Raw genomic sequence first — 55,300 nt, 5'->3', positions numbered from 1 at the left:
GTAGATCCTGGGGAAATTTCCCGCCACGAACGCGGTCGTCGCGATACGGGCGCTCTTGTCGCCCGCCGCCGGCGTCGGCGCGGTCGGGGTCCCGGTCAGCGCCGGCGACGCCGCCAGCGCGGCCACGAAGCGGGCCTGCAGCGCCGCCAGGTCGCCGTCGTCCAGTACGTCCTGGCCCGTCTTGTCGGCGATGTACTGGCCGATCATGGCGGCCACGAAGGACGCCTGGCGCCAGACGGTGTTGAGTTCCTTGGATTTGGCCGTGCCGGCCGAGAAGCCGCCCAGCCGGGCCGCCAGGGCCTGGTAGTCGGCGGGATCGAGCACGTTGGCGCCGGGCACGGTGCCGAAGGGAAGAATTTGATTGATAGCCACGGAATTGTCCTTATTCAACCTGCGAAAAGCGAACCCCAGAGTCCGCTGTCGAACCCCGAGATGTAATGGTTCTGAACGTCAAAACCGAATAGAGGCCCCTCGTTCGAGGGGATGACGTAGTAACTGATGCGCACGCCCTCGGGCTTGAGCGGGATGTACCCGCCCGTCAGGAGCGCCAGGAAAAGCGCCGACGGCGGCGTGCCGGCGACGCCGATGTCGACCGACATGTCGCCGTTGTCCTGGATGAACACGTGGGTGCCGCCGCCGAAGATGCGCTCCAGGATGGCGGCCGAGGCCTCCAGCGTGCCGTCCCAGTGGTTGGCGCCGATCTTGGCGCGCAGCAGCAGGCGATAGGTGTCGTCGTCCAGCGCGGTCAGGCCGTTGTCCGGATCGAACGGTCCCTGCCACACCCCTTGGTCGAAACCCAGGCCGTCGGTGTCGTGCGAGAAATACACGTTGGCGATCGGCGTGCGGACCTTCCGGTCCAGCCCCACCCAGCGCCCCACGGCATCCAGCTGCGCCCCGACCGCCAGGTCCAGGTCGAAAGCCGCCGGCATGCCGCCGTACAACTCACGCAGGCTGGCCGCCGCGCCGCACAGGGCGGTCACGGTGGCAACGAACCTGGGCTTGCCGCGGTGCCAGGCCGACAGCCGCGCGATGTAGTCGTCCGTATTGGCCATGTCAGCTCACCGTGAGTTTCACGTCGTCGGGCGTCGCGGCGGCAGCTTCGTTGAAGGCCAGCGGCACATCCGGCGCGCCATCGCCGGCCGGGCCGCGCAGCGCCAGCCCGGTGATCTTGAACGTGCCATTGCCCGCCACGCCGTTCGCGGCCGAGATGGCGTCGGCCCATTCCACCGAGGCGCTGGCGCCGCCACCGATCGCGACACCATTGATGTAGTCGGCAACCGCGCGCTGCACCGCTTGTCCGATGGCCGTGGTGTAGCCGGGCAGCGCCCGCATCTGCACCTGTACCGAGAGCGGCACGAGGGTGGGCCGGAAAAAGCGGATGCGATGCGCGATGCCGTAGATGTCCGTCACCACCACCGTGGTGGTGCCGTGCGTGCCCGTGCCGGGCGTCTTCTTGGCGGCGATGGCTTGCGCGATCGAGGCCGCGTCGCCGCCGTCGACCACCAGGGCGATGCTGTGCGGCGGCAGCCCGTGGGCGTCGACCACCGCGGCGTCGTTCTCGAAGGCGGCATGGCGCAATACCCCGGGCACCGACGCCACCGCGCCGATGGTGCCTTCCAGCACGCTGCGCGATGGCAGGGCCACCGAGATGGCCTGCCTCACGCGCAGGGCGGCATCGCTCTCGACCGGCGCGCCGGGGGTCGCGGCCGCCGGATTGGTGACGGACTGCCAGCCCAGCGTCGGCGTGCCGATCTGGTTGATGCTGCCGGCCGGCGCCGTCACCGCGCCCAGCGTCTGGCTAAGCGCGGTGACGGTGATCTCGCCGCCAGGCGGGATGGTGACGCTGGACGGCAATTGCCAGCGGCCGCGATTGGCATCGGTCGCCACGCCATCGACGATGGTGACGCCGCCCTGCCCGACGATGCGCAGGTCCACCGCAGAGCGCGTCGCCACGCCGCGCGCCAGGCCGTTGATCTTGACGTTGCTGGACAGCGCCGCATTGGCGGCGGTGGCGGGCGAGAACGCGTTGTACACATTGATCGCCGCCGTGTTGGCCTCGTGGATGGCCAGGGCGAACAGGGCCAGCAACTGGCCGTCCTGGCTGTCCGCCTCCAGATAGGTGTCCGCGCCGTAGATGCCGCGGTACTGCTCCTTGAAATACTGCAGCACCTCGCCGTAACTCGGCGCGCGTATGCCCGCGGCGTCGATGACCGGGGCCGTGGATGGAATCGTCATAATGCCGCCTGCACAGTGGCCGTGCCGTAAAGGGTTGAGATGGATGCCGTGACGCTCAGACCGCGGGTTTGCGGATCGAGCCGGCTCGAATACCCGGCCAGACCGGTCACGCCGGCCGTGCCCAGGATGCGCTGGCGGATGGCCCAGTCGTAGCTGGCCCTGGACTGCTTGCCCAGCACCTCGCCGCGCCAGGGCATGCCTTCGGTGACGTCGAGGAACCATTCACCGCGCGCCAGCATCAGCCGCGTCTTGACGGCCTGAGCCACGGTCGCGGCCGTGTCGCGATGGAAATCGGCCCGTGACGAGCCGAATGAATAGTCGCCGTCGGCGTCCAGTTTTCGGTAACGCATGGGAGTCCTCAATTGGGCGGTGTGGTCACCGCGTTGGCCCCTTGGGCGATGTGGGTGTGCGTGTCGTCCACCCGTTTTCCATTGGCCAGGATCTGGCCGATCACGTTCAACACGCCGGTGATCTGGGCGGTATTGCCCTGGCCGCCGCTGCCGACCAGGCCGGCCAGATAGCTCAGCAGGCCGTTGACCAGCACCTGTCCGGAGAACTCGGACGCCGGCGCGACCACGTCGAAGCCGCCCGGCGCCACGATCCTCACCTTGCCCGCGGCCGGATCCAGCTCCAGGAACGTCGAGCCGTCGTCGCTGCGCAACTGGGTCGTGTGAGTGCTGACCGCGGGCAGCACCCGCGGCTGCGACCGCACGCCCACATAGACAAAGCCATCGGACAGGTCATGCATCCGCACTTCCGCCTGGTCCTGGACCTGGCCCGATTGCCACCAGGCATCGATGCAGCGCGACGCGAACACCACCAGGCATTCGTCCCCGGGCTTCACCGGGAAAGTCAGCGTGCAATTGCCCCCCGCGGGAAAGTACACGGGGCAATCCACCAGCAGCGGCAACGTCATGCTGCGCTGCGTTCCCTCGGGCGTGGTGACGCGCGCGCGGATGGCCGGTTGCGCGGTGCACGTCATGGCCACCGGGTCGAACGCGCCGATGATGGCCGGCATGGCGGTCCAGGTCTGCGCCAGCGCGCCGCGCAGCGCCGCGCCGATCGCGGCTTGCGGGTCGTTCAAATTCTCTAGTCGGTTCATGAATCATCCTGCTGAAATGAAGCCGCGCGGGCCGTTACTTGACGACGTCGGCCGGCCTGGCCGCGGCGCCCTCCGCCCCTGCCCGTCCCAGGTCGCCCGGGAACAGCGTCGCATCGGTGGCCAGGCACAGGATCTCCGTGTACCAGTCGTTGTCGCGGGTATGCCCGCGATGCTCGACTTCCATGACGTAGTAGTAGCCGTCGCCGCTGATGCGGCGCTGTTCGCCGCGATCGATTTCTGTCGCGTCCTTGCCCTGGGCTCGCCCCTCGTAGCCGTACTCGGCGATGCGGCTGTTGTCCAGGTTGACCAGCCCGCCCACGCGGATGCTGGGGTTGAGCAGCATGCGCACCTTGATGCCCTTCTCTGCCTGTTCGGGCATGCCGACCAGGCCGGTGTCGTGCGAGATGACGGGCACCGAGCCCGGCACGTAGGCGGTCTCGGGAACGATCACGACTTTGCCGTCCTGGATGCTCCACAGCGTGTTCGCGCCGTCACAGACGTCCTGCATGTGGTCGCGCACCATGCCGGACATCACGGCTCCGCGGATGGCGGTCTTGCCGCCCAGATCGGGCACGTAGCCCTGCCTGACGCCATACGGGTTCATGGCCGAGCACAGCAACCGCACCTTGTCGGCGCGGGAGGAGCCCTTGGGCACGGTCGCATTGACCACCGCGAAGTTGTAGGCCTTGTCGCCATCGGCCGCCGTGATCTCCAGCACCGTCTCGGTGTCGCCCGATCCGCCCCACCTGGCCCGCACCACGTTGCCGTGGAAGATCACGCCGTAGTTGCCCTCGTAGCCGGCCTGCAGCACGACCCGCGTGAATTCGCGCTGCACCATGCTGGCCGTCTCGCGACTGGCATTCATCACCTTGATGGTGGCGGTGTTGGGCGTCTTGGCATCATTGCGCTTGATCGCGAAGCTGAAACTGAGCGCCGACAGATCCAGCGCTTCCTCGTCGCCGACGATCAACGACACTTTCCTGCCCCACTGGCGCACGCCCTTGTCGTCGTCCACCGGATCGCCGTACACGGCGATGGGTTCCATTGTGGTCGTCCCGGCCATGTCAGTCCGCCACCCAATAAAGCCGGGCGCCGCGGCCCAGGTCGGTGAACGTCGGCGCGTCGTCCGGCGATTCCGCCCCCGTCACCCGCAGCCCGCCGGTGAAACCGAGGTGGCGGTACTGGCCCAACAGGTTCAGGCCGGCCACCAACGGAACGCCGCATACCAGCGGCCGGCCCAGATCGTCGGCCACGTCCAGGATCCAGCCGTCGCGGTATTGCAATGTCAGCCGATAGTCGTCGCCGCCCAGCGAAATCGCGAACACCTGCGGAATCGGCGACACGGGTATCTCGAAGTAGTTCATGCGTATCTCCTAGCTCCAGTGCAGCGAGCCGCCGTTGGGGGCCGCCACGGGCCGGGGCGTCTTCACGCCCAGGTTCTGCTTGTCCGCGGTCTTCTCTTTTTCCTTCTGGCCCGCGTACGGGGGCAGCGAGGTGCTGCGCGTCTGCACCACCACCACTTCGCGCAGCGTCACCGTCGCGAACACGGCGCCGAAGCTGTCTTTGTTGGTCTCGACCGAGAGCTTCTCGATCAACATGTCGCTGTAGCGCCGCCGGCTGGTGACCACGGTCACCGGCTCGCGCGATTCCTGCAGGCTGAGCAACTGCGAGTAGATGGCGGTCGCGTAGTCGTCGGCCGCGGCCTTGCCATTGGCCACGTCCTTGGCCTGCGCACCGGCCAGCGCCTCATACGAGGCGTTGCTCCAGGCGCACTTCAAGGTCAGCGTCAGCGGCTGCTTGAAGGCATGGTCGCTGATCGCCGATTTGCCATAGGGGCCCGACTCCACCGGGTGGCTGGTGATCTTGAGCGTGTCCTCATGCGACTCGCTGAGCGTCGCCTCCACCACGATGTCGCCGATTTTCTTCGACAGCAGGCCGACCATGTCGGCGCCCGCGATGTTCAAGTCAGCCATAGGATCCCTGCAGGTTGCGCGTCAGGTCGGCATTGACCCGGCTCTGTTGATTGGCCACGGCTTCTCCGGTCGCATGGGGATCGTTCGTCCCATTGACGTGGATATTCGTGGTGGCGTTGATGGAAACCGATGCGGGCGCGGGTGCGGCCAGCACGCCGGCCGCCGTTTCGCCCGTGGCGAAGCCGGAGCGGTAATCGCGCCACGGCTCGACCTGGGCGCCGTCCATGTGCTCGGGCCGGATGCCGCCCCCGGGCAGGTTCAGGCCCGGGCCGGGCTGTCCGGCCGGAAAGCCTGGCATCCCCTCCAGCGATTTCAACGTCCCGTCGCCCAGGGTCCTGGGGTACAACAGCAGTCCCGCGCCCACGGCCGCGGGGCTGCTGGCCACGCTGCGCACCACCGCCTTGGCGCCGTCGGCGATGCGGCCGATCCACGAGCCCGCGGCTTCCCACAGCGATCTGCCCCACTGCAACGCGGTCTGGCCCGCGGCCTTGACGCCATCGACCACCAGCGCGCCGCCGCGCGCGGCCATATTGCCCATCCAGGACCAGACCGCGCCGGCCATATTGCCCATCTGGGTCACGGCGGTCCGGCCCATCGAGGTCATCCTGCCGAACACGCCAGCCACGAAATTGCTGGTCACCGTCCAGGCCCGGCTCACGAAACCGCCGATCCGTCCTGGCAACGATGCCAGCTGGGAGCCCAGCCCGCCGATGAGCGACCGCATGCCACCCAGTCGCGAGACCAGGCCTGCCAGCGCTCCCACGACGCCACCGCCGCCCAGCATCAGGAATCCGCCGACCAGCAACAGGAGCTGCGAACTCAGCCCCCCCGTCACGCCGTCGAGCCAGGTGATCAGGCTGACCACCGGCCCCAGCAACGACATGATCGACAACACGAAATTGCCGACTTCGCCCAGCCGCTTGCCGGCGGTCTGCCCGTTCTCCTTGAACCAGGCCGAAATGCCGTCGAGCGTCTGCTGCAATTGCGGGACCATCGTCAGCAGCGCCTGCGCGAACATCGCGTCGACGGAGCCGCTCAAGGCGCGGATGGTGGCCATCAGCTGATGGGCGCGCTCGCCGGCCGCCTCGATCCTGCTGCCTTCTTCGGCGTCACGCTGCACCGACAGGCGCTGCCCGAACGCTGGATCGCGCAGGGCCTCCACGAGGCCGGCATCCACCCCCAGTTTCCTGCCCGTCTCCCCGGCCTGGCCGGGGTCCATGCGCTTGAGCGCATCGCTCAGTTCCAGCACCAGGTCGGCGGTGTTGCGCTGGCCACCCGCGCCATCGCTCGGCGAGATATGCAGCTGTTCCAGCAGCGCGGCGACCCTGGGGTCATCGCGCACATTGCGATGCAAGGCCTGGGTACTGTTGCGCATCGCTTCGACGGAAACGCCGAAGTCCTGCGCGACCGTCTCCAGCGCCCGCATGTCCCTGCCCGAGGTGCCGCCCAGCCTGGCGGCGAAATAGCCTTGCTCGAACTGGGCAATCTTGTCCTCGGCAAAGTCGACGACACTCTTGGCCCGCCCCGCGAACACCGCGAGCGCGTCGGCCAGGCTCTGCTTGCGCGAGTCGCCGATTGCCTGCTTGAGGTCCTTCAGGTCGTCCTTGTCGATCTTGAATGGGCCCATCAACCCCGACAGGTCGATGGACAGAATTGTGTTAGCCATTTTTTTCCGCCATGTGGCGGCGGTACGCTTCCGCCTTGTTGTCTGCCCGGACCGACAGCGCGTCGTTCAGGAGCGCGATGTCGGCCAGGTCCAGGGTGCCGTCCTTGAGGGACTCGTATTTGCAGAGTCCCTCGAGGACCGGCGCCAGCAGCCAATCCTCGCCACCGGGCAGGCTCTTCAGCCAGCCTGTGTCGCCTCGGGGCTGCCGGTCTGGCTGGTAAGCAGCCCTTGTATAAAAGGCCCGAGGCTCCCGACGATGACGCGCAGCGCCAGCGGCAACATGACCGACAGGTCGATGTCCTGGAACATCGGCACGCGCTGGCCGGCCGACCAGATGGCGGTCCAGCCATGCTCCTGCCGGCGCTGGACCGCCTGCATGCAGGTGTCCAGCACGTAGTCGGCGTCCTCGTCCTTCATCGCCGCCAGGCCATCGGCCAGCGGTTGCAGCACATCGGCCATGCCGCCCGGATCCTCGGTGATCCCGCGCCCACCCGCCGCGAGGCGGACGAACACGGGGATCAGCGTAGGAACGATCGGAGCGATGCGGCGCGACACGTGGAACTGTTGCTTGGCGCTCAGTTTGCCGATGGAGTACCGGTGGCCGTTCAGATCAAGTTCCTGCGACATGGCTTAGTAGGTTCCCAGGATCGTGTCGATCTTCGCGGCGTCGAAGGTCCACTTCACCACATCGCCGTCCTTCTTGTAGGTCAGGTCGGGCTTCTTGCTGAAGGCGCACGAGCGGCACGCCGTCACGTCGCCGGTGGCCGGATTGGTGATGGTGATCAGGTTCTTGCCCCACAGGCGGCTGTCCAGCGACTGGGCGTCGTACAGGGCCTGCAGCTGCGCGTTGACGGGCGAGGTCTTCAGGTAGCTCAGCGTCACGGTGCCGCTCTTGTCGGCACGCAGCGTGTGCATGACCTCGCCATCGGCGCCCACCGTCATGGCGCTTTTCTCGCCCTTGGCGGCGATGGCGATGCCTTCATCGGCCACGCCGGAGCCGGAACCCAGCGAAATCGCCCCGCCCGGGCCCACGAGACTGGCGCTGATATCAGCGAACGAATAGGTAGACATCTGCTACTCCTGTTTAGCGGTTGACCGTGACCAGAACGTCGACGGTGTGGATGGCGCCGGCTTCCTTGGCGGCGACCTGGAACGGAACGGCCTTGCGCGCTTCGCGGTCGGCCTGCGACTGGGTGGCGATCGCCGGCGCGTAGACGTAGTAGCCCTTGGCCAGCGTGTCGCCCTGCTTGAGGGCGCCGAAGCCGGCCGAGTTCCACACACCCGGCGCCAGGTAGCCGTTGTTGACGGCGGCCTCGCACGCGGCCTCGATCACCGAGGCGATCAGCTGGTTGCCGGCGTCGGTCTGCGGCACCTTGGTGGGGCTGGTGTACAGCAGGTTGTAGACATCGGTCTGGACGCGGTTGCGGAACCAGATCGCGTTGTAGACCGAGTCGATGAAGATGCCGCTGGGCGTCACGCCGTACTGGATGATGGCCGTGTCGTTGTCGTAGTTGACGAACACGTTGCAGTTCTTGGCCGCCAGCGTGTCGGCCTGGCTGCTGGTCAGGGTCTCGGCGACGATGCCGGGCTCCTGCTTGTACATCAGCGTGATGGTGGTGTTGTTGGCGTTGAAGTTCACCGTCAGCATGCGGCCCAGCAGCGAAGCGACCGCATACGGGCTGGCGCTGGAGAACTGCACGATCGAGTACTTGTATTTCAGCGCCTTCAGCTGGCTGGAGATGTCCTCGTGGTTGGTCGGGTCCAGCACCTGCGGCGCCTGGGTCGACACACCGTACAGGTGGCGCTGGTCGGCCTCGATCAGGCCGGCCACGGCCAGGTGCTGCGCGTCGGTGATGTCGGCATCGGCGAACGCCAGGCCCAGGAACTTGTTGGCGAAGCGGTCCAGGAACAGCGACACGGCGTCCACCGGCGTTTCGGCGACGATGCCGGCGACGGGCGTCGAGGCCTGGCCCGCGGTCAGGCCCAGCATCGACGAGATGTCGGTGCCGGTGCCCGCGGCCGTGGCGTAGCCCAGCGTCGAGGTCGCGCCGGAGGTGTTCGAAGTCACCACGAACTGCGAGCCGTTCCAGGTGACGGAAGCGGAGGCCAGTGCCGTCGAGATGATCGATGCGACCCCGTTCAGGTTGGTGGCGCCGGAGAAATCCAGGCCGTTGACCGTCTTGGCGGTGCCGTCGACCGACAGCGTGAAGGCGCCCGCGGTCACCGCGGTCCAGGCCGACATCTGCTTCTCGGCGGCCGACAACACCGCGCCGCGCAGCGTGGCCGAGGTCGCGCCCTTGGCCCAGCGGCCGATGTACAACTGCGAGGGCTGGGGCGTCTGCTGGAAATACAGCAGGGCCGCGCGATATTCGGGCGCGGCGGTGCCGAAGTCGGCGGCGACGGCGTCGATGCCGCCATAGGAGCGCATGCGCTCGCCGGTGTCGATGACGGCGGAGGCGCCCAGCAGCAGCGCGGTGTTCAGGCTCGCGCCCTGCGCCGCGAGCGGCGACATGTTGATCGTGACGTTGATCAGGCGTGATACCGGCAATCCATTAGCCATGGTAGATCCCTTAATCTGCAAGGTGGTTGATGTGATCCGTCGGCGACAGCGACGCGGCATGCGTCGTGACCTGCGCCGACAGGAGATTCAGGACCGGATAGATGCGCATGACCCGGCGCTTGAAATGCAGGGTCATGTCGAACTGCCGTATCCACTGCTGATTCACGAGTTCGTGCCGGGCCAGGATCGGCCCCGCGCCGCCGACCGCCATGCCCTGCGCGAGCAGGGGTTCGCGGTTCTGCGGCACGGCGGCGCCATCGCGCAGCAAGGCCGCGTGGCGCAACGCGTTCGGGCCGAACATCGAGCAAAGCACCTCGATGTCTTCGTGCCGGACGTATGAATCAGATCCTTCCCCGGCCGGGTCGTGAGCGACGACCGGGCCGGCGTCCGCGGTTTGCGCCCGGATGTCCATCAGGCACCAGGTATCGCTTTGCGCGGGCGGTTCCACGCCGGCCGCTGGCCAGTGCGTACGAACCATGTTCGGGGGCAAGCCGGACACGCCGGCGATGAACCCCAGGAACAGCGCCTCGAGTTCGGCATCCTCCAGGGGCGGAGAAATGGCGATCGGCGCCAGGTAGCCGCCGGTGGCCGAACTGTTCGCCATGCGTAGCTCCTTTGTCGTGTTGAAGTGCCCGAGGGCGGATTGGGGGAATCCAGTTGCCTGGAGGCGGATCGCCGACTTTGCCGCGCCATCGGCGCGATGCCGCGTTGCGTGATGCGTGCGGCCGGGTTGCGGCGGATTCCGGCTGTCGCCCACCGGGCTGCCGCCTCGAGCCGTTCCGGGTCACCGCGGGCGGGAGAAAGGCCCGGTCATTGCAGGAAAGGCGAGGCGGCAGGCCGCTGGACGGCCCAAACGAAACGCCCCGCGCTCTGTTCGAGAACGCGGGGCGTGCAAATAGAAAAGGCCCGCCTGTGGCGAGCCTGTCGTGGGGAACTGCAAAGAGCGCGAGGGGGGAACGGGCAGGTGATGCATCCGCCTTGGGACGCACCGCCCGGGCACACGTACCCTCTCATAAAAAAGGCCCGCTGGTGGCGGGCCTTTTTCGGTTCGTCGTCGGTGCGCAGCGCGACGACATGGATGCATTGTCTCGCGGCATCAGGCGCGCTGGCAATCCCCATTGTGTCGCACTTCGCTCCAGACGTAGCTGAGCGAGTTGCGGGCATGCTCGATGCGCGCCACCTGGCCGCCCTCGCGCAGCGTTTCGAGTACGCGCAGGATGGCCTGTCGCATCGCGTTGCGTTCGCGCCGCGTCAGCTCGCGCGCGCCGGATGCGCCGCGCACCAGCTCCGCCATGCGCCAGGGACGCCCCGGCGCCGCCGCCATGAGATCCAGGACTTCGCTTGCATATTTCATCGGGATGCCTCCCGGACAAGATGCTTATCCATGCTTTTTTCCTTGTTCCAAGCCTTCGATTCGTCGTCATCCCGGTTTGTCCGCCCATGGCGGTCGCTACTCCGGTAGCGATTCAAGGGCACATTGGCCGGAGCCCCTTCGTGCGCCACGGTCGGCGGGGTGGGTCCCGGCAGGGCCACCGGCGGCCGGGGATGGCTGCGGTCGCCCCGACTATCTTCGGGATTGGAATCATGGTAGCGACTCGCTACCTGAAAATCAACAGCGAATCGCTACTGTACTTTCAGGTAGCGGATTGCTACTATCGCTACCATGGATATCCGCTCGATACGACTGAACAACCTCAAGTACGCCGTGCTCCAGGCCGGGGGGGTGGACCGCCTGGCCGAACGCGCGGGCGTGAGTCGCAAATACCTCGACCAGATCCTCCAGGGGTTCCAGGGCAAGCGAGACAAGAACCCGCGCCGCGTCGGCGATGCCCTGGCCGCCAGGATTTCCGCCGGCCTGGGCCAGCCCGCTCATTGGATGGATCTTCCCCACCCCGACCTGTGGCACGAGCTCTCGCCCGACGTCATCGCCGACGAGCCACCGGGCCGGCTGGTCTCCTTCAACCACGGGCGGCTGGGCCGGCCCGATCACGGCAATGTGCTCATCGCCCAGTTCGATACCGGCGGCGCGATGGGAAGCGGCCTGGAACTGCGCGACCAGCCGGGCGTCATCCAGAGCTGGAACGTCAGCCCCGAATGGCTGCAGAAGAACGTCCGCGGCTTTTCCGCCTCGAAGAACCTGTGCATCGTCACGGGCTTTGGCGATTCCATGCGCCCCATGTTCAATCCCGGCGATCCCCTGATCGTCGACCGCGGCGTGCAGGCCGTCGAATACGACGCCATCTACTTCTTCCGCGTCGGCAGCGAAGGCTTCATCAAGCGGCTGCAGCGCATTCCCACCGCCTCCGGGCTGGTGGTGCGGGCCAAGTCCGAAAACACCAAGTACGACGCCTGGGACATCACCGAAGGCATGGATTTCGAGGTCTTCGGCCGCGTGCTGAAGGTCTGGCGCAGCGAGGACTTCTGACCCCATGGCAACCCGCTCTCCCCTGTCGGCTCCCGAAAGAACCATCCTGGTCCACGGCGCGCTCGGCGCGCTGCTGGCGTTGGCGCTGCATGCCGCGCTGCTGAACCGCGTGTGGCCATGGCACAACCCGTTCGCCACCCTGTTCGCGATCCAGTGGGTCTGGCTGGTGCCACTGGCGGGCGCCATGCTGGCCGGCATGCGCTCTGGCAGGCGCTGGCTGCTGGCGCTGCTGGCCTATGCCCTGGCGCTGCCCGCGCTGCACGCCTACGGCCTGGTGCCGCTGCTGGGCTCGCAACCCGTGCGCTATTCCGATGACGGCCCGCGCACGCTCGCCACCGTGATCACCGCCGCCAGCGGTTTCATGCTGCTTCCCCTGATCCAGGCGCTGGACCCATCCCGGCCGGGCTGGGACTACCCCGCGGTGTTCCGCGCGGCCTGGCGCAACACCGTCAAGCTGGCGCTGGCCGGCGGCCTGGCCCTGGCGGTCTGGCTGTTGTTCTGGGCCGCGGGCGCCATGTTCGGCATGATCGGCATTGGCGCGGTCGGCAAGGTCGTCAAGTCCACCCGCTTCACGCTGGGCGTGATGCCGCTGGTGCTGGCGGTCAGCCTGGTGGGAGTACATCGCCGGCCGCAGCTGGCGGACACGCTGCAACGCTCCTGGCTCACGCTCACCGCGTGGCTGCTGCCGCTGGTTGCGCTGGTCGGCATCGCCTTCGTGCTGGCGCTGGCGGCCCGGCTGGCGCTGGACCTGCAGGCAGTGGCGCTGTCCGCCAGCGCGCTCATCGCCTTCAGCGCGCTGTGGATCAAGCTCATCAACTCCGCCTGGCAGGACAGCCCCGAGGCGCCGCCCTTCGGCCCGCGCCTGCGCGCGGTGCTGCGCGTCGCGGCGTGCGGCCTGTTGCCGCTGGCGCTGGTGGCGCTGTACGGTCTCGTCGTGCGGGTCGAACAGTACGGTTGGACCATTCCGCGCATCTGGGGCGTCTACGCCGCGATCCTGTTGACGCTATACGCGCTGGGCTATGCCTGGGCGGCGCTCGCGCCGCGGCGTTTCCACACGATCCTGGGAGGCACCAACATCGTCGCGGCCTTCTGCGCGCTGGCCATGCTGGCCCTGGTGAACACGCCGCTCCTGAATCCCGACCGCATCGAGGTCGACAGCCAGGTGCAACGCCTGATCGACGGCCGCGTCCCGCCCGAGGAATTCAGCTATCTCTCGGCCGCGCGCGATCGCGGCGAATACGGCCGGCAGGCGGTGCGCAGGCTGGCCGATGGTGCCGCCCAGGCCCAATCGCCCAAGATCGCAATCGCCGCCGCCGACGCACTGACGGGCAAATACTACGATTGGGGGCCGCGCCAGTCCGGCCTGGCAGCCTCGCTGACCAAGCCCGGCAGCCTGCAGGTCCATCCTGCCGGCAGCGCCGTGCCGGACGCCTGGTGGCGCTACGCCGCGACCGAAAACCCGTTCGAGCTGGACCGATGCGTAAGCGCGGAAAAGGCCGCTGCCGACGATCCGTCCAACCCCGTCTTGGCCGCTGCGCGCTGCTGGTTGATCCATGCGGACATCACCGGCCCCGGCGCGGCCGATCTGGTCCTGTATGTACCGCCGCGCGCCGACGCCACGGCCGGGGGCTACGAAATCTTCCTGACCTATCAGGGGCTGGGCAAGGACGGCTGGCGCGTGGTGTCGTCCAGGACCCATCGCACGTCCGAGAGCGGTCCGGAAGTCGACATGGGCGGGGCGCTGGCACAGGGGCAGGTGCATACCGAGCCACGCCAGGACCGCAACCTCATCGTCGGAGGACGCCGCCTGCCGCTGCGCTGAATGGCGCGCCGCCGCCGTCTCCAGCGCAAGCCCGCGTGCGTTGCGCGGGCCGCAGGCGGCGGCCTGCCGCAGCCTACTTTTCTTCCAGGTCCGGCGTGCCGGCGAACTGGCTCTTGAGCAGCGCCAGCGCGCCCTTCTCCGCCAGCATCGCGTTCGGAAACACGTTTCGCGTGTCTTCCAGCACGGGAAAGCCGAAAACGCGGACGCGGGTATGGTAGCCCTCGGGAGTTTCGGCGAATTCGATGTCGAAGTTGCGCTCTTCGATCCAGCCCGACTTGTGTAGTTTCCAGTCCATATCCGACGCGCTCCTCATGAAGGAAATCCGCAGCACAGCCGGGTCAGGCCGGCGGCGCCGCGGAGACAGGACGCCGGCCCCGGCGGGCCGGCACCACCACACCTTACACCCTCGGCCCTGACGTCGTCTTGACCGCGCACAGGCCACTGGCAGGCGCGCTCAGGCTTGTCAGTCGGCCTTGGGGGGCGCAACCGGGGTCGAGGCCGGGGTCGCCGGCCTGGAAGGCGGGACCACGGGCTTGGCCAGCGCGGCCGCGACCACGTCATCCGGAGGCGAGAACAGGTCCCAGCTGGCCATGAATAGCGCGGCGATCAGCGGGCCGATGACGAAACCATTCAGGCCGAACAGCGCCATGCCGCCCAGGGTCGAGATCAGCACCACGTAGTCGGGCATCTTGGTGTCCTTGCCCACCAGGATCGGACGCAGCACGTTGTCGACCATGCCGATCACCAGCACGCCGAAGGCGATCAGCACCACGCCCTTGATGGTCGCGCCGGTCAACAGGAAATAGATCGCCACCGGCGCCCAGATCAGGCCCGCGCCCACCGCCGGCAGCAGCGACAGAAAGCCCATGATGACGCCCCACAGCAGCGCCCCCTGGATCCCCAGGATGGAAAAAATGATGCCCCCCAGGGCGCCCTGCGAAGCCGCCACCGCGATATTGCCCTTCACCGTCGCGCGCACCACCGTGGTGAACTTGCGGAAAAGATGGTGCTTGTGGGTTTCGCTGAGCGGCACCGCGCGCTTGACGCGCTGGGCCAGTTGCGGCCCGTCTCGCAGCAGGAAGAACAGCAGGTACAGCATGATGGCGAAGCTGACCACGAACTGGAAGGTGTCCTGCCCGATGCTGAGCGCCTGGGTCGCCAGGAACTGGCTGGCCTGCATTGCGCCGGCGCTGAGCTTTTCCTGCAGGCTGGGGATGTCGGCCAGGTCGAACCGCGCCAGCAGGTCATGCACGGACGGCGGCAGCGCTTCCATGGCCTGCTGGAAGTAGGCGCCAAAGTTGATCTGGCCGGATTTGATGCTCTGGTACAGGTTCGCCCCCTCGCGCACCAGCGACCCACTGATGACCACCAGCGGCAGGATCACCAGCAGCAGCACCATGGCCAGCGTGATCAGCGCCGCCAGGTTGCGCCGGCCGCCGATGCGCGGCACCAGCCGCCGTTGCAGCGGCGCGAACAGGATGGCCAGGATGGCGCCCCAGAACACCGCGCCGTAGAACGGCCACAACAGCCAGCCGAACGCGATGGATACCACCACCAGGAGGAGCAGGAAGGTACGGTAGTGCAAGCTGGAAGATTGGCTCATGTTCCGTCCAAGGCGCGGCCTGAACCGCGGAGACCCGCATTGTACAAAGCAGCGTCCCGCCCCGCTCGTTTCCCCCGCTGGCCCCGGCCCGGGCCGTCCGGCGGGCGCCATTGCGCGGAAAGCGGCGCGCGGCCGGCATTCAGGGCTCGCCGGCGGCCGCTCGCGACACCACGGCGCGGGCGGCCTCCAGCGCCGGCGACTGGGCGTTCAGGCCCTGCAGGCGCAGATTCAGTTCATGCTGCAGCGACGGCGTGGCGACCTTGGCCAGCCCATCCTCGAGCGTGATCTCGGCCTCATTGGCCGCGACGAAATCGGCGATGCCGAGCGCATCGCGCGCGACGGTATCCATGCGCGCCGCCGCGTCCATCAACTCGGCCGCCGGCGCCGTGACCGCCTCGTCATACACCCCGTCGTAGACCGGCGCCAGATCCGGCGCAAGCTCCAGTCCGCTGCGCGCGCGGTCGGCGCGGGCCTTGGCATCCTGCAAGGCGCCGGCGCTGTCGGCCAGCGTCTTGCGCGCGGCCAGCAGGGCCTCGCGCCGCCGCACGATGTCGTCGACCGACTGGATGCGCTCGGCCGCAAGGATGGGGCGCAGCGTCACGGCCGCCTTGGCCATGGCGGACTGGAAATCGACGATCACCTCGTAGGCATCGTCGTAGCGGCCCACGGCGTCTTTCTCGGCTTCGCCGAGGGCGCCGACCGGCACCAGCGACCCGGACGCGATACGGCTTTGCAGCAGCTCGATGAAGGCCGCGCGTTCCTGCGGCTCGCGATTGCCGCAAGCGGCCAGCGCCAGCATCGAAGCCGCCGCCAGGCCGGCCAGGCAGATCCGCAGCATTGCCATGCCCTTCCCTCCTTGCGTAAAACGTTGCATCGGGAACACCCGCCCGGCGGCCGGCATCCTCCCCGGCAGATTATCCCGAAGCGTCCGCCACCCGCCGCCGGTGGGCGGATTTTGTTGCCATCGAATCGATATGACACAGCCCACCGGCGCGCGCCTTCGCGGCTCACACCGCCAGCGTGTGGCGCATCGCGCAGCGGCGCGCCGGGTCGAAACCCGCGGCCGCCTCCGCCTCCAGGCGAGCCCGCAATGCGGGCCCCAATTGCGGGGCCGGGACCTCGACAAAGCCTTGCCGCTGGTAGAAAGGCGCATTCCAGGGCAGCTCGCGATCGGTGGTCAGCGCCACGCCGCGGTAGATGCGCGCGGCGCGCGCATGTTCGACCACCGCCCGCAGCAGGTCGCGTCCCAGGCCGCGCCCCTGCATAGGCAGCGCGACCGACATTTCCGCCAGGTACAGGTCGCCGTCCATCGGCCGGGCCAGCGCGAATCCCGCCGGCCGGTCGTCGTCGCCCGGCGCGACCCACAACAGGCCCGCGGCAGCGGCGCGCGCCAATTCGGCTGGCGGCAGGGGCTCGCCCGCAGCGGCCCAGGCCATGGGGGTCCCAAGGAAGCGGGCGGCGGCGGAACGTTCGATATCGGGCAGGAGCGCCAGGTCGGCGGGGCGTGCGTGTCTGATCATGGGGCGCCCAGTATGCCCCAAGCGGCACGGAAACGGGATGCGCAGCCCCACTGTGCGGGCCGCGCGCCGGGACCTCACGCTTGGCCGCGTTCCGCCAGCGCCCCGCAATGGGCCGGACCCGGCCTAAAATGCAGGATTGCCGGCCCGCTGCGGCCGCCCGCCACCTCTTGTCTTTCCAGCCTGAATGACCCAAGACGCTTCCCCCGACACCTGGGGCTTCGCCCATCCCGATTGCCGTGGCGCCGCCGCCCTGCTATTTTTCATGAACGACCTGGCCCGCGTGGCCAACCAGTATCTGCGCCCCGGGCACCTGGGCGAAGAAGCGCTGGCCGATGCGCAGAAAGCCGTGGATGCCTTGCTGCAACGCTATACCGAGATCGAGGCCGCCCCGGAAGCCTTCGATGGCGAACGCATCGAGCTGGCGCTGGAAACCGACACCCGTCCCGACGGCTCGACCGCCGCGCAGGTCGCGCTGCGCATGTCGCCCCGCCTGGAGGCGCTGATCATCGAAGCGCAACGCCAGGCGCGCCCCGCCACGCACTGACCTGGGTCCTGCCCCCTGGCGCGGGGGGCGTCAGCGCCCGCGCCAGGGGGCATCCCGGCCGGACGGCAAGGGTGGCATCGCACTCATTTCGGCGCGCCTCACAAAAACCCTTGCGAAATCATTAATTTAGCCATATAATCGTTAGTTGCCTGGATTTAGCCATTTGACATTCCAGGCTATGTCCCCCGCCTTGGTCGGGTTTTGCTCAGCCTTGCCTGGGCCCCACTAGCAAACCAGGCATGAAGGGCCCAGCCATTGAGCTGCCCGGCGGGGCATCGGTCACCATCCGTTGACCAATCAATTGGCCAACCCCGTTGGCCAATCCGTTGTTCATCCTGTTCCGCGACAGACAACCCTAAGAACGCGGAACCGGTTGCCGATCATTTATTGCACGCAATTGTGTTGCCGGTTTGCTTGCGCGTCGCACCGACGATGGCGCGGGCCATAGCCAACCTTCGCCCCGACCATGCCGCCGAGTCCGGCCCGGTCGGAAAACGCACAACGCAGCGTTGATCCGCTGCCATGCGCCCGCGATGGCGCTGTAACGCCATCGCCTACTGGGTCCACCGTCCACCAATCATGGCTGGCGGCGCCCGCAACGTCCCAGGTCCAGGCCCGGGACGGCCCCCGCAGCCAGTCCGGCGCGCCCGCAAACCATGAGAATGCGCAAAGGACCGGCGGCGGATATGCGTTAGTGTCATGCATGACCCGGCACGTGGCCGGGGCGCGGCGCGCGACAGCGCCCTCGCCCCCGCTTCGTGGCATGCGCTACGCAGCAATTCCCATAACAAGAACTTGAAAGAGAACACAACATGAATACTCGTTTCACTACCTCGGACCTGATCCGACGCCCGGCCCATACCAAGCTGGACAACATGCCGATCCACATCGGCGACATCGTTTACCTGCAACCGGCCGACGGCCCGGCCATCCGCGCCGCCGTGATCTTCAACGCGCCGATCGACGGCACGACCACGTACACCACCGAAATCGTGCCTTGCGGAACGGCCGCGCAGAAGGTCCCCGGACAGCGTATCCGCTTCCGCCACGAGCACGTGCACCGCATCGAACCGGTGCGCCGCGCCGCTCGCTGAGCCAGCGGTTCCCAACCTTAATCTGGCGCAAAACCGCCACGGCCCACGCCGTGGCGGCTTCATTTGTGCGTGATAAAGTCGCAGGCAACGCAGTCAAGGCGCGACCATCATGCAAAACAACCGGCTTGCCATCCGCATCTGGGACCTTCCCACCCGCCTCTTCCACTGGGCGCTCGTCGTCTGCATCGTCGGCGCCTTCGTCAGCGTCAAGCTGGGCGGCCTGTACATGGACTGGCACGTGCGCTTCGGCTGTGTCGCGCTGGGCCTGATCGTCTTTCGCGTGCTGTGGGGCTTTGTCGGCCCGCGCTATGCGCGCTTCACCCAGTTCGTGCGCGGGCCGCGCGCGGTGGCCAACTATCTCAAGGGCGCGGCCGCGCCGGCCGGCCACAATCCGCTGGGGGCGTGGTCGGTGCTGGCATTGCTGCTGGTGGTCGGTTTCCAGGCCGTGAGCGGCCTGTTCACCACCGATGACATCATGACGCAGGGCCCGCTGTTCGGCCACGTCAGCGAGTCCACCGCCGGCCTGCTGACCTCGTGGCACAAGCTCAATGAATGGGTCATCATCGGCCTGATCGCCCTGCACCTGCTGGCCGTGACCTGGTACGCCCTGGTGCGCCGCAAGCGGCTGGTGCGCGCCATCATCACCGGCAACGTCGATCCGAAAGACGTTCCGCCCGGCACACCGCCGACCCAGGACGGCCTCGCGATCTGGCTGCGCGCCCTGATCCTGGGCGCCTGTGTCACCGGCCTGGTGCTGTGGATTCGCTCGCTGGAGATCGCCGCGGACATGTCGTTCTCGTAGTCATCGGGCTCGCGCGTGGCGCTGGCCGCCGGCCACGCCCGGTATCCAGGCCGCGCACCAACGAAAAAGCCCCTCGACCGAGGGGCTTTTTCGTTGGTGCGCCACAGGGGGCGGTACCGGCTTACTTCTTCTTGCGATAGGCGTCGTGGCAGGCCTTGCAGCTCGCGCCCACGTCGCCGAATGCGGCGCGCAGCTTGTCCAGGTCGCCGGCGTCGGCAGCCGCCGACAGCTTGACGATGTTGTCCTGGAACGCCTGCTGCTTCTGCTTGAAGCCGGCCGCGTCGCTCCAGATCTCGGGACGGGCGTCGCCGCCTTCCGTGCCGGGACCGAAAGCCGCCCAGGGCAGCGCCGACAGCGTCTTGAGCACTTCGACGTTGGCCTTGATCTGGGCCGCGTCGTAGGGCGCCTGGCCCTTGACCACCGGCGTCATGCGGCCGAAGTGCGAGGCCATCAGCGTCAGCGCCGACTGGCGGTACTTGACGGCATCTTCGGGCTTGGCGAACTGCGCCTGGGCCGAGGTCGCCAGCAGCGATCCGACGGTCATACAGGCCAACGCGGCGAGCGTGGACAACTTCTTCATTGCAATCTCCCGTAAGTACAACAAGGATGCCGCGCGCCCGGCGCGCGGCAAGGCGACTATACCGCCCGGGCCAGGTCCGCGGCCAGGCCGATATACGAACGCGGGGTCATCGCCAGCAGGCGCGCCTTGGGTTCGTCCGGCAGGGCCAGGCCCTGGATGAATTCTCGCAGGGCTTCCTCGGTGATGCCTTTGCCGCGCGTCAAAGCCTTGAGCTGTTCGTACGGCTGCGGCAGGCCGTAGCGGCGCATGACCGTCTGCACCGGCTCGGCCAGGACTTCCCAGCAGGCGTCGATGTCGGCGTCGATGGCGGCGGTGTTGACTTCGAGCTTGCCCAGGCCGCGCATGCAGGCGTCCCAGGCCACCAGGCAATAGCCCAGGCCCACGCCCAGGTTGCGCAGCACGGTGGAGTCGGTCAGGTCGCGCTGCCAGCGGGAGATCGGCAATTTATCAGACAGATGGCGCAGCACGGCATTGGCCAGGCCCAGGTTGCCTTCGGAGTTTTCGAAGTCGATCGGGTTGACCTTGTGCGGCATGGTGGACGAACCGACCTCGCCTTCCTTCAGGCGTTGCTTGAAATAGCCCAGGGCCACGTAACCCCAGATGTCGCGGTCCAGGTCGAGCACGATGATGTTGGCGCGCACGATGGCATCGAACAGCGCCGACATCCAGTCGTGCGGTTCGATCTGGATGGTGTGGCGGTTCTGCGTCAGGCCCAGGCCGGCCAGCACGCGCTGGCTGAAGGCGGGCCAGTCGATTTCCGGGTAGGCCGACAGGTGGGCGTTGTAGTTGCCGGTGGCGCCGTTGAGCTTGGCCAGCGGCTCGACCGCTTCGATCGCGGCGATGGCGCGGTTCAGGCGCGCCGCGACGTTGGCGAATTCCTTGCCCAGCGTGGTGGGACTGGCCGGCTGGCCGTGGGTGCGCGACAGCATCGGCTGGTCGGCCTGGGCCACGGCCATGTCGTTGAGCCTGGCGGCGATTTCACGCAGGCGCGGCAGCACCACTTCGCTGCGGGCGCGCGACAGCATCAGCGCGTGCGAGGTGTTGTTGATGTCCTCGGAGGTGCAGGCGAAATGGATGAACTCGGCAGCGGTGGCCAGCTCGGCGTGGTCGGCGACCTTTTCCTTGAGCCAGTATTCGACCGCCTTGACGTCATGGTTGGTGACGCGTTCGATGTCCTTGATGCGGGCGGCGTCGGCCTCGGAGAAGTCGCGCACCAGCTGTTGCAGGCGGGCGCGGGCTTCCTGGGAGAAGGCGGGCAGCTCCGGCAGGCCGGCATCGGACAGGGCCATCAGCCAGGCCACCTCGACCTCGACGCGGTGGGCCATGAAACCGGCCTCGGAGAGCAGCCCGCGCAGCGCGTCGCCGCGGGAGGCGTATCGGCCATCCAGTGGCGAAAGGGCATTAAGTTGGCTAAGCTGGTCGGCGATTTGCATGGTCTGGGAAGGAAAAAGCTGCGGGTGGGAAAACCCGGCGATTTTATCATTCAGGGCCGCGCAACATTGTGGCAAACTGAGCGGGATTCCGTCCCGCGGACGGTTTGGCCGCCATGCGGCCTGCTATACTTCGGCCGCTTTCCGACTCCGCTTGTGAATCCATGAAACTGATCGGCTCGCTTACCAGTCCATACGTGCGCAAGGTGCGTATCGTCATGGCCGAGAAAAAGCTGGATTATCGGCTTGAACTCGAAAACGTCTGGTCCGCCGACACGCAGATCCAAACGTACAACCCGCTGGGCAAGGTGCCCTGCCTGGTCATGGAAGATGGCGGCGCCCTGTTCGATTCGCGCGTCATCGTCGAGTACCTGGATACCTTGTCCCCCGTCGCCCGCCTGATTCCGCAGCCGGGCCGCGACCGCGCGGCCGTCAAGTGCTGGGAAGCCATCGCCGACGGCCTGCTGGACGCCTGCGTCACCATCGTCAAGGAAAAGCAGCGCCCCGAGGCGCAGCGCAGCCCGGAATGGATCGAACGCCAGTACGGCAAGATCCACGCCAGCCTGGACGCCATGGACAAGAGCCTGGGCGAGAACGCCCACTGCATGGGCATCAACTACAGCCTGGCCGACATCGCCGTGGGCTGTGGCCTGGGCTACCTGGACCTGCGCTTCGCCGAGCTGGACTGGCGCGCCAACCACCCCAACCTGGCGCGCCTGTACGACAAGCTGTCGCAGCGCCAGTCGTTCGTGGACACCATCCCCAAGACGGCCTGACGCCCACCGGCATCGTCCCGCACCGTTCCGGCCGCCTTGCGCGGCCGGTTTCACTTGCGGCTCAGGCCCGGAACGCCTGCCCGGCCTTGAACAGCATGTAGGCGGCCAGCGCGAACAGCAGGCAGGCGAACACCCGCTTCAGCGTCTGCACCGGCAAGCGGTGCGCCATGCGCGCGCCCAGCGGCGCCGTCAGGACGCTGACGCACACCAGCACCAGCAGCGCCGGCCAGTAGATGTAGCCCAGCATGCCGGGGCGGGTCGCGCCTTCGTTCAGCCCCGACACCACATAGCCGATGCTGTTGGCCAGCGCGATGGGAAAACCCAGCGCCGCCGAGGTCGACACCGCATTGTGCAGCGCCACGTTGCACCAGACCATGAAGGGCACCGACAGGAAGCCGCCGCCCGCCCCCACCAGCCCCGACAGGAAGCCGATGCCGGCGCCGGCCGCGCTGGTGCCGATCACGCCGGGCATCTGGCGGCTCGGCTTGGGCTTCTTGTTGCGCAGCATGTTCCAGCCGGAATAGCCCACGAACAGCGCGAAGAACAGCGACAGCCACAGAGTGCTGAGCGCGGCGAACACCGCGCCGCCCGATAGCAGGCCGCCCAGGATGATGCCCGGCGCCATGGCCCAGACGATCGGCCACTTGATGGTGCCCTTCTGCTGGTGGGCGCGCACGCTGGAGATCGAGGTGAACAGGATCGAGGTCATCGAGGTGGCGATAGCGGCGTGCACCACCAGGTCCGCCGGCATGCCTTTCCAGGCGAACAGCATCGTCAGGAACGGCACCAGCAGCATGCCGCCGCCAATGCCCAGCAGCCCCGCCGCGAAGCCCGCCACCGCGCCCAGCGCCAGCAGGCAAATCACCATCGTTACATCCACATCCCTCTCCTCGTTGTCGGCATGCGCCGTTTTTCATGAGCCAGGCCCCGCGGACGCGACGCCCGCAGGGCCTGGCTGGAACTGCTATCGGTGTTGCAACGGCCCGTCACAGGCCGGCGTGCCTAGACGATGATGCCGCCGCCCAGGCAGATATCGCCATCGTAAAGCACCGCCGATTGCCCGGGCGTGACCGCCCATTGCGGCTCGGCGAAATCGAGCGTGAAGCCCTCGGTGGTCGCGTCGCCCAGGCGGCAGGCCGCATCGGCCTGGCGGTAGCGCGTCTTGGCGCCGTATTCGCCCGCGGCAGGCGCCTGCCCCGCCACCCAGCTGACGTCCTGCGCCCGCAACGAACCGGACAGCAGCCAGGGATGGTCATGCCCCTGCACCACGTAAAGCACATTGCGCTCGAGGTCCTTGCGCGCCACGTACCAGGCCTCGGCCGTGCCGTCATCGCGCTGGCGGCCCTTCACGCCGCCCACGCCCAGGCCCTTGCGCTGGCCCAGCGTGTAGAACGACAGGCCCTCGTGGCGCCCGACCTTCTGTCCTTCCGGCGTCAGGATCGGGCCCGGTTCGGTCGGCAGGTAGCGGTTCAGGAACTCGCGGAACGGACGTTCGCCGATGAAGCAGATGCCGGTGGAGTCCTTCTTGGCCGCATTGTGCAGGCCGATCTCGTGCGCGATGCGACGCACCTCGGTCTTGTGGATCTCGCCCAGCGGGAACAGGGTGCGCGACAGTTGCGCCTGGTTCAGTCGGTGCAGGAAATAGCTCTGGTCCTTGGAACCGTCCAGCGCCTTGAGCAGCTCGAAGCGCGAGCCGCCGCCCTCGGCGGCCACTTCGCGCACGCGGGCGTAGTGGCCGGTGGCGATGTGTTCGGCACCGAGCGCCATGGCGTGGTCGAGGAAGGCCTTGAACTTGATTTCGGCATTGCACAGCACGTCCGGATTGGGCGTGCGGCCGGCCGAGTACTCGCGCAGGAATTCCGCGAACACGCGGTCCTTGTACTCGGCGGCGAAATTGACGTATTCGAATTCCACGCCGACCAGGTCGGCCACGCTGGCCGCGTCCAGCAGGTCCTGGCGGGTGGAGCAGTATTCGGAATCGTCGTCGTCTTCCCAGTTCTTCATGAACAGGCCGACGACCTCGTAGCCTTGCTGCTTGAGCAGCCAGGCGGTGACCGAAGAATCGACCCCGCCGGACATGCCGACGACAACGCGGCCCTTCTTGGTGGATGTTTGACTCATGATGATGCCATTTTACTGTGGGCTGGCCGCGTCCTGCGGCTGCGGCTCGGCCGCCCGCGAGACCTCCATCAGCCAGGTCCGGAACGCCTGCAGGGTGGGCAGGTTGGCCTTCTGCTCGGGGTAGCACAGGTAGTAGCCCATGCGCGCGCGGATCGGCAGCTGGATCGCCACGGCCAGCTTGCCGTCGCGCAATTCATCCTCGATCAGGCAGCGCGGGATCAGCGCCACGCCGAAGCCGGCGGCGGCCGCCTGCGACAGCAATGCATACTGGTCGAAGCGCGCCCCTTCCAGGCTGCGCCGGGTGTCGCAGCCGGCCTGCTCGAACCAGTCGCGCCAGCCTTCCAGGGCCGAAGTATGGTGCAACAGGGGGTAGGCCAGCAGGTCCGCCGGCACGCTACAGCCGCCGGGAATCAGGCGCGGGCTGCAGACCGGCAGGATCTCGCGGCCGACGATGTAGTCGGCGCCGCTGCCCGGCCAGATGCCCTCGCCGAAACGGACGGCGGCGTCCAGCTCGGGCGACGAAAAATCGTAGCCCTGGCGGTGCGGCAGGAATTCCACGTGGATGTCCGGGCGCAGCCGCATAAAGGCCGTCAGGCGCGGGATCAGCCAGCGCGCGCCGAAGGTCGGCATACAGGTCAGGTTGAGCGTGCCGCCCTGGCCCTGGTGCGCGATCAGTTCCACGGTGGCCGCCTCGATCTGGCCCAGTCCCGCCTGGATCTTGGTGAGGTAGCTGCGGCCGGCCTCGGTCAGGACCAGCCCTTGCCTGATGCGCAGGAATAGTTCGACGCCGACGAACTCCTCCAGATGTTTCACTTGCTTACTTACCGCACCCTGCGTCACGCACAGCTCCTGGGCGGCGCGGGTGAAGCTGCTGTGCCTGGCTGCCACTTCAAAGGCTTGCAGGTCGGTGAGCGAAGGACAGAACCGTCTCATGGGGGGAATGCCTGCGGACCCGGTCGACGGGGCTTGAAGTTACAAAAAGAAAACTTCGCCGCAAAAGAGGCATGAAAAAAAGTCATAGCTTAAGGAGAAACTTTCGTTTGTGCAAACCGGCCTTGCACGAAAGAATCTTCCTGTTTGCGTCTGCCTTTTGCGCAGTCGCGTTCCAATTCATAGGGGAATCCATGCAACGCCGTAATGTAGTCCTAGGTCTCTGTGTCGCCGCCGCGACCCTGGCCACGCCGCTGACCTCGGGCATCGCCCATGCCGAAGACGCCTACCCGAGCAAGCCGATCCGCCTGATCGTGCCATTCCCGCCTGGCGGCACCACCGACATCGTCGGCCGCCTGTTCGCCGACAAGCTCGGCAAGGAACTGAACCAGACCGTGGTGGTGGAAAACCGCGGCGGCGCCGGCGGCTCGATCGGCAGCGCCTTCGTGGCCAGCAGCGCGCCGGACGGCTACACCCTGGGCATCGCCACCGTCAGCACGCACGGCATCAACCCGGCCATCTACCCGAACCTGCCGTTCGATGGCGAGAAGGACTTCACGCCGGTTTCGAACCTGGCCGCCGTGCCGAACATCATGACCATCAACCCGAAGGTGCAGGCCAAAGACATGGCCGAGTTCATCAAGCTGGCCAAGAGCCAGCCGGGCAAGCTGACCTACGCCTCGGCCGGCAACGGCTCGGTGTCGCACATGATGGGCGAACTGTTCAAGATGGCCTCGGGCACCGACCTGATGCACGTACCGTACCGCGGCGTGGGTCCGGCGCTCAATGACGCGCTGGCCGGCCAGGTCGACGTGATGTACGACAACCTGCCCTCGACCCTGCCACACGTGCAGTCCGGCCGCCTGATCGCCATGGCCGTCGCCGCGCCCAAGCGCGTGGCCAGCCTGCCGAACGTGCCCACCTTCGCCGAAGTCGGCCTGCCCGCCGTCAACGACGCCTCGTGGTTCGGCCTGGTCGCCCCGGCCAAGCTGCCCGCCCCGATCCTGGCCAAGCTGAACGCCGCCGTGCAGAAGGTCAGCGCCGAAGCCGACGTCAAGTCGCGCCTGGAAGCGCTGGGCGCCGAACCGGCCGCCAACAGCCCGGAAGCGTTTGCCAAGCAGATCTCGGCGGAAATCGCCAAGAACAAGCGCATCGCCAAAGAAGCCAATGTGAAGATCGACTGAGCGATCTTCGATCCCCGCCGCGCCCGCGCGGCGCGCGGGGATCTCCGATTCACGAACGCAATACCCCCATATGCGAATTACCCAACCCCTGTCCTATCGGCTCGACCTCCCGCAGCAATATCCGAACTCGGCGCCCTCGGCCCCGCTGGTGCTGGACTCCCCGCACAGCGGCACCACCTACCCGCCCGACTTCGCGCCCGCGGTCGATTTTGGCGCCTTGCGCACGGCCGAGGACACCTGGGTTGACGATCTGTGGGGCGACGCCATCGACATGGGCGTGCCCATGATCGCCGCGAGCTTTCCGCGCGCCTACATCGATGCCAATCGCGCCCCGGACGAAATCGACGAACTGCTGCTCGACCAGGCCTGGCCCGACGCGGTCAATGCCTCGCCCAAGGTCAAGCTGGGCAAGGGCCTGATCTGGCGCATGCTGGACGACGGCACACCGCTGTACGACCGCAAGCTGAGCGTCGAGGAAGTGACGCACCGCATCGAAGCCTGCTGGAAGCCGTACCACGCCGCCCTGGGCCAGGTGCTCGACAGCGCCCACCAGAAGTTCGGCAAGGTCTGGCACATCAACTGCCACTCCATGCCCAGCGTCGCCGGCGCCTACGCCACCGACCGTCCCGGCCTGGTCCACCCCGACTTCGTGCTGGGCGACCGCGACGGCAGCACCAGCGATCCAGCCTTCCGTGAATTCATCGCGGCGTGGCTACGCGAGCGCGGCTACAACGTGACCGTGAACGACCCTTACAAGGGCGTCGAGCTGGTACGCGCCTTCGGCCGTCCCGAAGAAGGCCGCCACAGCCTGCAGATCGAGATCAACCGCAAGCTCTACATGGACGAGGCCAGCCTGCGTCCGTCGGCCAACTACGGCCGCCTCAAGGCCGACCTGCGCGATCTCACCGCCGCGCTGATCGACTGGACTCGCGCGCAGACGGCCTGACGCCGGACGCCTGCGCGCCGGGTGCCGGCCAGCAGCCAGCTGTCAGTCTGGCCGGTATGACCGGGGCGCGAGCCCCAAAGCCCCATGGTTAACCCCATGGGGCTTTTCTTTTGCGCCCCGCCGAACCTCCTCCCCCGGGCGTATATCCGTTATAACTACGGCGAACCTTCTGAGGAGAGGCGTCGATGCACATCGGGATACCAAGGGAAACCCGAGACGGGGAAACCCGTGTCGCAGCAACACCAGAGACCGTCAAGAAGTACGTAGGCGGCAAACACACCGTTGTCGTGGAACGTGGCGCGGGCACTGCGGCGCGCTATCTCGACGAAGCCTACGCAGCCGCTGGCGCCACGCTCGGCACCGCCCAGGAGGCATTGGGGGCGGAACTCGTGATGAAGGTTCGCGCGCCGTCTGCGGCCGAACTGCCGCAGATGAAACCCGGCAGCGTGGTCATCGGCATGCTCGATCCCTTCGATGCCGACGGCCTGCAGCAGATGGCCGCCGTCGGATTGGTCGGATTCGCGCTGGAAGCCGCGCCCCGCATCACCCGCGCGCAAAGCCTGGACGTGCTGTCGTCGCAGGCCAACCTGGCTGGCTACAAGGCCGTCCTGCTGGCGGCCCACCACTACGGCCGCCTGATCCCCATGATGATGACCGCCGCCGGCACGCTCAAGGCCGCTCGCGCCGTGGTGCTGGGCACCGGCGTCGCCGGCCTGCAGGCCATCGCCACGGCCAAGCGCCTGGGCGCGGTGGTCGAGGCCTCGGACGTGCGCCCCGCCGCGCGCGAGCAGGTCGAATCGCTCGGCGCCAAGTTCATCGACGTGCCGTTCGAGACCGACGAGGAACGCGAGATCGCGCAAGGCGTGGGTGGCTATGCCCGCCCCATGCCGCCGGCCTGGATGGCGCGGCAAGCAGCGCTGGTGTCGGAACGCTGCAAGCAGGCCGATATCGTCATCACCACCGCCCTCATCCCCGGCCGCCCCGCGCCCACGCTGGTATCGGCCGAGACGGTCGCGGCCATGAAGCCCGGCTCGGTGCTGGTGGACCTGGCGGTCGAACGCGGCGGCAACTGCCCGCTGTCAGAGAAAGGCAAGGTGGTCGAGAAACACGGCGTGACGCTGGTCGGACTGACCAACCTGCCCGGCCTGGTCGCAACGGACGCGTCGGCGCTCTATGCCCGCAACATCCTCGACTTCCTGAAACTCATCATCAACGCGGACGGCGCGCTGGCAATCCAGCGCGACGATGAAATCGTGGCGGCCTGCCTGGTGTGCGAAGGCGGCAATGTGACGCGCAGGAGCTGAAAGCATGGAAGCGATCAATCCCACCCTGATGAATCTCATCATCTTCGTGCTGGCCATCTACGTCGGCTACCACGTGGTCTGGAACGTCACCCCCGCGCTGCATACCCCGCTGATGGCGGTGACCAACGCGATCTCGGCCATCATCATCGTCGGCGCCATGCTGGCGGCGGCGCTGACCGAAGGCGGACTGGCGCGCGGCATGGGCGTGTTCGCCGTGGCGCTAGCCGCGGTCAACGTGTTCGGCGGCTTCCTGGTCACGCGGCGCATGCTGGAGATGTTCAAGAAAAAGGACAGGAAGCCGGCCAAGGAGGAAGCGAAATGATCTCGCTGAACCTCGTCACGCTGCTCTACCTGGTTGCCTCGGTCTGCTTCATCCAGGCGCTCAAGGGCCTGTCGCACCCCACCACCTCGCGCCTGGGCAACGCCTTCGGCATGGCCGGCATGGCGATCGCGGTGCTGACCACCGGCGCGCTCATCGTCGGCCTGGCGCGCTCGGGCACCGCCACCATCGGGCTGGGCTGGGTGCTGCTGGGCCTCCTGGTCGGCGGCTCGATCGGCACGCTGATGGCCAAGCGCGTCGAAATGACCAAGATGCCCGAACTGGTCGCCTTCATGCACAGCATGATCGGCCTGGCGGCGGTCGCCATCGCCGTGGCCGTGGTGGCCGAGCCGCACGCCTTCGGCATCGTCGCCGCCGGCACGCTGATCCCCACCGGCAACCGCTTCGAGCTGTTCATCGGCACTTTCGTCGGCGCCATCACCTTCTCGGGTTCGGTGATCGCCTTCGGCAAGCTGTCGGGCAAATACAAGTTCCGGCTGTTCCAGGGCGCACCCGTGGTGTTCGCTGGCCAGCACATGCTGAACCTGGCGCTCGCGCTGCTGATGCTGGCGATGGGCGTGTGGTTCATGCTGACGCAGGCGTGGACGCCGTTCGTCATCATGACGCTGATCGCCTTCGTGCTGGGGGGGCTGATCATCATCCCGATCGGCGGCGCCGACATGCCGGTGGTGGTGTCGATGCTGAACAGCTATTCGGGCTGGGCGGCGGCCGGCATCGGCTTCTCGCTCAACAACCCGATGCTGATCATCGCCGGCTCGCTGGTGGGCTCGTCCGGCGCCATCCTCTCGTACATCATGTGCAAGGCGATGAACCGCTCGTTCTTCAACGTCATCCTGGGCGGCTTCGGCGGCCAGGCGGGCGAGGCCGCGGCGGCTGGGGGCGGCCAGCAGCGCAGCGTCAAGTCGGGCAGCCCCGACGACGCCGCGTTCCTGATGACCAACGCCGAAAGCGTCACCATCGTGCCGGGCTACGGCCTGGCGGTGGCGCGCGCTCAGCACGCGCTCAAGGAACTGGCCGAAAAACTCACCGAACGCGGCGTGACGGTCAAGTACGCCATCCACCCGGTGGCGGGGCGCATGCCAGGGCACATGAACGTGCTGCTGGCCGAGGCCGAGGTGCCGTACGACCAGGTCTTCGAGATGGAAGACATCAACAGCGAGTTCGGCCAGACCGACGTGGTGCTGGTGCTGGGCGCCAACGACGTGGTCAACCCGGCGGCCAAGAACGATCCGAAATCGCCGATCGCCGGCATGCCGATCCTGGAAGCCTACAAGGCCCGCACCGTGATCGTGAACAAGCGCTCGATGGCCTCCGGCTACGCCGGCCTGGACAACGAACTGTTCTACATGGACCGCACCATGATGGTCTTCGGCGACGCCAAGAAGGTGCTGGAAGACATGGTCAAGGCGGTGGAGTGATGCGCGTGGCCTCGCGATGCGCATGCGCATCCGCGGGGCCGCTTCCTGCCAGGCTGCGGCCGCGCGCCCAATGTCCGCGGCAACGTCCGCGCGATCAGGCCGGCGCCAGTTGCTCGTCCACCACTTCGATCCAGTGCCGCACCGGCGTGCTGGTGCCGCTCTGCAAGTGCCCGATGCAGCCGATATTGGCAGACAGGATCACGTCCGGCGCGGCCGGCGCGATCGCGGCCAGCTTGCGGTCGCGCAGCGCCAACGCGATTTCGGGATTCAGCACTGAATACGCGCCCGCCGAGCCGCAGCACAGGTGCTGCTCCGCAAACGGCTGCAACTCGAACCCCAACTCGACCAGCAATCGTTCCGACAACGGCCGCAGTCCCTGCCAGTGCTGCAGGGTGCATGGCGGGTGGAACGATGCCCGCGCGCCCTTGCCCGCCAACCGCCGGCGCAGTTGCGCCGCGTGCGGTGCCACGATTTCCGCCACGTCCTTGACCAGCGCCACGATGTCCGCCGCCCGCTGGGCGTAGGCAGGATCATGGCGCAGGTGATGCGCATACTCCTTGACCATGGCGCCGCAACCCGACGCATTCATGACGATGGCTTCGATCCCGCCATCCTTCACTAGCGGCCACCACGCGTCGATGTTGGCGCGCATCTGGTCGAGCGCGACCGCCTGCGCGTCCAGGTGAAAGCTGGCGGCGCCGCAGCAGCCGGCGCCCGGGGCAATGCGCGCGCCGATGCCGATGGCATCCAGCACGCGGATGGTGGCGGCGTCGATCGTCGGCATCATCGACGGCTGCACGCAGCCGGCGAGCATCAGCACCTGGCGGCCATGCCCGGCCACTTGCGGGAGCGCGCCGGCGGGACGCCGTTCCGGCACCTTGCGCTTGAGCGCCTCGGGCAACAGCCCGCGCACGGCCTGGCCCGCCCGCATGGCGGGCCCGAACAGCGGCGACAGCATGGCCCGGCGCAGCATCTTGCGCTTGGCCTTCTCGGCCCACGGCCGCGGCACCCGCTCCTCGACGATCTGGCGGCCGATGTCCACCAGATGCCCATATTCCACGCCCGACGGGCAAGTGGTTTCGCAATTGCGGCAGGTCAGGCAGCGATCCAGATGCTGCTGGGTCGATTGCGTCGGTTCGGCGCCTTCCAGCACCTGCTTGATCAGGTAGATGCGGCCGCGCGGGCTGTCCAGTTCGTCGCCCAGCACCTGGTAAGTGGGACAGGTGGCGGTGCAGAAACCGCAATGCACGCAGCGCCGCAGGATCGCGTCGGCCTCTTTGCCCAGGTCGGTGTCACGAGCCCAGGCTGCCAGATTGGTTTGCATGATGCCTATAGCTCCAGGACCAGCCGGCCGGGATTGAACAGTCCCGCCGGATCGAGTTCTTGCTTGAGGCGGCGCGTGATCAGCGCCACGCCCGGCGACAGCGGATGGAACACGCCGTCGGTCGGCGGCCGCGTGCCTGCCGTACGGAACAGCGTCGCATGGCCGCCCAACCGTTGCGCCAGTTCGCGCAGCTCGGCGGCATCCTGCGCGCCCGACAGCCAGCGCTGGCCGCCGCCCCACTCCACCAGGGCCTGTCCGCTGCCCACCGCGGCCGCTGTGGGCGGCAAGGCCAGCCGCCAGAGCGGCTGGCCGGGCGCGAAGAAGGCATGGGTCTGTTCACGCAAGCCGGTCCACCAGTCTTGCGCCGCCTCCGGCGCCAGCGGATCCCCGCCGATCACCTGCCGCGCGCCGGCGATGGCCGGCGGCGCGCCCGACAGGCGCACATGCATCTGGCCTTCCTCGTCGGCACCGCCCACCCAGCTGGTCGCCGAAATCGGCAAGGGCTTGCCGCGCCACAGCGCGAAGCTGGCCAGGGCCTGGGCCTGCGTCGCCGGCAACGCCAGCGTCAGCTCCTCCATCGGCCGAGGCACAACCTTGAGCGACACTTCGAGGATCGCGCCGAAGATGCCATGCGAACCGGCCAGCAACCGCGACACATCGTAGCCGGCCACGTTTTTCATGACCTCGCCGCCGAACGACAGCACCCGGCCGTCGGAATCCAGAAGCTGCGCGCCCAGCACGAAGTCGCGCAAGGCGCCGGCGCTCATGCGGCGCGGCCCCGACAGTCCCGCGGCCACGCAGCCGCCGATGGTGGCGGCGGGCGAGAAATGCGGGGGTTCAAAGGCCAGCATCTGGCCGTGCTCGGCCAGCGCCGCCTCCAGCTCCGCCAGCGGCGTGCCGGCCCTGACCGTCACCACCAGTTCCGACGGGTGATAGCTGACGATGCCGCGATACGGGGTCATGTCCAGCAGGCAATGGCCATCCTGCGGCGTCACCGGCCGGTAGTTGCCGTAGAACGCCTTGCTGCCGCCGCCCATGACGAACAGCGGCTTGTGACCGGCGCGAGCCGTCATGACCTGGTCGCACAATTCCGACAGGACGAAGTCCATAAGGGAGACGTCCTAGAAGCGTGCGAGATCCGGGAAGCGCAGCTCGCCCGCGTGTACGTGCATCTTGCCGTATTCAGCGCAGCGGGCCAGCGTAGGTATGACCTTTTCGGGATTGAGCAGGCACGGCGGATCGAATGCCCGCTTGACCGCCAGGAACGCGTCGAGTTCTTCGCGAGAGAATTGCACGCACATTTGATTTATTTTCTCCATTCCCACACCGTGCTCTCCAGTCACGGTTCCTCCAACCTGCACGCACAGTTCGAGTATGGCCGCGCCGAATTTCTCGGCGCGCTCCACTTCGTCCGGTTTATTCGAATCGAACAGGATCAACGGATGCAGGTTGCCATCGCCCGCATGGAACACGTTGGCGCAACGCAGGCCGAACTCGTCTTCCATTTGCTCGATGGCGCCCAGCACCCGGGCGAGATGACGGCGCGGAATCGTGCCGTCCATGCAGTAGTAATCGGGCGACACGCGCCCGGCGGCGGGAAACGCGTTCTTGCGCCCCGCCCAGAATTTGAGCCGCTCGGCCTCCGAGGCCGACACCTGGCAGCGGGTGGACCCGGCCGCGCGGAAGATGGCTTCCATGCGCGCGATCTCGTGCGCCACTTCCTCCGGCGTGCCGTCGGATTCGCACAGCAGGATGGCCTGCGCGTCCATGTCGTAGCCGGCGCGCACGAAGGGTTCGACCATGTGCGTGGCGCGCCGGTCCATCATCTCGAGCCCGGCGGGAATGATGCCGTCGGCGATCACCTGCGTCACCGCGTTGCCCGCGGCCTCGACGCTGGAAAAACTGGCCATCACGACCTGGGCGCAGGCCGGCTTGGGAATCAGCTTGACCGTCACTTCGGTCACTACCCCCAGCATGCCTTCCGAGCCGATGAATATCGACAGCAGATCCAGTCCCGGCGCGTCCGGCGCCTCGGAACCCAGTTCCACCACGTCGCCGTCGATGGTAACCATGCGCACCCGCAGCACGTTGTGCACGGTCAGGCCGTACTTCAGGCAATGCACGCCGCCCGAATTCTCGGCGACGTTGCCTCCGATCGAACAGGCGATCTGGCTGGAAGGATCCGGCGCGTAGTACAGCCCATAGGGCGCCGCGGCCTCCGAAATGGCCAGGTTGCGCACACCGGGCTCGACCACCGCGGTCGCGCTGGCCAGGTCGATATGCTTGATGCGATTGAATTTGGACAGGCCCAGCAGCACGCCCTGGCTGTGCGGCATGGCGCCGCCCGACAGGCCGGTGCCGGCGCCGCGCGCGACCACCGGCGCATTCAGGCGCTTGCAGATGCGCATCACGGCCTGCACCTGCTCTTCGCTCTCGGGCAGGGCCACTACCGCCGGCAGCGCGCGGTACAGCGACAGGCCGTCGCATTCGTAGGGACGCGTGTCCTCTTCACGAAACAGCACGCAATGCGACGGCAGCGCGGCCGACAACGCCTCGACGAGTTGCTGCAACGAATAAGGCGCCTGCGCTTGAGCCAGGCCGGTTTCGACCAGTGAATTCATGAGCGCAACAATAGCGCGACCGCAGATTGGACGCAGGCCGGGATTTACCCGCATCCTGCGTACATCCGCCGGCCACAAGGGCGCACAGACGTAACCAGCCGTAAAGTCCCTGCGCGCCGAATGGACATGGACGTTGCCGGCCCAGGCGCCCACTTCATTCCCATCCATTGGGAATGCCTCTCGGCCATGCCCGTCGCCCGTTCCGCCGGACGAAAAAAAACCGGCGGGTCGCCCCCGCCGGCCTTCATCTGCGCCCCTTGGGACGACTCACCAGGACACGATCTTGCCCGGATTCAGGATGTTGTTCGGATCGAACGCATGCTTGAGGCTGCGCATCAGGTCCAGCGCGTCGTCACCGTGCTCTTCGGCCATGAATTGCATCTTGTGCAGGCCGACGCCGTGTTCGCCGGTGCAGGTGCCGTCGGCGGCGATCGCGCGCCGCACCAGGTTGTGGTTGATGGTTTCCGACTCCTGCCATTCGCGCTCGCTGTCGGCGTCCAGCAACATCAGCACGTGGAAATTGCCGTCGCCGACGTGGCCGACGATGGTGTATGGGAAGCTGGCCCGATCCAGTTCCTCGACCGTGTCACGCACGCAATCGGCCAGGCGCGAGATCGGCACGCATACGTCGGTGGTGCTGGCGCGGCATCCCGGACGCAATTGCAGGCCGGCGAAGTAGGCATTGTGGCGCGCGGTCCACAGGCGGCTGCGGTCCTCGGGGCGCTCGGCCCATTCGAAGTCCATGCCGCCATGCTCGGCGGTGATGGCCTGCACGGTCTCGGCCTGCTCCTGCACGCCCGCCGGACTGCCGTGGAATTCGAACACCAGCAGCGGCGTCTCGCGCAACGTCAGCTTGCTGTGCAGGTTGACGGCGCGCACGCTGGCCGCGTCCATGAACTCGACGCGCGCCACCGGCACGCCCATCTGGATGATCTCGATCACGCTTTGCACCGCGGCGTCGAGCGTGGGGAAGTTGCAGACCGCGGCCGACACGGCCTCGGGCTGCGGATACAGGCGCACTGTCACTTCGGTGATGATGCCGAGCGTGCCTTCGCTACCGACGAAGATGCGGGTCAGGTCGTAGCCGGCCGACGACTTGCGGGCGCGGCCGGCAGTGCGCACGATGCGGCCGTCGGCGGTGACCACGGTCAACGACATGACGTTCTCGCGCATGGTGCCGTAGCGCACGGCGTTGGTGCCGGAGGCGCGCGTGGCGGCCATGCCGCCCAGGCTGGCGTCGGCGCCCGGATCGATCGGGAAGAACAGGCCGGTGCTGCGGATCTCTTCATTGAGCTGCTTGCGCAGCACGCCCGCCTGCACCGTCGCGGTCAGGTCTTCGGCGTTGACGGCCAGCACCTTGTTCATCTGCGACAGGTCCAGGCTGATGCCGCCCTGGATCGCCAGGATGTGGCCTTCCAGCGACGAACCCGCGCCATAGGGAATCAGCGGCACGCGGTGCTCGTTGCACAGCCTGGCGACCTCGGCGACTTCCTCGGTGCTCTGGGCGAAGACGACGGCGTCGGGCAGCATCGCCGGATACGGCGATTCATCGCGGCCGTGGTGCTCGCGCACCGCGGAAGACTCGGAGAAACGATCGCCAAAGCGGGCGCGCAGGGCCTCGAGACAGGCGGCCGGCACCGCGCGGCGCAACGATTCAGCGTGCAGGGGAGCATTCATGATCAGCGGATTCTCGGATTGGGTAATGCGGCTATTCTACGCCGCCCGCCTTGCTGCGCCGCAAACCGCCGCCCGCGGCGGCTTGCGGCAATCCTGCCTTACTTGCCGGAGGTCAGCGCGACGCGGCGGCGTTCACGCACGGCATGGGCCAGACGCTCGAGCACGGCCACCGACGCATCCCAGTCGATGCAGCCGTCGGTGATGCTCTGGCCGTAGACCAGCGGCGTGCCCGGCACCATGTCCTGGCGGCCGCCCAGCAGGTGGCTTTCGACCATCACGCCGACCAGGCGCGCGTCGCCGGCTTCCATCTGACGCGCCACGTCCTCGATCACCAGCGGCTGGTTCTCGGGCTTCTTGCTGCTGTTGGCGTGGCTGGCATCGACCATCACGCGTTGCGCCAGACCGGCCTTGGACATGTCCTGGCAGGCCGCATCGACGCTGGCGGCATCGTAGTTCGGCGTCTTGCCGCCGCGCAGGATGACGTGACAGTCTTCGTTGCCCGCCGTCGAGACGATGGCCGAATGCCCGCCCTTGGTCACCGACAGGAAGTGGTGCGGCTGCGACGCCGCCTTGATCGCATCGACCGCGATCTTCACATTGCCGTCGGTGCCATTCTTGAAACCCACCGGACACGACAATCCGGACGCCAGTTCGCGATGCACCTGGCTCTCCGTCGTGCGCGCCCCGATCGCCCCCCAGGAAACCAGGTCCGCAATGTATTGCGGCGTAATCATGTCCAGGAACTCGCACCCCGCCGGCAGGCCCAGGCTGTTGATGTCCAGCAGCAGTTCACGCGCCACGCGCACGCCCTTGTTGATGTCGAAGCTGCCGTCCAGGTCCGGATCGTTGATCAGGCCTTTCCAGCCGACCGTGGTGCGCGGCTTCTCGAAATACACGCGCATGACGATTTCCAGATCCGCGCTCAGACGGTCGCGCACCGGCTTGAGCCGTTTCGCGTATTCGATCGCCGCACGGGTGTCGTGGATCGAACACGGGCCGATCACGACAATCATGCGGTCGTCCATGCCATGCAGGATGCGGTGCATCGACTGCCGGGCGGCGAACACGGTATCGGAGGCCTCTTTGGTGCAGGCGAACTCGCGCATCACGTGCGCGGGCGGATTCAGCTCTTTGATTTCTCGGATGCGAAGGTCGTCGGTATTGTGTGACACGGTACTGCTCCTGGGTTTCCCGCCACCGGGATCGGTCCCGGGGTGTTCCTCAAGCTGACGGCACAAAAAAAGCCGCCAGTTCGCTGGCGGCTTTTTTGGGGGGATTCTTTCCAAACTTCAGATTGAGCGCGTCCCTTCCTCCGCCAGCGGCTTCAGAAAACCATAAAAGTAAAAGTAAAAGGCGGGGGACGCGAATTTCATGGGAAAAGACTCTAGCACAAAATTTTGGAGCCGTCACGCCGGATTTCGGCGGCGGACGGCGCCCCATTTCACGCGGTGCCGCCCACCGTCAGGCCTTCCATGCGGACGGTCGGCATGCCCACGCCCACCGGCACGCTCTGGCCATCCTTGCCGCAGGTGCCCACGCCCGAATCCAGTTTCAGGTCGTCGCCGATCATGGTGACGCGGGTCATGGCGTCGGGGCCGTTGCCGATCAGCGTGGCGCCCTTGACCGGATACGTCACCTTGCCGTCCTCGATCATGTAGGCCTCGGAGGCCGAGAACACGAACTTGCCGTTGGTAATGTCGACCTGGCCGCCGCCGAAATTGACCGCATACAGGCCGCGCTTGACGGACGAGATGATTTCCTCTGGCGCCTTGTCGCCGGCCAGCATGTAGGTGTTGGTCATGCGCGGCATCGGCAGGTGCGCGAACGATTCGCGGCGGCCGTTGCCGGTGGCCGCGGTCTTCATGAGTCGCGCATTCAGGGTGTCCTGCATGTAGCCGCGCAGGATGCCGTCTTCGATCAGGACGTTGCGCTGGGTGGCGTTGCCCTCGTCGTCGATGTTGAGCGAACCGCGGCGGTCGGGGATGGTGCCGTCGTCGACCACGGTCACGCCCTTGGACGCGACGCGTTCACCGATACGGCCCGAGAACACGCTGGAGCCCTTGCGGTTGAAGTCGCCTTCCAGGCCATGGCCGACCGCTTCGTGCAGCAGGATGCCGGGCCAGCCCGACCCCAGCACCACCGTCATTTCGCCGGCGGGCGCGGGACGGGCCTCGAGGTTGACCATGGCTTCGTGCACGGCGCGCTCGACGTAGCCCTGCAACATTTCGTCGGTGAAATATGCCAGCCCCAGCCGGCCGCCGCCGCCCGCATGGCCCATTTCGCGCCGGCCATTGCGCTCGGCGATCACGGTCAGCGACAGGCGCACCAGCGGGCGCACGTCGGCGGCCAGGCGGCCATCGCTGCCGGCCACCAGCACCACGTCGTACTCGGCGCCCAGGCCGGCCATGACCTGGATCACATGCGGGTCGCGGGCCCGCGCCATGCGTTCGATGCGTTCAAGCAAGGCGACCTTCTCGGGGGCGCTCAGTGTGGCCACCGGATCGATGTCCGCATACAGGCTGCGGCCCATCTCGGCTTCGACCTGCGCCGCGACCTTGACCTTGCCGGCGCCGCGGCGGGCGATGCCGCGCACCGCGTGGGCCGACGACAGCAGCGCCTCGGGCGACAGGGAATCGGAATAGGCGAAAGCGGTTTTCTCGCCGCTCACGGCGCGCACGCCGACCCCCTGGCTGATGGAGAAGCTGCCGGTCTTGACGATGCCCTCTTCCAGGCTCCAGCCTTCGCTGCGGGTGTATTGGAAGTACAGGTCGGCATAGTCGACCTTGTGGGTGAAGATTTCGCCGAGCGCGCGCGCCATGTCGGCCTCGGTCAGCCCCCAGGGGTCGAGCAACAGCGATTTGGCGGTGGCCAGGGATGCAATAGCGGGATCGATGATTTTCATAGGACTCTGTTTGGGGGCGCAGGCGCGGAAAACGCGGCAGCCGTGACACGCAAGCCTCTATCGTAACGCCGACACGGGTCCGGCGTCCCGGGCCGCGAATATTGTCTATCAAGTTAACCAATTGGGGACCGTTCCCAAACTGTTGCGGGCTCGCGGCACAAAATAAGAAAGCCCCCGGCACGACCCGGACGCCAGCGGCTCCGTCGCCGTCCGGACGCGCCCAATCGGCCTGCCGTGCTTGGATCAAAAACTTGTCATACAACCCAACGACAAAATGAACACCCGAAAAAAAACACGGCGCAAGGGGGCACGCATACCATTCTCGCAGGATGGGAATGAAAATCCGCATACCCTGGCCAAATCCGCGAATATGCCACGGTATCCATGTCGTCCTACCACTGATTTGCCGCGCGCATTCCTCATCCGCGGAATTTGCCAAACCCTGGCCAGGCGTGTTCCCTTACCGCGAAAAATACCGATTCCCTTCTCATCCGCTCGCTTCGTGAAACAAAACCGTGCAATTCGGCGCCCGACCGGCAGCATTCGTCCGCCCCGTGAACCAAAGACTATCTTGTTTCAATTAGTCCCAAATTTGGGAATATCATTCCCAATACTTGTTCCAGGCCGGAAGCCGCAAGCCTGAACGCTCTCGGGCGGTTTTGATACAAAGTAATTAGTCCGAAACTGCGGCAATGGCTCGGTAACTTCTGTATTATGCGAGGCACAACAAATAAACATAACTCCGCCGGCGATTAAAGCAGTTCCATAATCAGGAATAACCATGGCCCGAGAAACCTACGCAGCTCTGCAAGCAAAGATCGAAAAGGAAATCAACAAGCTCCAAAAGAAGGCTGAAGTCCTCCAGACCAAGCGTCGCAAGCCGGTGATCGCTTCGATCATCACCTCGATGCGCGAGTACGACATCACGCCCGAAGAAATTGCCGCCGCCTTTGGTGCTGGCAAATCCGTTCGCACCGCCAGCAGCGGTGGTCGCCGCAAGACCGGCGCCGCCGCCCGCCCCGCCAACGCCGCCAAACGCGCCGTTGCGCCCAAGTACCGTCATCCCCAGACCGGGGAGACCTGGAGCGGCCGCGGCAAGGCGCCTCGCTGGCTCGCCGCGGAAGAAGCCGCGGGGGCCACGCGCGACAGCTTTCTTATCAAAGAATAAAACCTATCTTTCAGTAAGAAAAATAAAGGCGCACCAAAATGGTGCGCCTTTTTTATTTTCGAACAATCCTTGCGGGCTGCTGAAATTTACTGAACCGGGAATTGGATTTCGCGCTCCGCGCCATTATTTCCTGGAAAGTTGTCAAATATTGCACGAACCAGATAGGGCATCATGCGCATGAAATTGTCCTGCTCGCTGAGTATGAAAGCGCTGGACCGATAGACTTCGGCCCCGCCCCGCTGGCTGTCGTGGATCTGCAGCGTGAGCGTATTGCGCTGGGCCACCACGGGCACGTCGACCCATTCGGGGCCCCAGTAGCCGTAGTAACCACCCCAGGGACGCGGGCCGTAGAAACCGCCATAACCGTAACCGCCATTGAAATACGGATCGTACGGGCGCCGCACCATGACCTGCGTCTGCGTCGTGCCATAACGGAACGAGACATTGAAACGGGCCTTGGCGCCGCCCTGGGCCTCCACCAGTCCGGTGGCGCCGATACCGGCGCGAACCATGTCCTGGTAGGACTGGTATTCGAGGTTATTGGCCTGCGACGGCTCGGCCGGCACGAATTGGTAAGTCTGGCCTTCGACCCCGGCAGGCCATTGCTGGAACGAGGTGACGCGCGCCGATACGGTGGGGGTGGCGCATCCGCTCAGCACCAGTGCCCCGAATACGGCCAGGACGGCCGCCCAGCGGCCGGTATTGAACGGGAAAGAACGGAACATTTGCAACTCCTCATCGCGCGCAACGGCGCCCATCATACTGAGCTTGGACCGCGCGGCCCGTGGAAAGTTTACGCCTTGCGACGCCTTGCAGCCCTGCGCCCGGCGACCCAGCCACTACAATAGGACTCTCGTTCATACAGGACTGCAATCCCATGCGCACCGACACGCCCGTTACCGTATACCGCAAGGATTACCAGCCCTACCCCTACGACATCCCGCAGGTTTCCCTCGCCTTCGATCTCGCGCCCGACAGCACCGAAGTCCGCTGCGTCATGCGGGTCCGGCGCAAAGCCGAGGCCAGCGCCGACGCCGCGCTGGTGCTCGATGGCGAAGAGCTGGAACTCGTTTCGGTAGCGGTGGATGGCCAGGCGCTGCCCCCCGACCGCTACCACCTGTCCGAACACAGCCTGGCGCTGTACGGCCTGCCCGCCGAGGCCAAGGTCGAGATCGTCAGCCGCTGCAAACCCTCGGCCAACTCCACGCTGATGGGCCTGTACGTTTCGGGCGGCAATTTCTTCACGCAATGCGAGGCCGAGGGTTTTCGCCGCATCACCTGGTTCGCCGACCGTCCCGACGTCATGTCGCGCTATCGCGTGACCTTGCGCGCCGCGCCGGCCTACCCGGTACTGCTGTCCAACGGCAACCTGGTGGCCTCGCGCCAACTGCCCGACGGCCGCAACGAGGTTGAATGGGAAGATCCGTTCCCCAAGCCCTGCTACCTGTTCGCCCTGGTGGGCGGCAACCTGACCCACCGCGAAACCACGGTCAAGACCGCCAGCGGCCGCGACGTGTTGTTGCAGGTCTACAGCGACCCGGGCGCCGAGACCAAGACCGAATGGGCGCTGGATTCCCTGGTGCGCGCGCTGCGCTGGGACGAAACCCGCTTCGGCCTGGAACTCGACCTGGACCGCTTCATGGTGGTGGCCGTCCATGATTTCAATATGGGCGCGATGGAGAACAAGGGCCTGAACATTTTCAATGCCGCCTACGTGCTGGCCGACGCGGATACCGCCACGGACGCCAACTACGAAGGCATCGAATCGGTCATCGGCCACGAGTACTTCCACAACTGGACCGGCAACCGCGTCACCTGCCGCGACTGGTTCCAGTTGAGCCTGAAGGAAGGCCTGACGGTCTTCCGCGACCAGGAATTCAGCGCCGACATGATGGCGCAGGACATGGACGAGGCCGCTGCCGCCAGCGCCCGCGCGGTCAAGCGCATCGACGACGTGGTGACGCTGCGCGCGGCGCAGTTCCCCGAGGACGCGGGCCCGATGGCCCACCCGATCCGCCCCGACAGCTACCAGGAAATCGGCAATTTCTATACCGCCACGGTGTACGAGAAAGGCGCCGAAGTCATCCGCATGCAGCACACGCTGCTGGGCGAGGCGGGCTTTCGCGCCGGCATGGACGAGTATTTCCGCCGCCACGACGGCCAGGCCGTGACCTGCGACGACTTCGTCGCCGCCATGGAATCGGTCTACACGCGCCAGCACCCGGGCCGTGATCTGTCGGTGTTCCGCAACTGGTACCGCCAGGCGGGCACGCCGCGCGTGACGGTCAAGCTGACGCACGACGCCGCGGCGCGCCGCTGCACCGTGACGCTGTCGCAGGAATGCCAGCCGGTCGGCGTCGAGAAGAAGGCCCCCGCCGGCTTCGTCAAGGCGCCGTACCACATCCCGTTCGCCATCGGCCTGCTGGACCGCCATGGCCGCGCCCTGCCCCTGCGGCTCGACGGCGTGGAGCGTGACACGGCGCTGCTGGAGCTGACCACGCAAACCCAGCAATGGCATTTCGACGGCATCGACGAGATGCCAGTGCCTTCGCTGCTGCGCGATTTTTCCGCGCCGGTGATCGTCGAGTACGACTGGAGCGACGAGGAACTGGCGCTGCTGTCGGCCCACGACGGCAACCCCTTCGCGCGCTGGGAAGCCGGCCAGGAACTGGCCACCCGCCAGATCCTGGCGCTGGCCGAGGCGCGCCAGGCCGGCCGCACGCTGCACGCCGACCCGGCCTTCATCGCCGCCTGGCGCGCGCTGTTGACCGACCCGGCGCTGGATGCCGCCTACCGCGCCCGCGCCCTGGCGCTGCCGTCGGAAAAGACGCTGGCCGAACGCATGCAGGCCGTTGATCCGCCGGCGCTGGCGGTGGCGCGCGACTTCCTACGCGCCGAGCTGGGCCGGCAGTTGGCGGCCGAATTCCGCCAGGCCTTCGATGACAACCAGACGCCGGGCGCATACAGCCCCGCGCCAGTGCCGGCCGGCAAGCGCGCGATGAAGAACCTGGCGCTCAGCCATCTGATGGCGGCCGGCGAGCACGAGGCGCAGCGCCTGGCCGAGCAGCAATACGAGCACGCCGGCAACATGACCGACAGCATGGCGGCGCTGTCGGCCCTGATCAACTACGGCCAGGGCGATTTCCCGCAACAGGCGCTGGCCGCGTTCTACGACAGGTGGCGCGACAACGCGCTGGTGGTGGACAAGTGGTTCGCGTTGCAGGCCGCGGCGCGCTACACCACGGTGCAAACCGCGCGCGAGCTGATGACGCACCCGGCCTTCACGCTGCGCAATCCCAACCGGGCGCGCGCGCTGATTTTCCAGTTCTGCCTGAACAACGCCCGCGGCATGCACCATCCGGATGGATCGGGCTACGCCTTCTGGGCCGAGCAGGTGCTGGCGCTGGATGCGCTCAATCCCGAAATCGCGGCGCGCCTGGCGCGCGCCCTGGACAACTGGTCGCGCTACGTGCCCGCCCTGCGCGGCCCCATGCAGGAAGCCCTGCAGCGGGTGCGCGGCCACGAGGGGCTGTCGCGCAACGTGCAGGAAATCGTATCCAAGGCTTTAGAATTCGCAGCATAGGGAGAACCTCTTGAAACGTAAAACACTTACCCAATACCTGGTGGAGCAGCAACGCTCCGCGCAGGCCCTGGCCCCCGAAGTGCGGCTGCTCATCGAAGTCGTGGCGCGCGCCTGCAAGGCGATCAGCCACGCGGTCAGCAAGGGCGCGCTCGGCGGCGTCCTGGGCAGCCTCGAAAGCGAGAACGTGCAGGGCGAAGTGCAGAAGAAGCTGGACGTGCTGTCCAACGAGATCCTGCTCGAAGCCAACGAATGGGGCGGCCATCTTGCGGCCATGGCCTCGGAAGAGATGGAGACCATCCACCTGATTCCGAACCGCTACCCCAAGGGCGAATACCTGCTGCTGTTCGATCCGCTGGACGGCTCGTCGAACATCGACGTGAACGTGTCGATCGGCACCATCTTCTCGGTGCTGCACGCTCCTCACAACGTGTCGGGCGCGCCGGTCTGTGAGGCCGACTTCCTGCAGCCGGGCAACAAGCAGGTGGTGGCCGGCTATGCCGTCTACGGCCCGCAGACCATGTTGGTGCTGACCATCGGCAACGGCGTGGTCGGCTTCACGCTGGACCGCGAAATGGGCTCGTGGGTGCTGACCCACGAGAACATCCGCGTGCCGGAGGACACCAAGGAATTCGCCATCAACATGTCGAACATGCGCCACTGGGCCGCCCCGGTCAAGCGCTACATCGACGACTGCCTGGCCGGCTCCACCGGCCCCCTGGGCAAGGACTACAACATGCGCTGGATCGCCTCGATGGTGGCCGACGTGCATCGCATCCTGACCCGCGGCGGCATCTTCATGTACCCCTGGGACGCGCGCGAGCCGGGCAAGGCCGGCAAGCTGCGCCTGATGTACGAAGCCAACCCCATGAGCTTCCTCATCGAACAGGCCGGCGGCGCCTCCATCAACGGCACCCAGCGCATCATGGACATCCAGCCGGAAAAGCTGCACCAGCGCGTCAGCGTGATCCTGGGCTCGAAGAACGAAGTCGAGCGCGTGGGCCGCTACCACGCCGAGGACGCGGGCAAGTAAGCCACGCACGCGGCCAAACGAAAAGCCCCGGCCTTGAGCCGGGGCTTTTTTCATCCAGATCCCGCGAAGGGGTTACTTGACCTCTTCGATGGACTTCACGTCGTCCTTGTTGATCTGGACCTTCTTGCCGTCCTTGTCGTACTCGTACATGCCGGACTTCTTGTCGTAGGTCGGCGTGTCGGGGGTCACGGTCGAGGTCCCGTCCCGTTGCTGAATAACCGAGGGCGACGAGCATCCGGCCAGCACCCCTACTCCGGTCACCACCAGGGCCAACGTCATGGTCTTCAGATTCATGGGCGTGTTCTCCGATTGTGAATGGTGGATTCACTGTATCGGATGACCGCCCGGAAAAAGTGACGGCATGTGGCCAAAATGCGTATGAACGTAAAAAACCCCTCGCGGTTCACACCGGCGAGGGGTTGCAACCCCATACAACCGCAAGCTGCCTTTACACCTTGGCGTGCGCCTCGATGTAGCGGCGCACGGCGGCGACATCGCAGTCCATGACTTCAACGCGCTGCGGCAACGATTCCAGGTTGGCCAGGTTGCCCGGCGGCGTGGCCGGACGGCCCAGCGCGGCCTCGATGGTTTCCGAGAACTTGGCCGGCAAGGCGGTTTCCAGAACCAGCATCGGCACGCCGGGTTCGACGTGCTCGCGCGCGACCTTGACGCCGTCGGCGGTGTGCGGATCGACCAGCACGCCGGTCTGGTCGTAGAGCGAACGGATGGTGGCCAGACGGTCATCGTGCGTGCTGGCGCCCGAGACGAAGCCGTACTGCGCCTCGAATTGCGGCTTGAGCGCTGACAGGTCGAAGAAACCATCGCGCGCCATGTCGGCCCACAGCGCCTTGACGCGGCCGGCGTCGCGGCCCACCAGGTCGAACACGAAGCGCTCGAAGTTCGAGGCGCGCGAAATGTCCATCGACGGGCTGGAGGTGGCGTAGGTCTGCTCGGCCGGACGCGGACGATAGATGCCGGTGCGGAAGAATTCTTCCAGCACGTTGTTCTCGTTGGTGGCCAGCACCAGGCGGCGTACCGGCAGGCCCATGCCGCGGGCGATGTGGCCCGACAGGATGTTGCCGAAGTTGCCCGAGGGCACCGTGAACGAGACCTGCTGGCCCGGCTTGTCGGTGGCGCGCAGCCAGCCGTGGAAGTAGTACACCACCTGGGCGGCGATGCGCGCCCAGTTGATCGAGTTGACCGCGCCCAGGCGGTACTTGGCCTTGAAAGCCAGGTCGCCGGCCAGCGCCTTGACGATGTCCTGGGCTTCGTCGAACACGCCGCGCACGGCGATGTTGTGGATGTTCTCGTCCTGCAGCGAGTACATCTGGGCGCGCTGGAACGCGCTCATGCGGCCGTGCGGCGACAGCATGAACACGGCCACGCCGCGTTTGCCGCGCAGCGCGTATTCGGCCGCCGAACCGGTGTCGCCGGAGGTGGCGCCGACGATGTTGAGCGTGGTGCCGCGTTGGGTCAGCACGTACTCGAACACCTGGCCGAGGAACTGCATGGCCATGTCCTTGAAGGCCAGCGTCGGGCCTTCGGACAGCCCCAGCAGCGACAGGCCGTCGTTCAGCGGACGCAGCGGGACGATGTCTTCGCTGTTGAAGATCTGCGGGGTGTAGGCGGCGCGGGTCAGGCGGCGCAGGTCCTCGGCCGGGATGTCGGTGGCAAAGCGCGACAGCACTTCGAACGCCAGGTCGGCGTACGACAGGCCGCGCCACGATTCCAGCGTCTCGGCCGAAATCTGCGGCAACTGTTCCGGCACGGCCAGGCCGCCGTCCGGCGCCAGCCCTTCGAGCAGGATGTCGGAGAACGGCTGGGGCGCCATGCCCCCACGGGTTGAGATGTATTTCATATCAGAAACTCCACAATGCACGGCATCCCGCCGAGCCAGGCCGCGCGGAGCCGGCTCCGCCGGGCCGCCGCCGGCGCCCCCTTGAGGGGGAAGCGCCGCCGGCGCTTCGGGGGTGGGACCTCATACCAAATGCTCCACGCGCAGGCGCGTGACCTTGGAACGTACGAACGGCAAGGCCTCGATGCGCTCGATGGCCTGGTTGACGTTGCCTTCCACCGCTTCATGCGTCAGGAAGATGATGTCCGCGCCGCCGATGTGCGAAGGCTGCTGGATCATCGAGCCGATCGAGATCGAGCGGTCGGCCAGGAGGCGCGCGATGTCGGCCAGCACGCCCGGCTGGTCGTCCACGCGCAGGCGCAGGTAGTACGACGTGCTGACCTGTTCGATCGGCAGGATCGGCGTGTCGGCCATGGCGTCCGGCTGGAACGCCAGATGCGGCACGCGGTTGCCCGGATCGGCGGTGTGCAGGCGGGTCACGTCGACCAGGTCGGCTACCACCGCCGAGGCGGTCGGCTCTTCGCCGGCGCCCTGGCCGTAGTACAGCGTCGGGCCGACGGCGTCGCCCTTGACCAGCACCGCGTTCATCGCGCCTTCGACGTTGGCCAGCAGGCGCTCGGCCGGCACCAGCGCCGGATGCACGCGCAGCTCGATGCCGTCGGCGCGGCGCTTGGTGATGCCCAGCAGCTTGATGCGGTAGCCCAGGCGCTCGGCGTGCTCGATGTCCTCGGCGGCCAGTTGCGAGATGCCTTCGATGTAGGCGCGGTCGAACTGCACCGGCACGCCGAAGGCCAGCGAGGCCAGCAGCGTCAGCTTGTGCGCGGCATCGACGCCTTCCACGTCGAACGTGGGATCGGCTTCGGCGTAGCCCAGGCGCTGGGCCTCGGCCAGCACGTCGGCGAACGGCAGGCCGCGCGAGCGCATTTCCGACAGGATGAAATTGGTGGTGCCGTTGATGATGCCGGCGACCCACTGGATGCGGTTGGCGGTCAGGCCTTCGCGGATCGCCTTGATGATGGGGATGCCGCCGGCGACGGCGGCTTCGAACGCCACCATCACGCCGCGCTCGGAAGCCGCGGCGAAGATCTCGTTGCCGTGCTTGGCCAGCAGCGCCTTGTTGGCGGTGACCACGTGCTTGCCGTTGGCGATGGCTTCCAGCACCAGCTCGCGCGCCAGGGTATCGCCGCCGATCAGCTCGACCACGATGTCGATCTCGGGATCGCGCACCAGCGCGTGCACGTCGGTGTCCACGGGCAGCGTGTCGCCGACGCGGGCGCGCGCCTTGGGCACGTCGCGCACGGCGGCGCGGGTCACTTCAATGCGGCGACCGGCGCGGCGCGCGATCTCTTCCGCATTGCGCGACAGCACCGTCCAGGTGCCGCCGCCGACCACGCCCAGGCCGAGCAGGCCCACTTTCATGGGATTCATCGCGGCGCCCTCCGCGGGCGGGCGTTGAGGCGAATTCATTTCATTTCTCCATAATGCGGGCGCTACGCCACGCAAGCCACGCAAAAAACGGCTGCCCCCGTATCGGGATGCCGCGGATCCGGCTCCGCCGGTCCGCAGGCATGCCCCCTCGAGGGGGAAGCGCCGCAGGCGCTTCGGGGGTGGGCCTACCTTCGGGGGGGACCTTACCTATAGCCGTCCTTGCGGAACATGTCCTTGATGCCGCGCACCGCCTGGCGGGTGCGCTGCTCGTTTTCGATAAGAGCGAAGCGCACGTATTCGTCGCCATACTCGCCGAAGCCGATCCCGGGGGACACGGCCACTTTCGCATCCGACAGGACACGCTTGGCAAACTCCAAAGAGCCCATCGCCCGGTAGGGTTCGGGGATCTGCGCCCAGATGTACATGGACGCCTTGGGAATTTCCACATTCCAACCTGCTTCGTGCAGACCGCGCGCGAGCACGTCGCGGCGGCTTTGGTACTGCGCCACGATCTCGTTCACGCAGTCCTGCGGGCCGTCCAGGGCTGCGATCGAAGCCACCTGGATCGGCGTGAACGTGCCGTAGTCGTGATAGCTCTTGATGCGCGCCAACGCGCCCACCAGCTCGCGGTTGCCGACCATGTAGCCGATGCGCCAGCCCGCCATGTTGTAGCTCTTGCTCATGGTGAAGAACTCGACCGCGACATCGCGCGCGCCGGGCACCTGCATGATCGAGGGGGCGACGTAGCCGTCGAAGGTGATGTCGGCGTAGGCCAGGTCGTGCACCACCAGGATGTCGTGTTCCTTGGCCAGGGCCACCACGCGCTCGAAGAACGACAGGTCGACGCACTGGGCGGTCGGGTTGCTGGGGAAGCCCAGCACCATCATCTTGGGCTTGGGAATCGATTCGCGCACGGCGCGCTCGAGTTCCTCGAAGAAGTCCACGCCCGGCGTCATGCGCACGGAGCGGATGTTGGCGCCGGCGATGACCGCGCCGTAGATGTGGATCGGGTAGCTGGGGTTGGGCACCAGCACCGTGTCGCCGCGGTCCAGGGTGGCCAGCATCAGGTGCGCCAGGCCTTCCTTGGAGCCGATGGTGACGATGGCTTCGGAATCGGGGTCGAACTCGACCGCATAGCGGCGCTGGTACCAGTCGCAGATGGCCTTGCGCAGGCGCGGGATGCCCTTGGATACCGAGTAGCCGTGGGTGGTCGGGCGGGTGGTGGCCTCGACCATCTTGTCGACGATGTGCTTGGGAGTGGCGCCGTCCGGATTGCCCATCGACATGTCGATGATGTCCTCGCCGCGCCGACGGGCTGCCATCTTGAGCTCGCCGGTAATGTTGAAAACGTACGGGGGCAAACGCTCAATGCGAGAGAACTTCCTCATGATGGGAATCCTTAGGGGCGAAGGGGCAAAAATCCAGGGCGCGGGCGCGCGAAGGGGAAACGGGCTCAAAAGCCGCGCCAGCGCAGGTTTGCGGCGCAGCAAAACCCTGTAATCTAGCGCAAGGACGCCCGGGCGGCAAATGGAACAAAAATAGGGCCTGCTTGATGGCGAATTTGGTGGCGAAAATGCCCGCCCGCCCGCCGGGCCGCCCCAAGGGCGGGCAGCCCCCACGGGGGGCGGAGCGCGAGCGCAACGAGTCAAGCGTGGGGGTATTCCCTTTGCAACATACGGCCATCCTGATGCGCTATTATCGGAACCATAAAGCCGGAGTATTTATTGAAGCTGCATACCGATCCTGCGACGGCCGCCCTGAACACCGTCACCGCTTATGGTGATGGCTATATCGAGGTCAACCAGGTACGTTTTTCCTCCTCGGTCGCTTTTGGCCCCGAAGGCGAAGTTACCCCTTGGCCCGTTCAGTCGCCGGCCGACATCACCCCCACCCTCTTGCGCCAGGCGGCCGGATTGTCCGAACCCGTCCGCGACCCGTTGGCGTTCCTGGACGAACCCGAAGCCACCCCCAGCCGCCCGGCCAATGCGCCGGAAGTGCTGCTGGTCGGCACGGGCGGCCGGCAACAGTTCCTGCGCCCCGAGGTGCTGCGTCCCCTGTTGGCGGCCGGCATCGGCGTCGAAATCATGGACACCCACGCCGCCTCGCGCACGTACAACATCCTGATGGCGGAGGGCCGGCGCGTGGTCGTCGCCCTCATCCCCCCCAACGGAGACCCCCAGACATGATGATGCCCATCATCGGCAAGCCCGCCCCGCTGTTCACCGCTGAAAGCACCATCGGGCCGATCAGCCTGGAGCAGTGCCAGGGTCGCGCCGTGATCCTGTATTTCTACCCCAAGGACAACACCCCTGGCTGCACCACCGAGAGCCAGGATTTCCGCGACCTGCACGCCGACTTCCTGTCGGCCAGCGCCGTGGTGGTCGGAATTTCGCGCGATTCGCTGAAGTCGCACGAGAACTTCAAGGCCAAGTACGAGCTTCCTTTCCCTCTCATCTCCGACGCCGACGAAACCGTGTGCAACCTGTACGGCGTCATCAAGCAGAAGAACATGTACGGCAAGCAGGTGCGCGGCATCGAGCGCAGCACCTTTCTGATCGACGCTTATGGCGTGCTGGTGCAGGAGTGGCGCGGGGTGAAGGTCCCGGGCCACGCCAAGGAAGTCCTGCAGGCCGCCAAGAGCATCGGTTAGCCGTGCACAGGAACACCCGTCAGGTGCCATAGCCGGCCCATACTGGAGAGTGACGCATATGCCGCTTCCGAAGTTGCCCACCCGCCCCGCAGCCATCCTGACCTTCCCCTCGGGCGATAACACCCGGGCGCAGGCCCGCACGACCAAGACCGCCGCTGCGCGGTCCAATACCAATACCCAGGCCGCCCTGGCCGAAGACGACGAGGACGAGCTGCTGGTCCAGCCCGAACTCGACGGTATCGGCTCGCCGGCCCGCAAGGCGCAGATCCCGGCCCGCCAGGTTCCCCCCCCGCCGCCCGCCGCGCCGGCGCCGCGCCCCCAGGCCCGCCAGGCCAAACCCGCGCCGGCCCCGGCCAAGCGCGCCAAGGCGCGTGCCCAGAACGCCCCGCGCAAGCTGTTCGTGCTGGACACCAACGTGCTGCTGCACGACCCCAGCTCGCTGTTCCGCTTCGAAGAGCACGACATCTTCCTGCCGATGATGACGCTCGAAGAACTGGACCACCAGAAAAAGGGTATGTCGGAAGTGGCGCGCAACGCTCGCCAGGTCAGCCGTTCGCTCGATGCCCTGGTGCAGGACGCGACCCAACTCGAAGACGGCCTGGAGCTGGCCAAGCTGGGCAACAAGGACGCCACCGGGCGCCTGATGTTCCAGACCACCGCCATCCACAGCACCCTGCCGTCGGACCTGCCCATGGGCAAGGCCGACAACCAGATCCTGGGCGTGGTGCGCGCGCTGCAGGAAAAATACCCGCAGCGCGAAGTCGTGCTGGTGTCCAAGGACATCAACATGCGCCTGAAGGCGCGCGCGCTGGGCATGGCCGCGGAAGACTACTTCAACGACCACGTCCTGGAAGACTCGGACCTGATGTACTCGGGCGTGATGCAGCTGCCCGAGGACTTCTGGAACAAGCACGGCAAGGACGTCGAATCCTGGCAACAGGGCGGCACCACCTTCTACCGCATCCACGGCCCGCTGTGTTCGCAGTTCGTGGTCAACCAGTTCGTCTACTTCGAAGGCCAGATGCCGCTGTACGCCCAGGTGCGCGAGGTCAGCGGCAAGATGGCGGTGCTGGCGACGCTGCGTGACTACACCCACGGCAAGAACAACGTCTGGGGCATCACCGCGCGCAACCGCGAGCAGAACTTCGCCATGAACCTGCTGATGAACCCGGAATGCGACTTCGTGTCGCTGCTGGGCCAGGCGGGCACGGGCAAGACGCTGCTGGCGCTGGCGGCCGGCATCACCCAGGTGCTGGAAACCAAGCGCTACACCGAGATCATCATGACCCGCGTCACGGTGCCCGTCGGCGAAGACATCGGCTTTCTGCCCGGCACCGAGGAAGAGAAGATGCTGCCCTGGATGGGCGCGCTGGAAGACAACCTCGACGTGCTGAACATGGGCGAAGGCGAAGGCAACGGCGACTGGGGGCGCGCCGCCACCATGGACCTGATCCGTTCGCGTATCAAGGTCAAGTCGCTGAACTTCATGCGCGGGCGCACCTTCCTGAACAAGTACCTGATCATCGACGAGGCCCAGAACCTGACGCCCAAGCAGATGAAGACGCTGGTGACCCGCGCCGGCCCCGGCACCAAGGTGATCTGCCTGGGCAACATCGCCCAGATCGACACCCCCTACCTGACCGAAGGCAGCTCGGGCCTGACGTTCGTGGTCGACCGTTTCAAGGGCTGGCCGCATTCGGGCCACGTGACCTTGCAGCGCGGCGAACGCTCGCGCCTGGCGGACTACGCCGGAGACGTGCTGTGAACCCTCGCGGGTGAGTCTCCACGCCGCGCCCACCGCCGTGGGCGGACGCCGCCTCCCCGGGACGGCGCCTCCAAAGAAAAAGCCCCTTGAGCGATCAAGGGGCTTTTTTATCACCGGGGCCGGACGATTATTTGTCGGCGGCGTTGGTGATGGCGTTGCCGGCCCGCGACATGTCCTTGCCCATGCCCGCCACGGTATTGCAACCGGCGAGTACGAAGCCGAACACGACGAAGGCGGTCAGCACGATCTTGCTGCGCATGCTGGCGCTCCTGAAGTGAAAAAACGGTTCCGGGGCGTACTTTAAACGATCTGGACGCGGAGTTCGCCCAGGCCTTCCACGCCGCCGGTGATGACATCGCCCTGCACCACGGCGCCCACGCCTTCCGGCGTGCCCGTGAAGATGATGTCGCCCGGTTGCAGCTCGAACAGGCCCGACAGGTAGGCGATGCTTTCCGGCACGTTCCAGATCATCTGGGAGATATCGCTGGCCTGCTTGCGCTGGCCGTTCACGTCGAGCCAGATGGCGCCCTTGTCGAGCGTGCCGACCACGCTGCGCGGATGGATCGGGCCCAGCGGCGCCGACAGGTCGAAGGCCTTGCCCACTTCCCAGGGACGGCCCTGCTTCTTCATCTCGCCCTGCAGGTCGCGGCGCGTCATGTCCAGGCCCAGGGCATAGCCCCAGACGCAGTCGTTGGCTTCTTCAACGGGGATGTCGCGGCCGCCCTTGCCCAGCACCACCACCAGCTCCATTTCGTAGTGCAGGTTGGAGGTCTTGGGCGGGTAAGGCATCTTGCCCGTCTCGCCGTCGGCCACGCTCAGCACCGCGTCGGCGGGCTTGCAGAAGAAGAACGGATCTTCACGGCCGGTGAAACCCATTTCCTTGGCGTGCTCGGCGTAGTTGCGGCCGACGCAGTAGACGCGGCGCACCGGAAACAGCGCGGCGCTGCCGGCAACGGGAACCGCGGTCAGCGGCTGGGGAGGCAATACGTAGTCCATGATCTATCAACCTATGACGGGTGGGACGGTCCGATGGCAAAAATCATCCGCGAGTGTATCCCTTTCCGGGAACGCGAATATTCAGGAAATTGTAGGGATTTCCCCGTCGAACACCACCAGGCGTTCGATGAAATCCGCCATGTAGGCCTTCATTTCCTGGTGGGCGGGCGACACCTGGTAGCGGTCGTGGGCGGAGGCATCGGTGAAAGCCGCCACCACGGCGTGGGTCAGGCCGTCCGCGCGGCTGGCCAGATTGGGCCGGAAGGCGTAGCCGGCCACCCCGTCGCATTCGGCCAGGATGCGGTCGCAGTACCCCTGCACCCGGTCATGGAAGCGCGCATCGGCGGCGCCGGACAATTGCAGCATCACGACATGCAGGAACATCAGGACTCCTTTTTCGAACGGGCGACGGCCAGCCAGGCCCGGGACACCAGTCCCATGATGCCGTCGCGGAACAGCAGGACGCAGAGGATGAAAATGGCGCCTTGCACGATCAAGACCCAGGAACCCAGCGGCGCCAGGTAATTCTGCAGCGAGACGAAGGTGAAGGCGCCGGCAAGCGGCCCGAACACCGTGCCGATGCCTCCCAGCAGCGCCATCAGCACCACTTCGCCGTTGGCGTGCCAATGCACGTCGGTCAGCGAAGCCACGCCGAACACCAGCACCTTGAGCCCGCCGGCCAGCCCCGCGACCGCGGCCGACAGCGTGAAGGCCAGCAGCTTGTAGCGCGAAGTCGAATAGCCCAGCGAGCGGGCACGCTGCTCGTTGTCGCGCACCGATCGGATCACCTCGCCGAAGGGCGAGTTCAGCACCCGCAGCACGAAGGCGTAGCCCAGCGCGAACACCGCCAGCGTGAAGTAGTACATCGGCATCACGCTGTCCAAGTCGAACAGGCCGAACAGCTTGCCGCGCGGCACGCTCTGCAGGCCGTCCTCGCCGCCGGTGAAGCCCGCCTGCACCGCGATGAAGTACACCAGTTGCGACAACGCCAGCGTGATCATGGCGAAGTAGATGCCCTGGCGCCGGATCGCAATGGCGCCGAACACCAGCCCCAGCAGGCCGCCGGTCAGCACGCCGGCCAGCAGGCCCAGTTCCGGCGTCGCGCCCAGCAGCTTCATGACGATGCCGGTGGCGTAGGCCGCCGCGCCAAAGAAGGCCGCATGGCCGAACGACAGCAGGCCGACATAGCCCACCAGCAGGTTGAAGGCGGCGGCGAACAGCGCGAAGCACAGCACCTTCATCAGGAAGGTGGGATAGACGAACCAGGGCGCGGCCAGCGCCACCACGGCCAGGCCTGCCATGCACCAGCGCATGGCGCGGCGGCCCAGCTGCACCGGCTCGCGCGTGGCTTCGGCCGCCAGCACGTTCTGCACCTGCAACGGCTTGCCAAACAGGCCGGCCGGCTTGCACAGCAGCACCAGCACCATGATGATGAAGATCGCCAGGTTGGCGGCCTCCGGGTAGAACACCTTGGTCAGCCCCTCGATGATGCCCAGCCCGAAGCCGCTGACGATGGCGCCCATGATGGAGCCCATGCCGCCGATCACGACCACGGCGAACACCACCACCACCAGGTTCGAGCCCATCATCGGGCTGACCTGGTAGATGGGCGCGGCGATCACGCCCGCCACCGAGGCCAGCGCCACGCCCAGCGCGTAGGTCAGCGTGATCAGCAGCGGCACGTTGATGCCGAATGAGCGCACGATGGTCGGGTTCTCGGTGGCCGCGCGCAGCATGGCGCCGACCCGGGTCTTCTCGATCAGCACCCACACCGCCAGGCACAGCACCAGCGACACCACCACCGCCCAGCCGCGATACCAGGGCAGGAACATGAAACCCAGGTTGACCCCGCCGGTCAGCGCCTTGGGGATGGTGTAGGGCAGCCCCGACACCCCATAGGCCTGGCGCAGCCCGCCCTCGATCAGC

Annotated in this window: 56 protein-coding genes (2 of these 56 running past the window's edge); 17 read left to right on the top strand and 39 right to left on the bottom strand. The window is 66.7% G+C overall.

Annotated features, from left to right (window positions below):
• The 15 genes from AC6CR5_RS28990 to AC6CR5_RS28920 form a co-directional block, all read right to left on the bottom strand.
• Window positions 1–372: the beginning of a tail fiber protein gene (locus AC6CR5_RS28990; RefSeq protein ID WP_155871363.1), read on the bottom strand. The gene continues 660 nt to the left of window position 1, outside the view; only the first 372 of its 1,032 coding nucleotides appear in the window; the start codon lies at window positions 370–372; the stop codon falls past the left edge of the window.
• 14 nt (window positions 373–386) lie between these two features.
• Entirely contained in the window at window positions 387–1,052 is a 666-nt protein-coding gene (locus AC6CR5_RS28985) for a DUF2612 domain-containing protein (protein ID WP_047993545.1), read from the bottom strand.
• Between the two features lies 1 nt (window position 1,053).
• On the bottom strand, window positions 1,054–2,235 hold the full coding sequence (locus tag AC6CR5_RS28980; RefSeq protein WP_054437229.1) for a baseplate J/gp47 family protein: 1,182 nt from the start codon (window positions 2,233–2,235) through the stop codon (window positions 1,054–1,056).
• Window positions 2,232–2,585: a contractile injection system sheath initiator gene (locus AC6CR5_RS28975; protein WP_020924456.1), complete on the bottom strand. Its 354-nt coding sequence runs from the start codon at window positions 2,583–2,585 to the stop codon at window positions 2,232–2,234. The genes AC6CR5_RS28980 and AC6CR5_RS28975 overlap by 4 nt, the downstream gene beginning before the upstream one ends.
• A gap of 8 nt (window positions 2,586–2,593) precedes the next feature.
• On the bottom strand, window positions 2,594–3,337 hold the full coding sequence (locus AC6CR5_RS28970) for a Gp138 family membrane-puncturing spike protein (protein ID WP_054499334.1): 744 nt from the start codon (window positions 3,335–3,337) through the stop codon (window positions 2,594–2,596).
• A 34-nt stretch (window positions 3,338–3,371) separates the two neighbouring features.
• Window positions 3,372–4,382, bottom strand: a complete 1,011-nt coding sequence (locus tag AC6CR5_RS28965) for a phage protein (RefSeq protein ID WP_054437471.1) — start codon at window positions 4,380–4,382, stop codon at window positions 3,372–3,374.
• Between the two features lie 19 nt (window positions 4,383–4,401).
• Complete coding sequence (locus tag AC6CR5_RS28960; protein WP_006388474.1) at window positions 4,402–4,701, bottom strand: phage baseplate plug family protein; 300 nt, start codon at window positions 4,699–4,701, stop codon at window positions 4,402–4,404.
• A 9-nt stretch (window positions 4,702–4,710) separates the two neighbouring features.
• Complete coding sequence (locus tag AC6CR5_RS28955) at window positions 4,711–5,310, bottom strand: phage baseplate protein (protein ID WP_107316010.1); 600 nt, start codon at window positions 5,308–5,310, stop codon at window positions 4,711–4,713.
• Window positions 5,303–6,976 carry a phage tail protein gene (locus tag AC6CR5_RS28950; protein WP_498085129.1) on the bottom strand — a complete coding sequence of 558 codons (1,674 nt, stop codon included), beginning with the start codon at window positions 6,974–6,976 and terminating at the stop codon, window positions 5,303–5,305. The genes AC6CR5_RS28955 and AC6CR5_RS28950 overlap by 8 nt, the downstream gene beginning before the upstream one ends.
• Window positions 6,969–7,124, bottom strand: coding sequence for a DUF6889 family protein (locus tag AC6CR5_RS28945; protein WP_371318146.1), 156 nt, complete (start codon window positions 7,122–7,124; stop codon window positions 6,969–6,971). The genes AC6CR5_RS28950 and AC6CR5_RS28945 overlap by 8 nt, the downstream gene beginning before the upstream one ends.
• Before the next feature lie 29 nt (window positions 7,125–7,153).
• Window positions 7,154–7,603, bottom strand: a complete 450-nt coding sequence (locus AC6CR5_RS28940) for a phage tail assembly chaperone (protein ID WP_498085128.1) — start codon at window positions 7,601–7,603, stop codon at window positions 7,154–7,156.
• Between the two features lie 3 nt (window positions 7,604–7,606).
• A complete protein-coding gene (locus tag AC6CR5_RS28935; RefSeq protein WP_006388470.1) occupies window positions 7,607–8,047 on the bottom strand; it encodes a tail tube family protein in 441 nt (146 codons plus the stop codon).
• A 13-nt stretch (window positions 8,048–8,060) separates the two neighbouring features.
• The gene (locus AC6CR5_RS28930) at window positions 8,061–9,536 is read right to left on the bottom strand and encodes a DUF3383 domain-containing protein (protein ID WP_498085127.1); all 1,476 of its coding nucleotides are present in this window, start codon (window positions 9,534–9,536) and stop codon (window positions 8,061–8,063) included.
• A gap of 10 nt (window positions 9,537–9,546) precedes the next feature.
• A complete protein-coding gene (locus AC6CR5_RS28925; protein ID WP_325100347.1) occupies window positions 9,547–10,293 on the bottom strand; it encodes a phage neck terminator protein in 747 nt (248 codons plus the stop codon).
• Between the two features lie 339 nt (window positions 10,294–10,632).
• Window positions 10,633–10,890 (bottom strand): hypothetical protein, encoded by a 258-nt coding sequence (locus tag AC6CR5_RS28920; RefSeq protein WP_006388467.1) that lies wholly within the window; start codon window positions 10,888–10,890, stop codon window positions 10,633–10,635.
• A gap of 309 nt (window positions 10,891–11,199) precedes the next feature.
• On the opposite strand from AC6CR5_RS28920, the gene AC6CR5_RS28915 reads away from it, so the two are divergent.
• Window positions 11,200–11,961 (top strand): S24 family peptidase, encoded by a 762-nt coding sequence (locus tag AC6CR5_RS28915; protein ID WP_006388466.1) that lies wholly within the window; start codon window positions 11,200–11,202, stop codon window positions 11,959–11,961.
• A gap of 4 nt (window positions 11,962–11,965) precedes the next feature.
• Entirely contained in the window at window positions 11,966–13,783 is a 1,818-nt protein-coding gene (locus AC6CR5_RS28910) for a DUF4153 domain-containing protein (RefSeq protein ID WP_498085126.1), read from the top strand.
• A gap of 73 nt (window positions 13,784–13,856) precedes the next feature.
• Here the strand turns inward: AC6CR5_RS28910 and AC6CR5_RS28905 are convergent, their stop codons facing one another.
• From AC6CR5_RS28905 to AC6CR5_RS28890, 4 genes are all read right to left on the bottom strand, one after another.
• Window positions 13,857–14,078 carry a hypothetical protein gene (locus AC6CR5_RS28905; protein ID WP_498085125.1) on the bottom strand — a complete coding sequence of 74 codons (222 nt, stop codon included), beginning with the start codon at window positions 14,076–14,078 and terminating at the stop codon, window positions 13,857–13,859.
• A gap of 168 nt (window positions 14,079–14,246) precedes the next feature.
• On the bottom strand, window positions 14,247–15,386 hold the full coding sequence (locus AC6CR5_RS28900) for an AI-2E family transporter (protein ID WP_045952796.1): 1,140 nt from the start codon (window positions 15,384–15,386) through the stop codon (window positions 14,247–14,249).
• A gap of 139 nt (window positions 15,387–15,525) precedes the next feature.
• Window positions 15,526–16,230 carry a DUF3053 family protein gene (locus AC6CR5_RS28895; protein WP_054515392.1) on the bottom strand — a complete coding sequence of 235 codons (705 nt, stop codon included), beginning with the start codon at window positions 16,228–16,230 and terminating at the stop codon, window positions 15,526–15,528.
• 163 nt (window positions 16,231–16,393) lie between these two features.
• Window positions 16,394–16,906 (bottom strand): GNAT family N-acetyltransferase, encoded by a 513-nt coding sequence (locus tag AC6CR5_RS28890; protein ID WP_047993552.1) that lies wholly within the window; start codon window positions 16,904–16,906, stop codon window positions 16,394–16,396.
• A 184-nt stretch (window positions 16,907–17,090) separates the two neighbouring features.
• Between AC6CR5_RS28890 and AC6CR5_RS28885 the strand changes: the two genes are divergently transcribed.
• The 3 genes from AC6CR5_RS28885 (at window position 17,091) to AC6CR5_RS28875 (ending at window position 19,346) form a co-directional block, all read left to right on the top strand.
• Window positions 17,091–17,450, top strand: a complete 360-nt coding sequence (locus AC6CR5_RS28885) for a hypothetical protein (RefSeq protein WP_026384180.1) — start codon at window positions 17,091–17,093, stop codon at window positions 17,448–17,450.
• Between the two features lie 812 nt (window positions 17,451–18,262).
• Window positions 18,263–18,544, top strand: a complete 282-nt coding sequence (locus AC6CR5_RS28880; RefSeq protein ID WP_006388458.1) for a hypothetical protein — start codon at window positions 18,263–18,265, stop codon at window positions 18,542–18,544.
• Between the two features lie 109 nt (window positions 18,545–18,653).
• Window positions 18,654–19,346 carry a cytochrome b/b6 domain-containing protein gene (locus tag AC6CR5_RS28875; protein WP_054448358.1) on the top strand — a complete coding sequence of 231 codons (693 nt, stop codon included), beginning with the start codon at window positions 18,654–18,656 and terminating at the stop codon, window positions 19,344–19,346.
• Window positions 19,347–19,467: 121 nt separating this feature from the next.
• On the opposite strand, the gene AC6CR5_RS28870 is transcribed toward AC6CR5_RS28875, so the two are convergent.
• Both AC6CR5_RS28870 and purB read right to left on the bottom strand, forming a co-directional pair.
• Window positions 19,468–19,926, bottom strand: coding sequence for a c-type cytochrome (locus tag AC6CR5_RS28870; protein ID WP_047992310.1), 459 nt, complete (start codon window positions 19,924–19,926; stop codon window positions 19,468–19,470).
• A 56-nt stretch (window positions 19,927–19,982) separates the two neighbouring features.
• The gene (purB, locus tag AC6CR5_RS28865; RefSeq protein WP_241117238.1) at window positions 19,983–21,359 is read right to left on the bottom strand and encodes an adenylosuccinate lyase; all 1,377 of its coding nucleotides are present in this window, start codon (window positions 21,357–21,359) and stop codon (window positions 19,983–19,985) included.
• A 161-nt stretch (window positions 21,360–21,520) separates the two neighbouring features.
• Here purB and AC6CR5_RS28860 point away from each other — a divergent pair, with 161 nt between their 5' ends.
• Window positions 21,521–22,132: a glutathione S-transferase gene (locus tag AC6CR5_RS28860; protein ID WP_006388454.1), complete on the top strand. Its 612-nt coding sequence runs from the start codon at window positions 21,521–21,523 to the stop codon at window positions 22,130–22,132.
• 61 nt (window positions 22,133–22,193) lie between these two features.
• Here AC6CR5_RS28860 and AC6CR5_RS28855 read toward each other — a convergent pair whose 3' ends face one another.
• From AC6CR5_RS28855 to gcvA, 3 genes are all read right to left on the bottom strand, one after another.
• Window positions 22,194–23,012 (bottom strand): sulfite exporter TauE/SafE family protein, encoded by an 819-nt coding sequence (locus tag AC6CR5_RS28855; protein ID WP_047992308.1) that lies wholly within the window; start codon window positions 23,010–23,012, stop codon window positions 22,194–22,196.
• 122 nt (window positions 23,013–23,134) lie between these two features.
• Window positions 23,135–24,253, bottom strand: coding sequence for a tRNA 2-thiouridine(34) synthase MnmA (mnmA, locus tag AC6CR5_RS28850; protein WP_006388452.1), 1,119 nt, complete (start codon window positions 24,251–24,253; stop codon window positions 23,135–23,137).
• A gap of 12 nt (window positions 24,254–24,265) precedes the next feature.
• Window positions 24,266–25,186, bottom strand: coding sequence for a transcriptional regulator GcvA (gene gcvA, locus AC6CR5_RS28845; protein WP_020924474.1), 921 nt, complete (start codon window positions 25,184–25,186; stop codon window positions 24,266–24,268).
• A 191-nt stretch (window positions 25,187–25,377) separates the two neighbouring features.
• On the opposite strand from gcvA, the gene AC6CR5_RS28840 reads away from it, so the two are divergent.
• The 5 genes from AC6CR5_RS28840 (at window position 25,378) to AC6CR5_RS28820 (ending at window position 30,375) form a co-directional block, all read left to right on the top strand.
• Entirely contained in the window at window positions 25,378–26,367 is a 990-nt protein-coding gene (locus AC6CR5_RS28840) for a Bug family tripartite tricarboxylate transporter substrate binding protein (protein WP_024068252.1), read from the top strand.
• Between the two features lie 70 nt (window positions 26,368–26,437).
• Window positions 26,438–27,313, top strand: a complete 876-nt coding sequence (locus AC6CR5_RS28835) for an N-formylglutamate amidohydrolase (RefSeq protein ID WP_498085124.1) — start codon at window positions 26,438–26,440, stop codon at window positions 27,311–27,313.
• A gap of 185 nt (window positions 27,314–27,498) precedes the next feature.
• The gene (locus tag AC6CR5_RS28830) at window positions 27,499–28,617 is read left to right on the top strand and encodes a Re/Si-specific NAD(P)(+) transhydrogenase subunit alpha (RefSeq protein WP_006388448.1); all 1,119 of its coding nucleotides are present in this window, start codon (window positions 27,499–27,501) and stop codon (window positions 28,615–28,617) included.
• Between the two features lie 4 nt (window positions 28,618–28,621).
• The gene (locus AC6CR5_RS28825; protein WP_006388447.1) at window positions 28,622–28,939 is read left to right on the top strand and encodes an NAD(P) transhydrogenase subunit alpha part 2; all 318 of its coding nucleotides are present in this window, start codon (window positions 28,622–28,624) and stop codon (window positions 28,937–28,939) included.
• Complete coding sequence (locus tag AC6CR5_RS28820) at window positions 28,936–30,375, top strand: NAD(P)(+) transhydrogenase (Re/Si-specific) subunit beta (protein ID WP_498085123.1); 1,440 nt, start codon at window positions 28,936–28,938, stop codon at window positions 30,373–30,375. Before AC6CR5_RS28825 ends, AC6CR5_RS28820 begins: the two co-directional genes overlap by 4 nt.
• A 94-nt stretch (window positions 30,376–30,469) precedes the next feature.
• On the opposite strand, the gene glcF is transcribed toward AC6CR5_RS28820, so the two are convergent.
• The 6 genes from glcF to tldD form a co-directional block, all read right to left on the bottom strand.
• Window positions 30,470–31,699: a glycolate oxidase subunit GlcF gene (glcF, locus tag AC6CR5_RS28815; RefSeq protein ID WP_498085122.1), complete on the bottom strand. Its 1,230-nt coding sequence runs from the start codon at window positions 31,697–31,699 to the stop codon at window positions 30,470–30,472.
• Between the two features lie 5 nt (window positions 31,700–31,704).
• Window positions 31,705–32,808 carry a glycolate oxidase subunit GlcE gene (glcE, locus tag AC6CR5_RS28810; protein WP_498085121.1) on the bottom strand — a complete coding sequence of 368 codons (1,104 nt, stop codon included), beginning with the start codon at window positions 32,806–32,808 and terminating at the stop codon, window positions 31,705–31,707.
• A 12-nt stretch (window positions 32,809–32,820) separates the two neighbouring features.
• Window positions 32,821–34,320, bottom strand: coding sequence for an FAD-linked oxidase C-terminal domain-containing protein (locus AC6CR5_RS28805; protein WP_020924479.1), 1,500 nt, complete (start codon window positions 34,318–34,320; stop codon window positions 32,821–32,823).
• A gap of 267 nt (window positions 34,321–34,587) precedes the next feature.
• Window positions 34,588–35,997, bottom strand: a complete 1,410-nt coding sequence (locus tag AC6CR5_RS28800) for an FAD-binding oxidoreductase (protein WP_024068245.1) — start codon at window positions 35,995–35,997, stop codon at window positions 34,588–34,590.
• A gap of 98 nt (window positions 35,998–36,095) precedes the next feature.
• Window positions 36,096–37,169 (bottom strand): 3-deoxy-7-phosphoheptulonate synthase AroG, encoded by a 1,074-nt coding sequence (gene aroG, locus AC6CR5_RS28795; protein ID WP_006388441.1) that lies wholly within the window; start codon window positions 37,167–37,169, stop codon window positions 36,096–36,098.
• A 269-nt stretch (window positions 37,170–37,438) separates the two neighbouring features.
• Window positions 37,439–38,899: a metalloprotease TldD gene (gene tldD, locus AC6CR5_RS28790; protein WP_020924482.1), complete on the bottom strand. Its 1,461-nt coding sequence runs from the start codon at window positions 38,897–38,899 to the stop codon at window positions 37,439–37,441.
• Between the two features lie 781 nt (window positions 38,900–39,680).
• On the opposite strand from tldD, the gene AC6CR5_RS28785 reads away from it, so the two are divergent.
• Entirely contained in the window at window positions 39,681–40,067 is a 387-nt protein-coding gene (locus tag AC6CR5_RS28785; RefSeq protein ID WP_006388439.1) for an H-NS histone family protein, read from the top strand.
• 86 nt (window positions 40,068–40,153) lie between these two features.
• On the opposite strand, the gene AC6CR5_RS28780 is transcribed toward AC6CR5_RS28785, so the two are convergent.
• Window positions 40,154–40,792 carry a DUF4136 domain-containing protein gene (locus AC6CR5_RS28780; RefSeq protein WP_006388438.1) on the bottom strand — a complete coding sequence of 213 codons (639 nt, stop codon included), beginning with the start codon at window positions 40,790–40,792 and terminating at the stop codon, window positions 40,154–40,156.
• 152 nt (window positions 40,793–40,944) lie between these two features.
• Here AC6CR5_RS28780 and pepN point away from each other — a divergent pair, with 152 nt between their 5' ends.
• Together pepN and AC6CR5_RS28770 are read left to right on the top strand one after the other, a co-directional pair.
• Window positions 40,945–43,650, top strand: a complete 2,706-nt coding sequence (gene pepN / locus AC6CR5_RS28775) for an aminopeptidase N (protein WP_251200408.1) — start codon at window positions 40,945–40,947, stop codon at window positions 43,648–43,650.
• Between the two features lie 10 nt (window positions 43,651–43,660).
• Window positions 43,661–44,680, top strand: a complete 1,020-nt coding sequence (locus AC6CR5_RS28770) for a class 1 fructose-bisphosphatase (RefSeq protein ID WP_006388436.1) — start codon at window positions 43,661–43,663, stop codon at window positions 44,678–44,680.
• A 72-nt stretch (window positions 44,681–44,752) separates the two neighbouring features.
• On the opposite strand, the gene AC6CR5_RS28765 is transcribed toward AC6CR5_RS28770, so the two are convergent.
• The 4 genes from AC6CR5_RS28765 to alaC all read right to left on the bottom strand — a co-directional run bounded on the left by AC6CR5_RS28765 (window position 44,753) and on the right by alaC (window position 49,351).
• Window positions 44,753–44,974 (bottom strand): YgdI/YgdR family lipoprotein, encoded by a 222-nt coding sequence (locus AC6CR5_RS28765; protein ID WP_006393778.1) that lies wholly within the window; start codon window positions 44,972–44,974, stop codon window positions 44,753–44,755.
• 154 nt (window positions 44,975–45,128) lie between these two features.
• Window positions 45,129–46,538 carry a threonine synthase gene (gene thrC / locus AC6CR5_RS28760; protein WP_448684760.1) on the bottom strand — a complete coding sequence of 470 codons (1,410 nt, stop codon included), beginning with the start codon at window positions 46,536–46,538 and terminating at the stop codon, window positions 45,129–45,131.
• A 120-nt stretch (window positions 46,539–46,658) separates the two neighbouring features.
• On the bottom strand, window positions 46,659–47,963 hold the full coding sequence (locus tag AC6CR5_RS28755; RefSeq protein WP_020924485.1) for a homoserine dehydrogenase: 1,305 nt from the start codon (window positions 47,961–47,963) through the stop codon (window positions 46,659–46,661).
• 203 nt (window positions 47,964–48,166) lie between these two features.
• Window positions 48,167–49,351: an alanine transaminase gene (alaC, locus tag AC6CR5_RS28750; protein ID WP_006388432.1), complete on the bottom strand. Its 1,185-nt coding sequence runs from the start codon at window positions 49,349–49,351 to the stop codon at window positions 48,167–48,169.
• A 336-nt stretch (window positions 49,352–49,687) separates the two neighbouring features.
• On the opposite strand from alaC, the gene AC6CR5_RS28745 reads away from it, so the two are divergent.
• From AC6CR5_RS28745 to AC6CR5_RS28735, 3 genes are read left to right on the top strand one after another with little or no spacing between them, the layout of a single operon-like run.
• Window positions 49,688–50,149, top strand: coding sequence for an Mth938-like domain-containing protein (locus AC6CR5_RS28745; RefSeq protein ID WP_006388431.1), 462 nt, complete (start codon window positions 49,688–49,690; stop codon window positions 50,147–50,149).
• Window positions 50,149–50,613: a peroxiredoxin gene (locus AC6CR5_RS28740; protein ID WP_006388430.1), complete on the top strand. Its 465-nt coding sequence runs from the start codon at window positions 50,149–50,151 to the stop codon at window positions 50,611–50,613. The genes AC6CR5_RS28745 and AC6CR5_RS28740 overlap by 1 nt, the downstream gene beginning before the upstream one ends.
• 58 nt (window positions 50,614–50,671) lie before the next feature.
• Complete coding sequence (locus AC6CR5_RS28735; protein ID WP_498085120.1) at window positions 50,672–52,378, top strand: PhoH family protein; 1,707 nt, start codon at window positions 50,672–50,674, stop codon at window positions 52,376–52,378.
• Window positions 52,379–52,505: 127 nt separating this feature from the next.
• Here AC6CR5_RS28735 and AC6CR5_RS28730 read toward each other — a convergent pair whose 3' ends face one another.
• The 4 genes from AC6CR5_RS28730 to AC6CR5_RS28715 all read right to left on the bottom strand — a co-directional run.
• Complete coding sequence (locus tag AC6CR5_RS28730) at window positions 52,506–52,637, bottom strand: entericidin A/B family lipoprotein (RefSeq protein ID WP_006388428.1); 132 nt, start codon at window positions 52,635–52,637, stop codon at window positions 52,506–52,508.
• A 41-nt stretch (window positions 52,638–52,678) separates the two neighbouring features.
• On the bottom strand, window positions 52,679–53,374 hold the full coding sequence (locus tag AC6CR5_RS28725) for a fumarylacetoacetate hydrolase family protein (RefSeq protein WP_006388427.1): 696 nt from the start codon (window positions 53,372–53,374) through the stop codon (window positions 52,679–52,681).
• Window positions 53,375–53,455: 81 nt separating this feature from the next.
• The gene (locus AC6CR5_RS28720) at window positions 53,456–53,758 is read right to left on the bottom strand and encodes a Dabb family protein (protein ID WP_054443043.1); all 303 of its coding nucleotides are present in this window, start codon (window positions 53,756–53,758) and stop codon (window positions 53,456–53,458) included.
• Window positions 53,758–55,300: the 3' portion of an ABC transporter permease gene (locus tag AC6CR5_RS28715; protein WP_498085119.1), read on the bottom strand. The gene runs 335 nt beyond the window's last position; 1,543 of the gene's 1,878 nt are visible here — the last part of the coding sequence; the start codon falls outside the window, past its right edge; it ends in the stop codon at window positions 53,758–53,760. Before AC6CR5_RS28715 ends, AC6CR5_RS28720 begins: the two co-directional genes overlap by 1 nt.

The sequence above is a fragment of the Achromobacter sp. EG18 genome (assembly GCF_059759395.1).
This window is presented reverse-complemented; position numbering and strand designations above follow the sequence as displayed.

Coding starts and splice junctions, on each gene's coding strand:
- AC6CR5_RS28985 (WP_047993545.1), bottom strand. CDS start 1,052: ATGGCCAATACGGACGACTACATCGCGCGGCTGTCGGCCTGGCACCGC.
- AC6CR5_RS28980 (WP_054437229.1), bottom strand. CDS start 2,235: ATGACGATTCCATCCACGGCCCCGGTCATCGACGCCGCGGGCATACGC.
- AC6CR5_RS28975 (WP_020924456.1), bottom strand. CDS start 2,585: ATGCGTTACCGAAAACTGGACGCCGACGGCGACTATTCATTCGGCTCG.
- AC6CR5_RS28970 (WP_054499334.1), bottom strand. CDS start 3,337: ATGAACCGACTAGAGAATTTGAACGACCCGCAAGCCGCGATCGGCGCG.
- AC6CR5_RS28965 (WP_054437471.1), bottom strand. CDS start 4,382: ATGGAACCCATCGCCGTGTACGGCGATCCGGTGGACGACGACAAGGGC.
- AC6CR5_RS28960 (WP_006388474.1), bottom strand. CDS start 4,701: ATGAACTACTTCGAGATACCCGTGTCGCCGATTCCGCAGGTGTTCGCG.
- AC6CR5_RS28955 (WP_107316010.1), bottom strand. CDS start 5,310: ATGGCTGACTTGAACATCGCGGGCGCCGACATGGTCGGCCTGCTGTCG.
- AC6CR5_RS28950 (WP_498085129.1), bottom strand. CDS start 6,976: ATGGCTAACACAATTCTGTCCATCGACCTGTCGGGGTTGATGGGCCCA.
- AC6CR5_RS28940 (WP_498085128.1), bottom strand. CDS start 7,603: ATGTCGCAGGAACTTGATCTGAACGGCCACCGGTACTCCATCGGCAAA.
- AC6CR5_RS28935 (WP_006388470.1), bottom strand. CDS start 8,047: ATGTCTACCTATTCGTTCGCTGATATCAGCGCCAGTCTCGTGGGCCCG.
- AC6CR5_RS28930 (WP_498085127.1), bottom strand. CDS start 9,536: ATGGCTAATGGATTGCCGGTATCACGCCTGATCAACGTCACGATCAAC.
- AC6CR5_RS28920 (WP_006388467.1), bottom strand. CDS start 10,890: ATGAAATATGCAAGCGAAGTCCTGGATCTCATGGCGGCGGCGCCGGGG.
- AC6CR5_RS28915 (WP_006388466.1), top strand. CDS start 11,200: ATGGATATCCGCTCGATACGACTGAACAACCTCAAGTACGCCGTGCTC.
- AC6CR5_RS28910 (WP_498085126.1), top strand. CDS start 11,966: ATGGCAACCCGCTCTCCCCTGTCGGCTCCCGAAAGAACCATCCTGGTC.
- AC6CR5_RS28905 (WP_498085125.1), bottom strand. CDS start 14,078: ATGGACTGGAAACTACACAAGTCGGGCTGGATCGAAGAGCGCAACTTC.
- AC6CR5_RS28900 (WP_045952796.1), bottom strand. CDS start 15,386: ATGAGCCAATCTTCCAGCTTGCACTACCGTACCTTCCTGCTCCTCCTG.
- AC6CR5_RS28895 (WP_054515392.1), bottom strand. CDS start 16,230: ATGGCAATGCTGCGGATCTGCCTGGCCGGCCTGGCGGCGGCTTCGATG.
- AC6CR5_RS28890 (WP_047993552.1), bottom strand. CDS start 16,906: ATGATCAGACACGCACGCCCCGCCGACCTGGCGCTCCTGCCCGATATC.
- AC6CR5_RS28885 (WP_026384180.1), top strand. CDS start 17,091: ATGACCCAAGACGCTTCCCCCGACACCTGGGGCTTCGCCCATCCCGAT.
- AC6CR5_RS28880 (WP_006388458.1), top strand. CDS start 18,263: ATGAATACTCGTTTCACTACCTCGGACCTGATCCGACGCCCGGCCCAT.
- AC6CR5_RS28875 (WP_054448358.1), top strand. CDS start 18,654: ATGCAAAACAACCGGCTTGCCATCCGCATCTGGGACCTTCCCACCCGC.
- AC6CR5_RS28870 (WP_047992310.1), bottom strand. CDS start 19,926: ATGAAGAAGTTGTCCACGCTCGCCGCGTTGGCCTGTATGACCGTCGGA.
- purB (WP_241117238.1), bottom strand. CDS start 21,359: ATGCAAATCGCCGACCAGCTTAGCCAACTTAATGCCCTTTCGCCACTG.
- AC6CR5_RS28860 (WP_006388454.1), top strand. CDS start 21,521: ATGAAACTGATCGGCTCGCTTACCAGTCCATACGTGCGCAAGGTGCGT.
- mnmA (WP_006388452.1), bottom strand. CDS start 24,253: ATGAGTCAAACATCCACCAAGAAGGGCCGCGTTGTCGTCGGCATGTCC.
- gcvA (WP_020924474.1), bottom strand. CDS start 25,186: ATGAGACGGTTCTGTCCTTCGCTCACCGACCTGCAAGCCTTTGAAGTG.
- AC6CR5_RS28840 (WP_024068252.1), top strand. CDS start 25,378: ATGCAACGCCGTAATGTAGTCCTAGGTCTCTGTGTCGCCGCCGCGACC.
- AC6CR5_RS28835 (WP_498085124.1), top strand. CDS start 26,438: ATGCGAATTACCCAACCCCTGTCCTATCGGCTCGACCTCCCGCAGCAA.
- AC6CR5_RS28830 (WP_006388448.1), top strand. CDS start 27,499: ATGCACATCGGGATACCAAGGGAAACCCGAGACGGGGAAACCCGTGTC.
- AC6CR5_RS28825 (WP_006388447.1), top strand. CDS start 28,622: ATGGAAGCGATCAATCCCACCCTGATGAATCTCATCATCTTCGTGCTG.
- AC6CR5_RS28820 (WP_498085123.1), top strand. CDS start 28,936: ATGATCTCGCTGAACCTCGTCACGCTGCTCTACCTGGTTGCCTCGGTC.
- glcF (WP_498085122.1), bottom strand. CDS start 31,699: ATGCAAACCAATCTGGCAGCCTGGGCTCGTGACACCGACCTGGGCAAA.
- glcE (WP_498085121.1), bottom strand. CDS start 32,808: ATGGACTTCGTCCTGTCGGAATTGTGCGACCAGGTCATGACGGCTCGC.
- AC6CR5_RS28805 (WP_020924479.1), bottom strand. CDS start 34,320: ATGAATTCACTGGTCGAAACCGGCCTGGCTCAAGCGCAGGCGCCTTAT.
- AC6CR5_RS28800 (WP_024068245.1), bottom strand. CDS start 35,997: ATGAATGCTCCCCTGCACGCTGAATCGTTGCGCCGCGCGGTGCCGGCC.
- tldD (WP_020924482.1), bottom strand. CDS start 38,899: ATGAAAATCATCGATCCCGCTATTGCATCCCTGGCCACCGCCAAATCG.
- AC6CR5_RS28785 (WP_006388439.1), top strand. CDS start 39,681: ATGGCCCGAGAAACCTACGCAGCTCTGCAAGCAAAGATCGAAAAGGAA.
- AC6CR5_RS28780 (WP_006388438.1), bottom strand. CDS start 40,792: ATGTTCCGTTCTTTCCCGTTCAATACCGGCCGCTGGGCGGCCGTCCTG.
- pepN (WP_251200408.1), top strand. CDS start 40,945: ATGCGCACCGACACGCCCGTTACCGTATACCGCAAGGATTACCAGCCC.
- AC6CR5_RS28765 (WP_006393778.1), bottom strand. CDS start 44,974: ATGAATCTGAAGACCATGACGTTGGCCCTGGTGGTGACCGGAGTAGGG.
- thrC (WP_448684760.1), bottom strand. CDS start 46,538: ATGAAATACATCTCAACCCGTGGGGGCATGGCGCCCCAGCCGTTCTCC.
- AC6CR5_RS28755 (WP_020924485.1), bottom strand. CDS start 47,963: ATGAATCCCATGAAAGTGGGCCTGCTCGGCCTGGGCGTGGTCGGCGGC.
- alaC (WP_006388432.1), bottom strand. CDS start 49,351: ATGAGGAAGTTCTCTCGCATTGAGCGTTTGCCCCCGTACGTTTTCAAC.
- AC6CR5_RS28740 (WP_006388430.1), top strand. CDS start 50,149: ATGATGCCCATCATCGGCAAGCCCGCCCCGCTGTTCACCGCTGAAAGC.
- AC6CR5_RS28735 (WP_498085120.1), top strand. CDS start 50,672: ATGCCGCTTCCGAAGTTGCCCACCCGCCCCGCAGCCATCCTGACCTTC.
- AC6CR5_RS28730 (WP_006388428.1), bottom strand. CDS start 52,637: ATGCGCAGCAAGATCGTGCTGACCGCCTTCGTCGTGTTCGGCTTCGTA.
- AC6CR5_RS28725 (WP_006388427.1), bottom strand. CDS start 53,374: ATGGACTACGTATTGCCTCCCCAGCCGCTGACCGCGGTTCCCGTTGCC.
- AC6CR5_RS28720 (WP_054443043.1), bottom strand. CDS start 53,758: ATGTTCCTGCATGTCGTGATGCTGCAATTGTCCGGCGCCGCCGATGCG.